At 43.4% G+C, this 57,671-nt stretch carries 49 protein-coding genes (2 of these 49 only partly in view); 17 read left to right on the plus strand and 32 right to left on the minus strand.

The window, feature by feature from the left end; genetic code table 11:
• On the minus strand, positions 1-114 hold the 5' end (the start) of the coding sequence (locus IE130_RS08370) for an enoyl-CoA hydratase/isomerase family protein (RefSeq protein WP_189584457.1). It extends 684 nt beyond the left edge of the window; 114 of the gene's 798 nt are visible here — the first part of the coding sequence; it begins with the start codon at positions 112-114; its stop codon lies beyond the left edge, outside the window.
• Between the two features lie 352 nt (positions 115-466).
• On the opposite strand from IE130_RS08370, the gene IE130_RS08375 reads away from it, so the two are divergent.
• Positions 467-1,279, plus strand: a complete 813-nt coding sequence (locus tag IE130_RS08375) for an alpha/beta fold hydrolase (RefSeq protein WP_189584460.1) — start codon at positions 467-469, stop codon at positions 1,277-1,279.
• A gap of 112 nt (positions 1,280-1,391) precedes the next feature.
• Here IE130_RS08375 and IE130_RS08380 read toward each other — a convergent pair whose 3' ends face one another.
• The 5 genes from IE130_RS08380 to IE130_RS08400 all read right to left on the minus strand — a co-directional run bounded on the left by IE130_RS08380 (position 1,392) and on the right by IE130_RS08400 (position 7,299).
• Complete coding sequence (locus IE130_RS08380; protein WP_189584463.1) at positions 1,392-2,483, minus strand: HpcH/HpaI aldolase/citrate lyase family protein; 1,092 nt, start codon at positions 2,481-2,483, stop codon at positions 1,392-1,394.
• 69 nt (positions 2,484-2,552) lie between these two features.
• On the minus strand, positions 2,553-3,779 hold the full coding sequence (locus tag IE130_RS08385; protein WP_189584466.1) for a cysteine protease StiP domain-containing protein: 1,227 nt from the start codon (positions 3,777-3,779) through the stop codon (positions 2,553-2,555).
• A gap of 32 nt (positions 3,780-3,811) precedes the next feature.
• A complete protein-coding gene (locus tag IE130_RS08390; RefSeq protein WP_189584469.1) occupies positions 3,812-4,636 on the minus strand; it encodes an HAD hydrolase family protein in 825 nt (274 codons plus the stop codon).
• 42 nt (positions 4,637-4,678) lie between these two features.
• Positions 4,679-6,001, minus strand: coding sequence for a phosphoribosyltransferase domain-containing protein (locus tag IE130_RS08395; protein ID WP_189584472.1), 1,323 nt, complete (start codon positions 5,999-6,001; stop codon positions 4,679-4,681).
• Positions 6,002-6,066: 65 nt separating this feature from the next.
• Positions 6,067-7,299, minus strand: coding sequence for a S1 family peptidase (locus IE130_RS08400; protein ID WP_189584475.1), 1,233 nt, complete (start codon positions 7,297-7,299; stop codon positions 6,067-6,069).
• Between the two features lie 859 nt (positions 7,300-8,158).
• Here IE130_RS08400 and IE130_RS08405 point away from each other — a divergent pair.
• Entirely contained in the window at positions 8,159-8,866 is a 708-nt protein-coding gene (locus IE130_RS08405) for a hypothetical protein (protein WP_189584478.1), read from the plus strand.
• 121 nt (positions 8,867-8,987) lie between these two features.
• A complete protein-coding gene (locus IE130_RS08410; protein WP_189584481.1) occupies positions 8,988-9,728 on the plus strand; it encodes an MHYT domain-containing protein in 741 nt (246 codons plus the stop codon).
• A gap of 235 nt (positions 9,729-9,963) precedes the next feature.
• On the opposite strand, the gene IE130_RS08415 is transcribed toward IE130_RS08410, so the two are convergent.
• On the minus strand, positions 9,964-11,106 hold the full coding sequence (locus IE130_RS08415) for an ATP-grasp domain-containing protein (RefSeq protein ID WP_189584484.1): 1,143 nt from the start codon (positions 11,104-11,106) through the stop codon (positions 9,964-9,966).
• Positions 11,107-11,651: 545 nt separating this feature from the next.
• Here IE130_RS08415 and IE130_RS08420 point away from each other — a divergent pair.
• The gene (locus IE130_RS08420) at positions 11,652-12,956 is read left to right on the plus strand and encodes a TerD family protein (RefSeq protein ID WP_189584487.1); all 1,305 of its coding nucleotides are present in this window, start codon (positions 11,652-11,654) and stop codon (positions 12,954-12,956) included.
• A gap of 139 nt (positions 12,957-13,095) precedes the next feature.
• Here the strand turns inward: IE130_RS08420 and IE130_RS08425 are convergent, their stop codons facing one another.
• The 12 genes from IE130_RS08425 to queC form a co-directional block, all read right to left on the minus strand.
• Positions 13,096-13,704 carry a TerD family protein gene (locus IE130_RS08425; protein WP_010199561.1) on the minus strand — a complete coding sequence of 203 codons (609 nt, stop codon included), beginning with the start codon at positions 13,702-13,704 and terminating at the stop codon, positions 13,096-13,098.
• Between the two features lie 168 nt (positions 13,705-13,872).
• The gene (locus IE130_RS08430) at positions 13,873-14,625 is read right to left on the minus strand and encodes a TIGR00266 family protein (protein ID WP_189584490.1); all 753 of its coding nucleotides are present in this window, start codon (positions 14,623-14,625) and stop codon (positions 13,873-13,875) included.
• A gap of 222 nt (positions 14,626-14,847) precedes the next feature.
• Positions 14,848-15,423, minus strand: a complete 576-nt coding sequence (locus IE130_RS08435; RefSeq protein WP_189584493.1) for a TerD family protein — start codon at positions 15,421-15,423, stop codon at positions 14,848-14,850.
• 480 nt (positions 15,424-15,903) lie between these two features.
• Entirely contained in the window at positions 15,904-16,971 is a 1,068-nt protein-coding gene (locus tag IE130_RS08440) for a DUF475 domain-containing protein (protein ID WP_189584496.1), read from the minus strand.
• A 315-nt stretch (positions 16,972-17,286) separates the two neighbouring features.
• Entirely contained in the window at positions 17,287-17,862 is a 576-nt protein-coding gene (locus IE130_RS08445) for a TerD family protein (protein ID WP_189584499.1), read from the minus strand.
• A 254-nt stretch (positions 17,863-18,116) separates the two neighbouring features.
• Complete coding sequence (rlmKL, locus tag IE130_RS08450) at positions 18,117-20,459, minus strand: bifunctional 23S rRNA (guanine(2069)-N(7))-methyltransferase RlmK/23S rRNA (guanine(2445)-N(2))-methyltransferase RlmL (protein WP_189584501.1); 2,343 nt, start codon at positions 20,457-20,459, stop codon at positions 18,117-18,119.
• 600 nt (positions 20,460-21,059) lie between these two features.
• Positions 21,060-21,587: a peroxiredoxin gene (locus IE130_RS08455; protein WP_189584503.1), complete on the minus strand. Its 528-nt coding sequence runs from the start codon at positions 21,585-21,587 to the stop codon at positions 21,060-21,062.
• Positions 21,588-22,091: 504 nt separating this feature from the next.
• The gene (locus IE130_RS08460; RefSeq protein WP_227676172.1) at positions 22,092-23,279 is read right to left on the minus strand and encodes a mechanosensitive ion channel family protein; all 1,188 of its coding nucleotides are present in this window, start codon (positions 23,277-23,279) and stop codon (positions 22,092-22,094) included.
• Between the two features lie 151 nt (positions 23,280-23,430).
• Positions 23,431-24,927: a dihydrolipoyl dehydrogenase gene (locus IE130_RS08465; RefSeq protein ID WP_189584511.1), complete on the minus strand. Its 1,497-nt coding sequence runs from the start codon at positions 24,925-24,927 to the stop codon at positions 23,431-23,433.
• Positions 24,928-25,076: 149 nt separating this feature from the next.
• Positions 25,077-25,574 (minus strand): peroxiredoxin, encoded by a 498-nt coding sequence (locus IE130_RS08470; RefSeq protein ID WP_189584514.1) that lies wholly within the window; start codon positions 25,572-25,574, stop codon positions 25,077-25,079.
• 158 nt (positions 25,575-25,732) lie between these two features.
• Entirely contained in the window at positions 25,733-26,062 is a 330-nt protein-coding gene (locus IE130_RS08475) for a hypothetical protein (protein WP_189584517.1), read from the minus strand.
• A 229-nt stretch (positions 26,063-26,291) separates the two neighbouring features.
• A complete protein-coding gene (queC, locus tag IE130_RS08480; RefSeq protein WP_201574504.1) occupies positions 26,292-27,008 on the minus strand; it encodes a 7-cyano-7-deazaguanine synthase QueC in 717 nt (238 codons plus the stop codon).
• A gap of 342 nt (positions 27,009-27,350) precedes the next feature.
• On the opposite strand from queC, the gene ttcA reads away from it, so the two are divergent.
• The gene (gene ttcA, locus IE130_RS08485; protein ID WP_373299660.1) at positions 27,351-28,427 is read left to right on the plus strand and encodes a tRNA 2-thiocytidine(32) synthetase TtcA; all 1,077 of its coding nucleotides are present in this window, start codon (positions 27,351-27,353) and stop codon (positions 28,425-28,427) included.
• A gap of 263 nt (positions 28,428-28,690) precedes the next feature.
• On the opposite strand, the gene IE130_RS08490 is transcribed toward ttcA, so the two are convergent.
• From IE130_RS08490 to ccoN, 6 genes are all read right to left on the minus strand, one after another.
• On the minus strand, positions 28,691-29,272 hold the full coding sequence (locus tag IE130_RS08490) for a FixH family protein (protein ID WP_010199599.1): 582 nt from the start codon (positions 29,270-29,272) through the stop codon (positions 28,691-28,693).
• Positions 29,273-29,447: 175 nt separating this feature from the next.
• A complete protein-coding gene (ccoG, locus tag IE130_RS08495) occupies positions 29,448-30,857 on the minus strand; it encodes a cytochrome c oxidase accessory protein CcoG (protein WP_189584539.1) in 1,410 nt (469 codons plus the stop codon).
• A gap of 487 nt (positions 30,858-31,344) precedes the next feature.
• Entirely contained in the window at positions 31,345-32,493 is a 1,149-nt protein-coding gene (gene ccoP / locus IE130_RS08500) for a cytochrome-c oxidase, cbb3-type subunit III (protein WP_189584542.1), read from the minus strand.
• Positions 32,490-32,672 (minus strand): CcoQ/FixQ family Cbb3-type cytochrome c oxidase assembly chaperone, encoded by a 183-nt coding sequence (locus IE130_RS08505; RefSeq protein WP_010199605.1) that lies wholly within the window; start codon positions 32,670-32,672, stop codon positions 32,490-32,492. The genes ccoP and IE130_RS08505 overlap by 4 nt, the downstream gene beginning before the upstream one ends.
• Entirely contained in the window at positions 32,672-33,310 is a 639-nt protein-coding gene (gene ccoO, locus IE130_RS08510) for a cytochrome-c oxidase, cbb3-type subunit II (RefSeq protein WP_010199607.1), read from the minus strand. The genes IE130_RS08505 and ccoO overlap by 1 nt, the downstream gene beginning before the upstream one ends.
• A gap of 9 nt (positions 33,311-33,319) precedes the next feature.
• Positions 33,320-34,798 carry a cytochrome-c oxidase, cbb3-type subunit I gene (ccoN, locus tag IE130_RS08515; protein WP_010199609.1) on the minus strand — a complete coding sequence of 493 codons (1,479 nt, stop codon included), beginning with the start codon at positions 34,796-34,798 and terminating at the stop codon, positions 33,320-33,322.
• Positions 34,799-35,663: 865 nt separating this feature from the next.
• Between ccoN and IE130_RS08520 the strand changes: the two genes are divergently transcribed.
• Positions 35,664-36,053, plus strand: coding sequence for a hypothetical protein (locus tag IE130_RS08520; RefSeq protein ID WP_010199611.1), 390 nt, complete (start codon positions 35,664-35,666; stop codon positions 36,051-36,053).
• Between the two features lie 159 nt (positions 36,054-36,212).
• Here the strand turns inward: IE130_RS08520 and IE130_RS08525 are convergent, their stop codons facing one another.
• Positions 36,213-37,193 (minus strand): hypothetical protein, encoded by a 981-nt coding sequence (locus IE130_RS08525; protein ID WP_189584545.1) that lies wholly within the window; start codon positions 37,191-37,193, stop codon positions 36,213-36,215.
• Positions 37,194-37,640: 447 nt separating this feature from the next.
• Between IE130_RS08525 and IE130_RS08530 the strand changes: the two genes are divergently transcribed.
• The 3 genes from IE130_RS08530 to IE130_RS08540 all read left to right on the plus strand — a co-directional run bounded on the left by IE130_RS08530 (position 37,641) and on the right by IE130_RS08540 (position 40,360).
• On the plus strand, positions 37,641-38,876 hold the full coding sequence (locus tag IE130_RS08530; RefSeq protein WP_189584548.1) for a lipoprotein-releasing ABC transporter permease subunit: 1,236 nt from the start codon (positions 37,641-37,643) through the stop codon (positions 38,874-38,876).
• 116 nt (positions 38,877-38,992) lie between these two features.
• Positions 38,993-39,673, plus strand: coding sequence for a lipoprotein-releasing ABC transporter ATP-binding protein LolD (gene lolD / locus IE130_RS08535; protein ID WP_010199619.1), 681 nt, complete (start codon positions 38,993-38,995; stop codon positions 39,671-39,673).
• A gap of 378 nt (positions 39,674-40,051) precedes the next feature.
• Positions 40,052-40,360 carry a hypothetical protein gene (locus IE130_RS08540; protein WP_189584551.1) on the plus strand — a complete coding sequence of 103 codons (309 nt, stop codon included), beginning with the start codon at positions 40,052-40,054 and terminating at the stop codon, positions 40,358-40,360.
• A gap of 36 nt (positions 40,361-40,396) precedes the next feature.
• Here IE130_RS08540 and IE130_RS08545 read toward each other — a convergent pair whose 3' ends face one another.
• Positions 40,397-40,972 carry a DUF2062 domain-containing protein gene (locus IE130_RS08545; RefSeq protein WP_227676173.1) on the minus strand — a complete coding sequence of 192 codons (576 nt, stop codon included), beginning with the start codon at positions 40,970-40,972 and terminating at the stop codon, positions 40,397-40,399.
• A gap of 305 nt (positions 40,973-41,277) precedes the next feature.
• Between IE130_RS08545 and IE130_RS08550 the strand changes: the two genes are divergently transcribed.
• The 4 genes from IE130_RS08550 to IE130_RS08565 all read left to right on the plus strand — a co-directional run bounded on the left by IE130_RS08550 (position 41,278) and on the right by IE130_RS08565 (position 47,604).
• Positions 41,278-44,304, plus strand: a complete 3,027-nt coding sequence (locus tag IE130_RS08550; protein WP_189584557.1) for a ComEC/Rec2 family competence protein — start codon at positions 41,278-41,280, stop codon at positions 44,302-44,304.
• A gap of 250 nt (positions 44,305-44,554) precedes the next feature.
• Positions 44,555-45,601, plus strand: coding sequence for a signal peptide peptidase SppA (gene sppA, locus IE130_RS08555; protein WP_189584560.1), 1,047 nt, complete (start codon positions 44,555-44,557; stop codon positions 45,599-45,601).
• A gap of 229 nt (positions 45,602-45,830) precedes the next feature.
• Positions 45,831-46,721, plus strand: a complete 891-nt coding sequence (locus IE130_RS08560) for an alpha/beta fold hydrolase (RefSeq protein ID WP_010199629.1) — start codon at positions 45,831-45,833, stop codon at positions 46,719-46,721.
• Between the two features lie 91 nt (positions 46,722-46,812).
• Positions 46,813-47,604: a CPBP family intramembrane glutamic endopeptidase gene (locus IE130_RS08565; RefSeq protein ID WP_227676174.1), complete on the plus strand. Its 792-nt coding sequence runs from the start codon at positions 46,813-46,815 to the stop codon at positions 47,602-47,604.
• A 213-nt stretch (positions 47,605-47,817) separates the two neighbouring features.
• Here IE130_RS08565 and dusA read toward each other — a convergent pair whose 3' ends face one another.
• The 3 genes from dusA to IE130_RS08580 form a co-directional block, all read right to left on the minus strand.
• Positions 47,818-48,789 carry a tRNA dihydrouridine(20/20a) synthase DusA gene (gene dusA / locus IE130_RS08570; RefSeq protein WP_189584563.1) on the minus strand — a complete coding sequence of 324 codons (972 nt, stop codon included), beginning with the start codon at positions 48,787-48,789 and terminating at the stop codon, positions 47,818-47,820.
• 108 nt (positions 48,790-48,897) lie between these two features.
• Positions 48,898-50,202 (minus strand): MFS transporter, encoded by a 1,305-nt coding sequence (locus IE130_RS08575; RefSeq protein ID WP_189584565.1) that lies wholly within the window; start codon positions 50,200-50,202, stop codon positions 48,898-48,900.
• A 236-nt stretch (positions 50,203-50,438) separates the two neighbouring features.
• The gene (locus IE130_RS08580; RefSeq protein ID WP_189584568.1) at positions 50,439-52,082 is read right to left on the minus strand and encodes a phospholipase D family protein; all 1,644 of its coding nucleotides are present in this window, start codon (positions 52,080-52,082) and stop codon (positions 50,439-50,441) included.
• A gap of 440 nt (positions 52,083-52,522) precedes the next feature.
• Here IE130_RS08580 and IE130_RS08585 point away from each other — a divergent pair, with 440 nt between their 5' ends.
• From IE130_RS08585 to IE130_RS08600, 4 genes are all read left to right on the plus strand, one after another.
• Positions 52,523-53,797: an O-succinylhomoserine sulfhydrylase gene (locus tag IE130_RS08585; protein ID WP_189584570.1), complete on the plus strand. Its 1,275-nt coding sequence runs from the start codon at positions 52,523-52,525 to the stop codon at positions 53,795-53,797.
• Positions 53,798-53,891: 94 nt separating this feature from the next.
• The gene (locus tag IE130_RS08590) at positions 53,892-54,221 is read left to right on the plus strand and encodes a YbaB/EbfC family nucleoid-associated protein (protein WP_189584573.1); all 330 of its coding nucleotides are present in this window, start codon (positions 53,892-53,894) and stop codon (positions 54,219-54,221) included.
• 107 nt (positions 54,222-54,328) lie between these two features.
• Complete coding sequence (gene recR, locus IE130_RS08595; protein WP_189584576.1) at positions 54,329-54,922, plus strand: recombination mediator RecR; 594 nt, start codon at positions 54,329-54,331, stop codon at positions 54,920-54,922.
• A 164-nt stretch (positions 54,923-55,086) separates the two neighbouring features.
• Positions 55,087-56,412, plus strand: coding sequence for a ribonuclease D (locus IE130_RS08600; RefSeq protein WP_189584591.1), 1,326 nt, complete (start codon positions 55,087-55,089; stop codon positions 56,410-56,412).
• Here the strand turns inward: IE130_RS08600 and IE130_RS08605 are convergent.
• Both IE130_RS08605 and gcvP read right to left on the minus strand, forming a co-directional pair.
• A complete protein-coding gene (locus tag IE130_RS08605) occupies positions 56,402-57,091 on the minus strand; it encodes an esterase/lipase family protein (RefSeq protein WP_189584594.1) in 690 nt (229 codons plus the stop codon). The genes IE130_RS08600 and IE130_RS08605 overlap by 11 nt on opposite strands.
• A 220-nt stretch (positions 57,092-57,311) precedes the next feature.
• On the minus strand, positions 57,312-57,671 hold the 3' end of the coding sequence (gene gcvP / locus IE130_RS08610; protein ID WP_189584598.1) for an aminomethyl-transferring glycine dehydrogenase. The gene runs 2,538 nt beyond the window's last position; the window shows 360 of its 2,898 coding nt (coding positions 2,539-2,898); its start codon lies off the right edge, out of view; it ends in the stop codon at positions 57,312-57,314.

A 57,671-nucleotide genomic window follows, 5' to 3' on the forward strand; every position in this document is an offset into this window, starting at 1 on the left:
ATCTATCATTGCATTTTTTAATGGCGTGCTAAAGGCATTTAGGGTCTTAGGATCGTTCATGGTGATGGTAGCGATATGATTTTCGCTTTGATACTCGACTAGAGATGGTGACATCTTGGCTTTCCTTAGTTAAATTAGCTGGGTAATAGAGGATTCAAAATAGAAGCTGAGCAGGTTTTGTAACAAATAATTCACTATTGATTACTATAGCAGCTTGCTATGATTATAAAAGCAAGTTTTGTGGGCGCTTAGGACAAACCGACAGTGTGGTTTAATTTATCTCGCTGTGCTAATTCCTTAGGAGGCACAGATAAAAACGGCTCATTCAGAAATAAGACTGTTAACTGAGTGGCTGGTGAATTATGCTAAAAGAACAGTGGGAAAAGTAAAGTGTTAGAAAGACAGGGCTAAAAAGAAAAGACAGTCATACGCTTAATTTTTTAATCGATTACACAAGGAAGTTGTTATGCCAAAGATAAAAATCAATAACGCCAATATCTATTACGAAGATAGCGCCCCAAACGATACGCAAAAACCAGTCATGGTCTTTGCTCATGGGCTACTTTGGAACACTAGAATCTATGACAAACAAGTCGAGCACTTTCAGGACAGCTATCGCTGCATCGCTTTTGACTTTCGCGGACAAGGTCAGTCGCAAATTACCAAAGACGGCTACGACATGGATACTTTGGCAGATGATGCTATTGGTCTACTAGCAGCGCTCGAGATAGACAGCTGTCATTATGTCGGTCTATCGATGGGCGGCTTCGTTGGACAACGCATCGCTATCAGAAAACCAGAGCTGCTAAACTCATTGACCCTAATAGATACTTCGGCTGATGCTGAAGACCCTGATAATATTCCTGGCTACAAAAAGCTCATTACGGCTATTCGCTGGTTGGGTATGAAAAGGGTGAGTAAAAAAGTCATGCCTATTATGTTTGGCAGCACTTTTTTGACAGATAAAGCCCGTAAAACCGATCAAAAAGAATGGTTGGCGATGCTCAACGGTAATCGCAAAGGTGGCGTCGTCAAAGCCACGATGGGAGTCATCGAACGTGACGCTGTCTATGATCAGCTCGATAGCATCACGACGCCTACTTTAATCATCGTTGGTGATGAGGATGTCGCTACTCCTTACGACAAAGCTGAGCGTATGCACTTCGCCATCGATGGCTCTAAGCTTGCGATAATAAAAGGCTCTGGACATACTTCAACGGTAGAAGAGCCTGAACAGGTGAATAAAGTGCTCAGTCATTTCTTGACGAGCTGTGTATGATAAATACTGCTAACTCATAATAATAAAGACGCCGTTATCATTGACTTGATAACGGCGTCTTTGGTTTCAATGCTAACTAAGCTAGAGCTCTAGGCGTGATGTGTAGCTAGAGCTACAGTCGCGATGCATAGTCACTATGACCATCATTGATGATGCCGAATACGTCGGCACGATTGACGATTTCGGTTGCCCATGCACGATGTGTGGCAGGCTCTAGCATGGTGTTGTTGTATTTAAACACCGCTTTGGCTTCGCTATGCAATATGGCTTGTGCCTCATCTAACGTGCTCATCGGCACACAGTAGGCCTGCTGGACTAAAGCGATTTGGCTAGGATGGATGACTGTTTTACCGACTAAGCCCAAGCTGACATCTCGGGTCAGCTCTTGCATAAACAGCGTTGGCTGATCTAAGTACTCAAAGACCGGCGCAGTGAGGTAAAAGCCATGCGGCACGAAGCAGCCAAGCAGCTGATAAACAAGAGTACCGATAGGGGTGTCATAGACAATACTGTTCTTAGGACGACGCAAGCGCAGCGCGGCAAACAAGTCATTGCCGCCGATACGTAGCGCAAAGACTGGCTGGCTAAAGGCTTCTTTAAAACCAATGGCCAGTTCTTGATTGTGATGCGGGTTAAATAGGGCAGCGGTCTCAAGCGTGGGCATGAGCAACTGATCGATGCTGAGATTCTGACAGGCCATCCGCCAGTCGGATAAGCTATACATATCGACTTTGGGCATGACGAAGCCGTCGATAAGATCTATATGAGTATAGTCTGCCAGTTGTTGCAACATCATCGGATTGCGCGGGCGTATAAAGACCAGTGGGCGCGTCGGATGCTGGTTTTTTTGCTCTGACTGTTGTTCTGATTGCTGCTCTGATTGAATGCCAGATTCTCTTGACGGATCATTGATACTATCGACGTGTATCGCCCAAGTATTGAGCAGGGTTTGCAGTCGTGTCAGTGCCAGCTCGACATCGCTGTGACTAACGGCATCTTCTAGGCAGATAATAATACTATTAATCGTTGGTAATTTATCACGCTTAATAACTTGCCAAATATCTTGGCGAGTAGCAGGCATATAAAGGCTTGCACCCAGCTGATACGGATGATGAGTACTGGGCTTGACCATCACATGCCGTTCAGTGATGAGATGCGCATAAGACTGAGTATAGTTATAAAGGTTTGATTCGTTGTTTGACATAATTGGCATCGTAAATAGTGATAAATGAGTGGTTATACATGGTCATAACAGACAGCTTATATCGTTGATTCAGCTGTCTTTGCTACGCTGCTTGATAAGAGTGATGGCTTGATAGGGCAGTATTTTATCACCTAATACACTGATATTGATATTTCGCTGCGCACATAAATGTCGCAACAACACGGTATCAGGATGCTCAGCAGTGGCTAATAGAATGCGCTCAGGATCACGGCGCAATATCGCCCGTGTTGCCTCTGCAATCGTTGGCTTAATACGGTTGCGATTGGTGATAGCGTAGTCCGCCGCCAGTTTATTGATTAATTCAGCAGTTTGGTAGCGCGGCTGCTGGTAGGTTGGCAAGCACTGTGGGGGCGTGCTCAATGAACGCCGTGCCGCATCAATATAATTGATAAATGCTAAGCTATGATCTACCGCGACCAAATTATCATAAAAGACGCTGCGATGGAGCCCTGATTGCGGCTCGGTATATAAGCTACGCGAAATCAAACCCGAGACGGTACTGTTTAGCAGTCCTGATGGTATCAACCAATCTTCTTCACTAGCCGACAGCCAAGCAACGCCAGCGGGATCAGCAAGTGTTAAGAGGGGTATGACGGTAGTGTTATTGACAGTACCTTGATCAGAAGTGCTTTGATCAAAAGTATCTTGACCAAAAGTGCTTTGATGAAAAATATTGGCAAAATGTGCATGACTAGGGTCGCTGAAGGCTTCAAGACTCCGCGCCAATTCTTGATAAATAGCACCTTTGCCTGTCCAGCCATCGACGAATACCATGGGACTGTTTGGATAAGCATCCAGCAGCATTTGCAACGCGACTGGATCAAGCCCGCGATCTCGAATGATACTAATGCCATAATGCACGCTTGGCAAAGCATAGCTGCTATTTTGGTCTGTTAAAGCACGCTGCAATAATACCCCAATCGGCAAACCTGCTCGTACCAAGCTGACCAATACTAATGGGCGCTCAGCGTTAACAGTTGGCTCAAAAGTATTGTGCAATGTGTAAGCCAAGTTAGCAATATCAGTCGCAGTCCTCGTCGTGCCTTGCGTTAGCGCCTGAGAATATAGCTGCTCGTGCATCGCAGTTGGCGCGGCCTCTAAGGTCAGCATGTCTGAATAGTGCCGTTGCCCACTTTGGATCAGCGCTTCTTTTTGGCTAACAGGTACATCAGCGACCGCGTCTTTATCGACAATATCGAGCAGCACGGTCACATCGCTGGCAAGATAGCTGCCTGAGCCGTATTTCTCTAGTTTTTGAATATAAAGGTTAGTCATAGAAGGTTTTTTACTCGTATAGGCTGCTGTTGTTATAATTGTTGAGAACTAAGATGGTCATGTAGCTGACCATGGTTGGGCATACCGTACCAGTCCAATAGCTGTAGAAAAGGTAAGTCGGCTAGGCTATCACCAAAACCAAAACTGGGGCGCTGGCTGTCTAAATGATTCTCTAATAAAAACTGTACTGCATGGCGCTTGTGAACCGCATGCGGCAGTATCGCTAAGTTATTGGCATTCACATGGACATAAAAATCTTGATCAAAATTTGGTATGAGTGTGGGTAGCTGCTTGGCTAAATCGGCTAATACTTGATGATCTTTTTGCGCGTGTTTAATCGCCAAATAAATAGTGAGTTCACTGGCAATAAAAACATCGCTATGCGGGGTAAGTTTTAAGCCATTATTAGCCCCAATGTCTTCTTGGTTATGATTACCAATCAAGTCAGTCAACTGCTTTAGTTTGGCTTGTAATGGTGCAAGCTGCTCATGCATATACTGCTGCCATGCGCTTAACAGCTCACCCTCAGCCGTTAAAATAATCGCGCCATGGGTTAAGACTTGCCAACTGTAAAAAGGCAATTTAACACGTTTTATTTCATCGCGGTCACGTGCCGTCACTACTATCAATTCGGTACTAGCCAATAGCCAATTAAAGAGTGAGGCTTGGCGCTGACTCATAAAGCTTAACGGTTCGCCTTGCTTATTGACCGTGGCGCAAACCAAATTTTCAGGTTCAGTAGTAGGCAAATCCCATGCGTCGATTTTACGCTGGGTTTGAAACAAGGTATCGTCCAAATCCATAAGTGTGTAAGGTTTAATAATGTCGGGGTTGGCTTGGAAAAATGGCGTAGTCATAGAAATGTCCGTAAATCGTGGGTTTGAAAATCATTGAATAACTTACAGCGTAGGACTTACCACCAGTACATTATCTAAATTTTGCCACAGGTCATCAACACTATCGCTTGAGGTTTCTACACACAATACGATCAAGTCCCAATCACTAGGCTCGACATTATAAGCAAAATTGGTCATACCAAGCCCATAATTATCGCCAAAGCTCAGCATCGTCTTAATTGCACCACCAAGCGCAATCGGTGAGCGGGTCAACGCACTAAATTTAACGATAGCATCTGTGTCTGAATCTGACTTTTGAGCCGCTGCCTCAAGCCATTCCGCCAATAAAAACGGTAACCAAACAAACTCATTGCTGCCCAATACCAAAATTCTTTTTGGCAACTGAGTAACATCAAAGATTTTTTGATCATCGAAGCTTTCTTGGTCATTAAAACGTGCAAATGCAGCCTGAAAACTTGAAAGATACTTATCAAACCCCTCTGTACTGTCTAGTGTTGGAAAACGCCCCCAGTTGCCCGTATGACCAAGCGCTTGACTACCAGCTGCGGTGGTATCGACCGATGGCATCGTGATGGGTTCAGGATTGGGTGCATCTGTCCATTGCCATGCGCCAGACAGTAAGTGATGTCGATGAAACTCAATACCCGTCAAACGATCCGCCATACGCGCAGGCTTGGCATCCTCTGTCTGCTTGTTCGTGTTTTCTTGATCTAATGACCAATCCACCAAAGTGGTGAGATGTACTTGCTTTAATTGTGTCAGCCCTGCATTGCGTAAGGCAGTGACGACATTGACGCATGTATTACCCGTTGACGCCTCATCATCGACCATAATAAGGGTTTTACTGGCCAGTAACTGCTCTTGAGCGACACTATCAGAGCTTTGATAAATTAAATGCTGGCTAGCATGACTGTGGTCTTCACAAAAAGTCGTCAGTAAAGAGTCGGCACCATTAGGATCACTATTTTCATCATGTTGCGCATGACGAGTAGAGTTCAATAGTAGTGCTTGAGGATAGCGCGTTTGTAATGCTTGATGGACGCCAGCAGATAGACCGACAGCGGTCTCTGCCATACCAATGACCAAAATTGGCGCTGGCAATTCATTAGGCACTAAGTTTGCCAAATCAGTAAAAGCATGTCGCATGGTACTGGGCGCGACTGGAATATGGCGACCTAGCACTTTTGAGACAAATAAAAATGCACGTTTGGGATTAATGCGCTGAGCAAAGCCAAGCAAGTCTTCTAATTGATAGCTGTCGTCTTTTTCTGAATCACGGTTACTTACGACCATATTCGTTTGATAAGTGAGATCAAGGGTGCCACGTGGTAGTGTGATGGTGGTACTTTGTTGCTTGTTTGACATTCATATTCCTTAACACACTCTGTTGAAGTGGCTATTTTTATATTAACTTGATTTTTTTAGATATTTTAACCTTGACAGCCCACCAGCCAAAGCGCCCCGCGACTTTGTTTACTGAGTTGCGGGGTAGTCAGTGGAGCAGTTGTGGCGTTAGATCCGTGAGCAGCGCTATCCAAACTGATACCAGCGCTCGCAAGTAGGGCAGATAATAACTGAAATTTTACCGCATAGTTCATATTTTGTGCATGTTCATGGACGAGGCTGGCAGTCACCATGCCGATGACCTCGCCTGTTGGCAGTAACAGTGGACTGCCACTAGAGCCGGGCTGAATTGGTGCGGTAAATTGCATGTAACGAATGTCATCGCTTAAGCCTGTTAGTCCTGAAATACAGCCTTGCGTGACTTGTAGTTGACTACTCAGTCCTGATAGCGGAAAGCCCAAAGTGGTGATAGTCTCGCCCAAAATATCCGAACACTGCTGCGCCAATGGCAGGTGGCAAGGTAAAGGGTCGCTCACTCTAATAATGGCTGAATCGCTACCGATATCACTGAGTACCACTTGCGCCTCACGGTCAGGCTGACCCTGCTGGCGTACACCAATCATCGCCGCCGATTCAATGACATGATAACAAGTCAGCAGGTGATACTCATCAATCGCAAAAGCCGTACCTGTCCATGTTTCACCAGCTTGGACTTGGCGAGGCGTGCGAGTGTCACTATTGGAAGAACCACGCTGCTGCTGCTGCGCCTCTTGAATGAGTGCATGAGTATCTGGCGGACGAATATCTAGACTGACTTGTACTCGTTGCTCAAGGCTTGCCAGTCCTTGGGTCGAGCTTTCACCGAGCGCTCGACATTTAAATTGCCCATTACGTTTGTAAATCTCGAACACGATAGCGGCTTTGACATGGCGCTCGCTTGCTAGGAAGTCATAGTGAATAGCGCCACCGTTTAATGTCAAACTTACCTTGTGTAATTCGACAGCGGGTAAATTAAGTGTTGGCTCTTGATAAGTATAAGCGATTAGTTGTAAGAAGCTAACCCCTTGCACATCAAATAAGTCAGGTAAATCAAGCTGCCATTCGCGTGGCGTATCTCTATTGTCCAGCTTTGCCCAGTCCTTGGACTCGTGCAAATAGGCAGGACTACAGACCGCTTTGCGCTGCTCATTTAGAGGTAGCCATAATAGTCCAAGTTGCTGCCCAAACCTAAGCGAATCTGAGGTCGTAAATTCAACAGTACAGCGTTCTTGAGTGATCACTGTGTTTGCGCCTAACACTAATGTGGTCTGTGCTGTCATCGTATGTATCCTAATTGATATTTTCGTGTAGTCGTACTCGCGCTGAGGCTTTATTCGTATGACTGCGATAGAAACCATATTTAGCTATGCTAAGAATTTAACTCAGATGTTATATCAGTGATTTTAGAAAAATGAATATGCTATGGGGTAAATAGTAAATGAAAAGTATAGCGTCAGTTTAAAGTAAAAAATGGGTACTCGTCACAATGTTTTGCTGACAAGCTTTCGCTATTAATAAGAATGATAGAAGATAAAGAAAATCTATTAATAACGTCACATGGTTTTAATATGATTCGATAGAAACTCTATTGAGTTAAGTAAAACCCTATCTAAATCATGGCTTTAAAGAAATGAGATATCTATAAATTAGTAAACTCATATTCTGTATTATGTCTTAAGCCATCTATCGGATAATGTCACCACCTATCGGACAATGGCTTGTGAAGTATTGCTAGACCATAAGAATATCGTGATAATGCGATCAAAATTCATTACTGTTTAGAAACTTTACTGTAGCCTACTGCTCGTAAAGAGATTTCAAAAGTAACCCCGTATCTGAGACCACCGTTCCTGTCTTATTTTAGCGCTCACTTTTTATTTTTAAATATACAAAAAGCTAAGAATTGCATAGCTGCGAGTAATGCTGTGTTTGATAACTATGCCTATAAATTTATCAGTTATTACAAGTAAGACGGTTTAGTCACTCTATGTTTAATCGCATAGTTAGAAAAGAATTTTACATATTGCCTTCCCATCATATTTATACGACATAACAGTTAACGAGATAGAAGCTCGCTGTCTGATTTATACAAATGGTTTGGTATAAAAGCTTAGCAGTATTTTAGAAAAGGAATGACTTTTGAAATTTTCTTGTGCATTAGAGACGTCTTCTGAACGCATTCGTTTGGTTAATGTTATTTCACCACTTATCAAAGCAGGTTATCAGCTCGTCTCCCAGAGACAAGAATCATCAGGCAGTGGTGGCAACATCATTCATGTGATTGCGAGAAGTATAGGCGCTAAGACGCAAGCGGATTTGATCGACGACTTGTCCTCTATTGATGGTTGTACCTTGTTTAAACTCGAAATTGATGAAGAAGATATCTCCTCATCAGCACCTGTGCAAACAGGCGAGGATGAAAAAACGACGTTAGCCGCTATTGGTGCTCAATACCCCAAAATAACAGATATCGTCAGCCAATACGAGGCCAGCTTGCCTAGCGATCAGCGTGCTACTGCACTGCATCAGTTAGGACGAAAGGTTGGCGGTGGTATTTATCAACGTGATTATTCACTTGGCAGTCCGCTAAAAATGCCAACGACAATCAGCCGAGAACTCGTACCAGCCTTGAAAGGGTTTTGTAAGGTCAAAGCAAAAAATAACGTGGTTTCTTTAATTAAATGTCCATTCTGTAAGTCATCAGACAGCAATCATTCAGGATGTCATTTTGTCATCGGTTATATCGAAGGGTTTTTGGCGAGTAATCCTGCTATAGAGACAGTCCAAGTTGAGGAAACCAGCTGCGGTGCTGGTAGTACCAATATTTGTGAATTTACCATCGGGTAAACAAAATGAATCATAGACCACTCAATGTCTATATAAAACAATAGTGAGCGCATGGCGTATAAAGGCTTATTCAAGTCTACGCTAAAAGGCTCAGTTCTTATTAAATACAAAAGGCGAAAAAATGATTGAAGTTGAATATAACCTGCTTTTGGTGTTGGTTTCATATGCCATCGCAGTGTTCGGCTCTTATGTGGGTCTAAATCTTGCCATTCGAGTGCCATCTGCTAAGCCAGGATCAGACCTATATTTTTGGGTCGCGCTATCTTCGATTGCCATTGGTGGTGCTATTTGGTCAATGCATTATATTGGTATGATGGCAGTCGATATGAAAATGCCAGTTACCTATAATCTGGGCATGACAATTGTTTCGATGCTGCTTGCGGTTGGTTTTGTGGCTATTGGTATCATGATCGTAGGGCGCGGTGCGTCTAGCATGAGTAAATTGATTGGCGGTGGTGTCTTGACTGGACTTGGCGTTGCAGCCATGCACTATACTGGTATGGCTTCAATGCAGATGGAAGCTACGATGTCATACAATATTCCACTTCTGATCACCTCAGTGGTTATTGCCATTGTAGCTGCTATCGCAGCATTATGGTTGGCATTTAACCTACGCGGTACCTTACAGCGTTTCGGTAGTGCGTTCATTATGGGTCTTGCCGTTTGTGGTATGCACTATACTGGTATGGCGGCTATGGAGATGGATGCTACTAACCATATGATGTCTATGAGTTATACGCATGATAGTGCAATCTCTTCAGCGATCATTATTTTTATCGGCTCAGCGATCGTATTGAGCTTGTTGTGGGTTCTTGCATCTAAGAATGCCCCTAAGAAAGCAACGCTAGTATTTGGCGAGTAATTCTCAGCCGTTGTTTTTCATCGTTAATGTATGATGTAAACAGTAAAAAAGGTTTTTAGATTGCTATCTAAAAACCTTTTTTGTGCTTGACGATCTTGACTATCAATGAGGCTTACAGTCGATTCAATTTAAAAGTAGTACAAGGCAACCGAGTGTAGATGTATATGTGATACTTCAATCGAGGTTAACGCTGTAATACTTTTATAGTGGAATGACTATATCCTCACTTAGTAAGTTACTCAGCGTCTGTCTCTTCAATTTTGACGCTCATCATCAGCGAGCGCACCTGGCAAGGCTTAATTTTTTGAGCAATGTCCTCTAACTGTGGCTTTGCCGTTAATCCTAGCCAATAAGCAAATCCGACTTGTGTGAGATCGATACCGCTATGCGCTGTATAACCGATACCGCCAGAAGGACGACTGTTAATCTCAAGGACACGGTGTTGACCGTCATCATCTGCCTTGGTCTGTACGCTGACGATACCATCGCAACCAAAGGCTTTAATTAATGGAATCACCACATCCATAACGTCCTGCTCGTAGCCGACATGCTGGATTTTGCCTGTTTTATGACGAGTAACGGCTGCCAGTACTTCACCATATTCGCACACCACATCGATAGAGTACTCTTGCCCTGATAAGTAAGGCATCAGCAGCATCGGAATAGGGCGCTCATGTACTATTTGGCTATGAGTGTAGGCATTCACAAACTGCGCGGTATTGATTTTTTTCTCTTCGGTAAAGTATAAATGCTCAAAGCTATCGTAATGCTCGCCATCGTCTTTGGCCAAATCTAGCCGCCAAAAGCCTTGTGCAAAAATACCGGTGACCGGTTTGACGCATAAAGGCTGATGACCATGCTCGCTAAGTAAAGCCGCAAGCTCAGCAGTATTGTCAAAGCGCCAAGCGTCTGCCACCGGAATATTATGGGCATGGCACTGCTGCATAAAGGCAAATTTATCATCGATACACTCTAGCGCTGCGACGCTGGTTGCTCCTGTTAATAATCGAATACCAGCGGCACTAAATGCCTCACGCTGCGCTTCATAGTCGATACCATTACGACCAGTCAGCAATACTTTTACGTTGTGTTGTTTGGCTTGCTCTAAGACAAATTGCCAGCGCGGTGTAACGGATTCAGGTATGATTTGCTCATCACTGTCGAGTAGGGTTTTGGATGGCTCAATATATGTGCTGTCGGCAAACTCGAAAATTTCAGGTCTGTCATGGCGGTGTGACGCTATAACATTAAAGGGCGAGTGCGCTTGTGCTTTTAGGGCTTGCAGGCTGGCTAACATATCACGCTGGCTAGACTGACCTTCTGCCAACCAAGTGGCAACGGGGGTCATAGAAAGGCTATCGTTAGCAAGGTTACTCATAATTCTCTCAGCATTATTATCAATGTTATAGGTAAGTGTTATAGGTATTGGATAACTGGGTGTGATTGTCGCACGTTTCTTGTCAAGATGGTCAATACTCATCCGTTGCCAAAAAAGCCACGCTGCGCCGTCGCTTATAGCAAAGTCTATTATATAGAAATGCTACGCTCTAGGGCGTGTCCTCATTTAAAAAATGGCTATGAAAATGAGATAAGTTGCAGTCAGACAAGGAAAATAATGCAGATGATATCGAGATATTAGTCAGCCATAGTCAAAGCACTTTTAAACCGCTACGGTGTTATCCGTCCTAGATGTACTCAGTGTACTACCTGCGGTCGGTCGCCTTGTAGCGATTCTAAAATTCCTTGACTATATTTGACATTGTTTGGCAAGATTTAGCTATTTTTAGCCCATTTCGATGACCATCGATTGAATTGAGAGCACGCCTTAGTGTGCTGATTAAAAATCTGACATTATCCATGCTACTATACGACGATAGTGAACCTAAGAAACGCTAATATAATAAATAACTCAAAGGACATATGATGAGCCAGAACGAACCTCAAAAACTGATTGCTGGTGCCAATGCGCCACTACCGACGGACAATATTAGTATTCGCATTTTAAGTCAAAATGCCATCGATTGTGCTGCTTATCGTCTGACCACTGACGGTAAAGTGCGCGGTGATGGCGATATGATATTTTATGGGCAGACGCGTAGTGATGACGGCAATGTCAGCTTCCGAGGTCACGATAGTGACGGATTTTTTGATATTAATTTAGCAGCGCAACCGGCGAATATTGACAAAATTGCCTTGGCATTTTCTAGCGCGCAAGCCTTGGCGCAAATCGGTGATGTTGATATCCAAGTATTGCAAGGCAGTCAAGTGCTGATGACTTGTCAGCTTAGTAGTGCTGGGCGTAATGAAAAAGCCATTATCCTTGCAGAATGCTATCGTCGGCAGGGCAGCTGGAAGTTTCGCTTTATTGCCCAAGGTTTTGAAGGCGGTCTGAAGCCGTTATCTGAGCATTTCGGCGTTGAAATCGCCGACGAAGCACCAGCTCAGTCCTCATCTCAAAATAGCAATCAGGCTCAAAATCAAAACCAGTCACAGGGTCAATCTCAACCTATCAATACTCAACGTCCAATCAATACGCAAAAGGCGGGCAGTGCCTCTCAAGCAAGTACGCCGCCACCGATTCCAGCCAGTCCTGCTATCAATTTGAGCAAAATTACCTTAACCAAAAACCAATCCAGTATCAATCTTAAGAAGCGCGATGACTTTGGCAAAATCTCTGTCAACCTAAACTGGAACCAACGTCCAGATATGGATAAGCAAGCACCGAAAAAAGGCTTGTTGGGTGATCTGTTCAAGCAGCATAAAGCGGGCGGTATTGACCTTGATGTTGGGGCGATGATTCATCTAAAAAATGGCGAAAAAACCCTGATTCAGGCCTTAGGCAATCGCTTTGGTAGTTTGCAATCAGCACCTTACGTCTGTCTGCGTGCTGATGATAGGACAGGACAAGTGAGTGGCGGTGAGTGGCTCGATATCAATGGTCAGCAGTGGTCGCAAATTGAGGAAGTATTTATCTTTGCCTTCATCTACGAAGGTGCGCCGAACTGGGCAAAAACGGATGGGGTAGTGACCATTCATGTGCCCGATCAGTCGCCGATTGAGACGCGCTTAACAGAAGGCACAGGCAACTTGCCAATGTGTGCCATTGCGCGTTTGGTCAACCAACAAGGCAGTATCAATGTTGAACGTATTAACCAGTACTTTAAAGGTCATCAAGAAATGGATAAAGCCTTTAATTGGGGCTTTAGCTGGAAACGTGGTAGTAAGTAAGTGCTCGAATAGCACCCCTTAATACAAAAAATCAGCCCGTCTATTATAAATAGACGGGCTGATTGCTTTTGAGCGTTAACGTTTTAAAATGTTGATTTTCAAGCGTTACGAGCAAAAACTATTTAGACTTTATAAGTTATTAAGCATGTGGCGTAATAGCAGGCATCAAATCATGGAAAGTACGACCTGAAGCGGTTTCGCCAATGGCATGCATTTTCCATTCGTTGTTATGACGATAGACTTTTGCCATTACCATCGCTGTATGACTGCCTTGCGCTGATAGGTTATAGCGCGCGACTTCTTGGTTATTATTGGCGTTCACAATACGGCAAAAAGCGTTTTCTACTGTTTCAAACGTCTGTCCGGTAAAGCTATTGACGGTAAATACCAGCGAGACGACATTAGCAGGGATTCTTGAAAGATCGACGTTGATAACTTCGTCATCGCCATCGCCGTCGCCAGTACGGTTGTCGCCTGTGTGTACGATACTGCCATCTTTTGATTTAAGCTGGCTGAACCAAATGGCATCGACTGCCTGCTTGTTGCTATCGAACATGATGCACGAAGCATCCAAGTCGATAGAATCGCCGCCACTACCGCCGCCAAATAATTTGCCTAAGAAGCCACCTTTTTTCTCTTGCGGTCCTTGTGCTACGTCCCAACCTAGACCCAATTTTACTTGAGTCAGATCGCCGCCGGCTTCTTTGCTTAGGGATATTTTTTGTCCCTTTTGTAAACTAACTGCCATGATAAAATCCTTATATCACTCTCAAAAGTACGATTAGCTGTGTCAAACTCGCTTAGTCTACAAGGCGTAGTACTTGCACTTGTTTTCCTCACTAATCAAATTTTTGTACATGATATTATAATAATTGTGGGTGATAAATTGTGAGTAGAGTTGTCTTGAAAAATTAAGTTATAAAATATTATCTAAAAAACCACCACCGCCACCACGACCTCCGGAGCTACTGCCCAAGATGCTTTGTAGCCAGCCCTGATAGCTGTCACGATTGCGTGAGCAGATAATGACTTTACCATTGCCGGAGAAGTTCAACACCATGCCTTCGCCACTAGTGACTGAATTGATGATGCTGCTCATGATACCTTTCTTCTTGCTGGTTGAGACCGACAGCTTGTACTCAAGATTTGAGTCCCAGCAGACCACATGACCATTATCGATGATGACGTCTTTTTCTGGGGTGACATCAATCTCAAACAACGAGCCAAAGCCAGATACCACGACCTGACCTTGACCTTGCGTCTGCATAACCATAAAGCCACCAGTATCACCAAACACTGCGCCGCCAAGGTTACGTTGAATATTGGCTCTGATATCGACACCCGTTTGTGCAGCGACGAAAGCGCCATCGCTCAAGGTATATTGCTGATTACCGACATCAATGATTTGCATATCACCATCTAAGGTTGGCGCAAGCAAACAATCGCCTTCACCATTCACCGCTTCAATCTGCTGCTGAAACAATGATTCATCGTTCGCAAAACGGCGCATCAATGATTGCATGAGGCCACCTTGCAACTTACCTTTAAGCTCAAGATTGGATTCCATCATGACCATCGCGTTGGCTTCACAATAGATCGAGTCGCCTTTTTTGAGATTGCAATGTAAAAAAGGCTCGATGGTACCGATTAAGCTAAACGTTGCGGCCATGGGGTGCAAATCCTTATTCTAATACAGTTGAAATATGCTTTTTTAATATGACATCTGTGATTCTAAATCATTAACTTGATTGATTTTAGAGACGCTATTAAATTTAAAGCCATCAAATGCTTTAAAAGGGCATACTTGATGGCTTATGTAGATAGCCGACAATCAGGTGTCTGACTGCCGCTATTAACTGTTTGAGTGATTAACGTTGCTATTAATAAACGTCTAAACGTTGACGCCATAAGAGCCAGCTAATGGTCCAAGACCACCGCTGAAGCCTTGACCAACGGCGCGGAATTTCCAATCACCGCTGTGACGATACAACTCGCCAAAGATCATCGCAGTTTCAGTGCTACCGTCTTCTGATAGGTCATAACGAGCGATTTCAGTATCGCCATTGTCGTTTACGACACGGATATAGGCTTCACCTACTTGACCGAAGTTTTGGTTACGGCTTTGACCTTCATAAATGATGGCACAAATAGCAACTTTGCTGACATCAGCAGGGATACTAGCAAGGTTGATTTTGATTTTTTCATCATCGCCATCGCCTTCACCAGTGCGGTTATCGCCAGTATGCTCGACCGCGCCATTGTCTGATTTTAAGTTATTGAAGAAGATAAAATCTTGGTCGTTACGAACTTTACCTGCTTCATTGACCAAGAAGCCAATTGCATCCAAGTCAAATTCTTGACCGTCAGTGGCGCGTGGATCCCAGCCAAGACCGACCGTGATATTGGTCAAACCTGGTGCTTCTTTTGATAAGTTTACGTTGCCGCCTTTTGTTAAGCTAATAGCCATATAAATATCCTTTAGATTAATAATTAAGTGGATTGGGTTGTGAGATAAATGAACTAAAATTATGCAGTGACTGATATATGTGGGTAAATCATAAAAAAACTACCTGTATGCCATACCCTGCATATCATTACGTTTTACTATACTAAGCGTTTGCTCAGTAAGCAAGGCGTATTTTGTGCACTTACCAGATGGTTACTAAGGGACATATCAGTGCTGCAACTCTGATACTTTTTAACAAACCTAGTAACAGTGGTTAAGATATTGTTATCGCAAAGTATTTTATGAGTCTTCAGAAGTTGGCTAAAGGGTCAGATAATAAGCAGCTGAAAAACTTTGTAAAAGTTGCATGCCGTAAATAAAAAATGCTCATAAACGAAAACAGGTTATACCAACATCTTGGTATAACCTGTCATTAAAACGTATTATGCTAAACAAAACGTATTATGTTTGATGCTTACTACGCTTCAAACTCACTGTTTATCAGTTGAGAGATTTTGCTTCTTGTTTGCGATAATTGAGTGAGGCCACAAACGCCCAACCAATAAAGGCAATACCGATAAGACCAGTGATAATTTCTGGTACATGAAACTTCACCGATAACAGCATGATAATGGCTAAAGCGCCGATGGCGTAATGCGCACCATGCTCAAGATAGACAAATTCATCAAGCGTGCCTTTATCGACTAAGAAGATCGTCATCGAACGCACGAACATTGCACCGATTGCAAGACCGAGCATAATAACAATAACGTCATTGGTAATTGCAAATGCGCCAATTACGCCATCGAAACTGAAAGAAGCATCAAGAACTTCTAAGTACAAGAAGCCAATAATACCGCCTTTCATAATCGCGCTGGTCGCCGCAGCGCCCGAGCCATTTTCTCCGTTTTCTAGATCTTCTTCCAGATCACCTTCAAGCATACCAGAGACTACCTGTACACCTAGATAAACTAAGATACCCCAAACACCCGCAATCAAAACGGCAGAAGCTTGTTCAGCGGTGGCCCAAGATACTGAAATCATCAAGACAATAAGCGCAACGAAGACGCTCATGGCATCCACTTTGCCTAGCTTCGCAAGACGGCTCTCAAGCCAGTCAAACCAATGCACTTCTTTTTCATCGAATATAAAGTTTAAGAAGACCAGTAGTAAGAAAATACCACCAAATGCTGAAATTTCAGCATGATGTGCCATTAGTCTTGCTGAGTATTCTTTAGGATCATTCAATGCCAAATCTATAACTTGCATCATACCAAGGTCAGCGGTAACCGCGACGATGACAATGGGGAACACCAAGCGCATACCAAATACGGCGATTAAAATACCAACCGTTAAAAATATCTTTTTCCAAAATTCGTCCCAGCCCTTTAGGACTGAGGCATTGACCACTGCGTTATCAAAAGACAACGAGATTTCCATAACGGCCAAAATAGCAGTAATCGAGAGAGTGGAAATCATACCACCCATACCGCCATGCGAATATCCCCACCATGCCGCGACCGCTAAGGCAATGGCCGTGAAGATAAAGTCTAAATAAAAATGTCTCATGACACATCCTGTCTAGTTGCGTAAAGCTAAGGTTGTCTATTATAGACACAGCACAAAAAAGCGGTTATCGCTAACCACTTTTTTATGCATAATTCTAAACGAAACATAAAGCATTATTGGTCGTTTAGCTATCAATAATTGTGGCTATTTTGCAACTAAAAGTACGTTATTCATTAGCTTATTCAGAACTCTACAAAGCTACTTAGCATAGCTAACTAATAAAGGTGCTTTGAATGCCAATGAAGGTACTTTGAATGCTAGTTTTAGCAGTGCTTATCACCCCAATTGTGATAATGATATCATCTAAACACGGGTTTAGATATCGACGCCGTATTGCTGGCACATGGCTTGCAAGCCGCCAGAATAGCCTTGACCAACGGCGCGGAATTTCCATTCGCCGTTATGACGATAGACTTCACCGAATACCATTGCGGTCTCAACAGAGTAGTCTTCTGCCAAATCAAAACGTACTACTTCGGTGCCAGTATCTTCATTGACGACACGGATGAAAGCGTTGGCTACTTGCCCAAAGTTTTGGCTGCGAGCTGCCGCATCGTGAATGGTGACAGTGACGACGATTTTATCGACATCGGCAGGTACTTGGGTTAGGTTTACTTTGACGACTTCATCATCACCGTCACCTTCGCCAGTACGGTTGTCACCAGTATGCTCAACCGCACCATTGTCAGACTTGAGCTGATTATAGAAGATAAAGTCATGATCGCCGCGCACTTTGCCAGCAGTGTTTAATAAAAATACGCTAGCATCAAGGTCGAACTCGGCACCAGAAGTAGCACGCTCATCCCAGCCAAGACCGATAAGTAGCTTGGTTAAATTTGGATCCGTTTTGGTTAGCGATAAATTACCGCCTTTATTAAGTGATAATGCCATGAGATTGTCCCTGTTGTTAGCGTAAAAATTTTTGGTATGAAATAATGAAAATAAAAGCGATGTTGAACCAAAATTGGTGCAAGACCATCGCTTGATAACGCTCTATCATAACAACAAAAAATGACCCAATCAAAGTAGATTGGGTCATTATTGTGTTTCATCGTCATTGGGCAAAAAATCCAAATTTTGAGGAGCTAGACTGCTGAGATGAATTTCTCTATTTGTCTAGCACTCTTGTATCGATAAGCGCTTGATTACAGGCTTTGACGGTGACGAATCTCAAAACTCTGATGAATGGGTTTTTTGATATTAAAATCGAAGCCAATGGTTTTTTGGGTGATATCAACGATGTCATAGCGCTCGATTAACTGCTCATCGAGCTCAAAGCGCGTAAAGTTATTAGAAAAATACAACACACCATCAGCGGTCAAGCGGTTCATAGCGCGGTTAATAATAGCGGCATGATCTCGCTGCACATCAAAAGTACCTTGGAACTTTTTCGAGTTTGAAAAGGTCGGTGGATCGATAAAGATAATATCGAATTGCTCGGTATTTTCCTTAATCCACTCAAAAATATCGGCAGCAACGAATTGATATTTATTGTGGCTGACGTCCAAACCATTGAGCACAAAGTTTTGCTTGCCCCAATCGAGATAGTTCTGTGACAAGTCAACGCTGGTGACTTTTTTCGCGCCAGCCAATGCCGCATGTACACTTGCGGTACAGGTATAAGCAAATAAATTCAATACTGATTTATTACGACTGTTGTCTTTAATCCGCGCGCGCATATTACGATGGTCAATAAACAAACCGGTATCGAGATAGTCGGTAAAGTTGACGTAGAAATACGCGCCATCTTCGCGAGCAACATGAAACTTGCCACGCTTTTCTGTGGTGTTCTGCTTACTATATTGATCATTACCAGACTGGCGTGCCCGAGTTTTGATAAAGATTTGTTCGCGATTAATATCAAACACTTCACGAATACCCATCAAAGCTAGATTAAAGCGTTTTTTGGCGGTCTCAGGTGGAATAGTTTTTGGTGGTGCATATTCTTGCACGTGCGCATAGTCACCGTATAAGTCGATAGCGACCTTAAAGTCAGGCAAATCGGCATCGTAGACACGCACATTACTCACATTGTCTTTTTTGGCCAGTTTCTTGAGTTTAGCAAGATTTTTTTGCAGGCGATTGATAAAGTCTTGACCGTCTTCTACTTCGATCTCACGCTTTTCAAAACGGCTCACAAGATTACCTGTTTGCCCTGCAATCAACTTGCCATAGCGGAAATAAACGGTAATGGCACCATTATGACAACGTAAGGTTTTTGGTTCTTTAATCGGTAAGATATCGACTTGCTCGACATGAGAGGCCAATATACCAAGCATCGGGTCAATGCCACTACCGGCAAAGCTGTCTTGCAAGATAAGCCCAATCGCTTGATACAAGGGCTTAATCATTTCTTCATCACCCAAACGCTCACCGTAAGGTGGGTTGGTGATAATTAAAGGATTACTCAATCGACCATCATCGACCAACGGCTTTAGCACGCTGCTTAGCTGGTCAAGGGCGCGGGTTTCAATGTCGAGTAGCGGTAGCAAGTCTTGTAAACCAGCGGCAATAAGGTTCTTCTCTGTGGCGATAATAGCGCCACTATCAGCATCGAACCCTAAAATGAGCGGTAAGGTATCTGGCTGCTCATTAGCGATGGCTAAGCCTTCACGGAAACGTGTCTGAGCATCATCAATCATCTGCTGCCATAGCGTCTCGTCATGATGCTGCCATTGGTAAAAACCAAATTGATTGGCGGCTTTGTCGATACCCACCGCATAATCACAATGCATGAGTAGCGCTTCAATGATAAAGGTGCCAGAGCCACACATTGGATCGACTAAGGCATTATAGAAAGGCGCGTCGCCAGCGTCATTTTTCTTATGCCAGCCCGCGCTATAAAGCAAAGCTGCTGCTAAGTTTTCTTTTAATGGCGCTTCGGTCATCGCCACGCGATAGCCACGGCGGTGCAAACTGGTGCCTGACAAATCTAAATACAGTTCAGCTTGCTTGTCATTGACCGTCGCAAAAATAGCAAAATCTGGATGTTTGCTATCGACGTTAGGGCGACTGTCATAAACTTCATTAAAGGTATCAGCAATGGCATCTTTGATACGTAGCATCGCAAACTGTTGATTGACGGCGACGCGTTTATCGACGGACAGACGGATGGCAAAGGTTTGTTCTAAGTTGAATTGCTCCGTCCAATTGACCGATTTTGCCAAACCATAAAGCTGCTCGGCCACATCATACTCAGCATTAATGTTTCTGCGTTTGATTAACATCAATACCCGTGACGCTACCCGAGACCATAGGCATATAGTATATAAGTCACGCAACGTACCCGTAACGGTCAGACGCCCCGTACTTTTGATATCGCTTGCAATACCAAAACTCGTCAGCTCAGTCTGTAGTGGTGCCTCAAGCCCATCGGCACAAGTGATAATCAGCTCAAGTGACAACTCTGCTGAGATCGCTGGTGAAAGTGCTTCTGACAACGCTGGTGAAGATGCGGCGGCAAGGGCTGGCGCGGTTGTTTCGGTCATACGGATACCTGTGGGCTAAATTGATAAGTAATGATAAATAAGGCACATCATAAGATAAGATGTTTAACCGTCAATTTTACCATAATTACGCTATGGATGGTTTAAGTGGCTTTGATTAAAAGACGGCGTTTAAAATTTTGGCGTTAAGGTGTTATTAAAACTACTGCTATCTATAGTGAGTGAAAACTATAGTGAGTGAAAAATAGTACAGATACACCACGCACTGCTGATATCTATTTTTCTTGCTTGCTGTGCCTGCGCAGACAGAGGCGACAAAAAATTGATATCAGCAATACCGTCGCATTTTTAGGGTATTTTGGCTATAGCGTCAGATTAAAAAAATGGCTCATTATTGGTTTTTAATCTAAGGCGTGTCCTCATTTTAGTATGGTAATACAAATGAGATAAATTGCAGTCAAATGAGGAAAATAACACCGCTCAGAGATAGAAGTTCTTGTAAAAAACCACAAAAAAACTGCGTAGCCCTTATGTTCAAGGACTATGCAGTTTGGCAGTTCGACAGTATTTGAGCCTCAGTACTTGAGTATCTATTGACTTCTGACAATAGAAGTCAAAAGTCAATGTACTTAAGCATTGTGGTTAAGCATTACTTTTCAAATAATCTAACATAGTGTCTGCATCTGATACTTCAAATGGGTCTATTGGACAGTTGTCGCCAAAATCAGGTTCCTTAAACACTTTTTTGATGGCTTTGTTGTCGACAAGCATCGAATAACGCCATGAGCGCATACCAAAGCCAAGATTACTCTTATCCACTAGCATGCCCATTTTACGAGTGAACTCACCATTGCCATCAGGCAGCAAAAAAACGTTTTCACGGTTTTGCTTTAGGCCCCATTGGTACATGACAAAGGCATCATTGACAGAAATACAAACGATTTCATCTACGCCTAACGCCTTAAACTCAGGGTAAAGCGCTTCATAACGAGGTAGATGGCTGGTCGAACACGTTGGCGTAAAGGCACCTGGTAGTGAGAACACAACCACTTTTTTATTGGCAAATAACTCATCTGTGGTGAGGTCATACCATGTGAATGGGTTATCTCCTCCAATAGATTCATCACGAACACGAGTTTTGAAAGTCACATCAGGGACATGGGTAATCATTATTTACTCCGATTTGGGTTATTGTCTTTTTTTTTAAAATGCTGCATTTATATGATAATAGTTATAGTAATCCATAAGCAAATCTTTAGGCTTATATTTAATATATAGTTAATACTAAATAAAATGGATAAGTTATTTAATAACGCGAAACTGCTATAGTCGATTCAATTTAAAAGTAGTACAAGGCAACCGAGTGTAGATGTATATTTGATACTTCAAGCGAGGTTAACGCTGTAATATTTTTATAGTGGAATGACTATATAAATTTTTCTGGCTTGCTGTGCCTATGCCGACAGAGGCTGCAAAAAATTCATCCCAGTCTCGCTGTATCTTTTTCATATTGGACTGACTATATAAGCTATCAAAATATATGAGCTTTTTTTAGACCTTACAAGCTACGCTAGCTGCTTTGGCCATATCATAGAGGACCATGTTTGAAGTAGTCTCTGTCGCTTAAGATTTTCGAATTTACTTTTCCAGATTAGGGACATCCCTTAATAAATGTTATTTATCACCCTTAGTCAGTGGCCGTTTTTCTGATACGACCTGCGTTGTGGTCGCAAAGGGTTTGGTCGCGATAGGATAATCGACATCTTTTGGCATCAGTAGGCGCATATGCGGGTAAGGGGTTGAGATGTTGGCGGCATCAAAGGCACGCTTGATATCCTCTTTTAGACCTTCCTTGATTTTGGGCATGCGCGCGACAGCGGCAGGCTTGACCCAAAAACGCACGATAAAAAACACTCCGTACTCACCAATTTCATCCACGGTAGCTGAGCATTCAGGACGATTGAGCACCACTTCAGTATCAGCAAGGACTTGCAAAATTTCCTTGCGAGCAGTGTTGATATCATCTTCAAAAGCGATACGCACACGAATATCAAAGCGAATAAAGTTCTTGGAGGTTAAATTGGTCACTTCAGAAGAGGCAACGTTAGAGTTGGGAATAATGACGGTGATGTTGTCTCGAGTTAAAATATGGGTGGTGCGTAACGCAATGAGTACGACACGACCTTCATTGTCATTGATATGAATCCAGTCGCCAACCTGAAAAGATTGTTCGAGCAAAATGGTAATACCCGCAATGAAATTAGCAAGCGTTGATTGGGCAGCAAAACCGACTGCCAAGCCCACAATCCCTAAACCTGCGACCAATGAGACAATATCAAAACCAAATTGCGCCATGACGCTGGCAAGTCCGAGTACCAATAGCAGCACTGACAAGATGTTTTGAAGCAGCTGCTCTATAGAAGCGTTGAGACCATAATGCTGTAGCACTCTGTGAATAATCTGTCCAGATGACGTCCAAAGTACATAATAAATACCCGCCCATGTACTGGCTTTTGCAGTGGCCTTGATAGTCTCTGGCTCAAAGTAAATTTGGCTCATAATGGCAATCAAGCTGGTAACTATCCAGATATAACGCAAAACGGAACGGACGATTTTGGCACGGCGCTCATTTAGTCGAATGCGGGATTTGCTTTTTTTGACAATATAAATAGCCAACCAATAACAAAACCCCAATACTGCAAGCAGTATTAGGATTTTGATACCAGTGCTAACCAATTCTACTGCTTGCGATGTCCAATCGAATGACTCTTCGTCTATAGAGCCGCCCAAAGCGAGGTAAAGGCTAGTATGCAGGTCACGAATAATCTCTTTAAAAAAGTCGGTAACACTGGCGATTGGCATTTTTTCGTCCATGCAGGGTGTGTTTGTACAAAGTTTTGTACACGAGATGCTTGGCTATAAACTACCTCAAGTTATCAAAGCAATCAAACATAACATGAGTGGTGATTGAGACTAAGCCCTTACTTCTTGGAAAGTGTGACTGAGGTATCCATTAAGAGTTATCTTTTTGTGTGTCTTGAGATTGGAAAGGTATTTCCATCTTATACTGGACATCACGTAGCGCGGTACGCAAACCTTCTAGTATCGTTGGATGATAGAAAGGAGTGTCGAGCATGGCTTTGATACTCAAGTCATTGGTAATCGCCATAGCGAGTATATGACCGATATACTCGGCATCAGGACCTACCATGCTAGCGCCTAAGATTTTATCGGTTTTTTTGCATCCATAGATATGCAATAGACCACAATTGACACCCATCACACGACTGCGACCTTGGTTATCAAAACTGACGCGACCAATGACATATTCCAACTCTGGATCTTGTTGTATTTCTGGTAGAGACATACCGACATTAACAATTTGGGGCGAACAAAACACGATAGAAAAGGGAACCGCTGGTGGACGGATATAGGCGGCGTCTTTATTGTCACAGACCATATTACCTGCACTAAAACCTTCATCACTGGCCACATGTAACAGTGGAATATTGGCGTTAGCATCGCCAACGATAAAGACATTCAAATCACCGATTTGACCGGTTTTCTTGCTCAGATCTTTTGGGCGGTTTTTTTCATCGAGTACAACGCCTAGGTTTTCAACACCTAGCTCGTCAATATTGTTACGGCGACCTGTCGCGACCAGTACGTATTCCCCTTGCCATTGCTGTGTCTCACCTGCGCTGTCTTCATAGTCAATAAAAGCGAGTGAACCTTTATTGCCTTCAGCCGTTTGTACACCGACATTGTTAATTTTACTACCTAAGTGCATCGTCAGCTCACGGCTTAAGCAGTCGATGGCCTTATTGCTAATGTCTGGATCTTTTAGTCCAGCAACTTTTTTGACGCGATTAAATAATGTCACATCCACACCCAAGCGATTAAATGCTTGGGCGAGCTCCAAGCCAATGGCACCTGCACCAACGACCGCCATAGATTTTGGTAAATCTGGCAGCTCAAAAACAGTGTCAGAGGTCAGCAAGGTATCGCCAAGCTTGTCCGCCCAACCTTCTGGAATAAAAGGCGAGCTGCCTGTGGCCACGATGATTTTTTCTGCTTCAATCACCTCATCATTGACCTCAATCAGACCTTGTTTATTGATATGAGCGTGACCCGCTATTTTTTTGTGATCAGGCCAGCTATCTACTTGCTCTTCGAGATAGCTTTCGAAATGACTGCGCTCATCGCGCACACGCTCCATAACTCGCTTGCCATCTATCTGGGCAGTCGCATGAATACCGAATTCAGCAGAATGGTTGGCATCATGTGCACGGTCAGCCGCTGCGATCAATAGTTTGCTAGGCATACAGCCTACAGTGACACAAGTCGTCGTCCAAAAGCCTTCGTTAATAATGACGACATCGTCTTTGATTTTACTGGCTTGGCGAAAGGCGTTTTGTCCTGCTGTACCTGCACCAATGATGGCAACAGAGACTTTACGGGTGACTTGATGGTTTGTGCTATCGACAGCGGTGTCGGACTGGTTTTTCATATTGTTCTCAAGTAGTTATATTTTATAGGATGTGAGTGACTGATAAGACGTTGGCTTTTAATCGTTTGGGCTCAGCGACTCAATAAACGCTATTTTATGATAAACGCTATTTTATGACCAATAATTAGTGCCAATAACCATAATAAAAGTTATGGCGCTAATATCGTCAGTAAACGCTCAGTATAATCTTTGGCGCGTAGATTGCGCTGCGCATGCGTGAGATTGCCGTCTTTATCGAATACGAAAGCTGAGCGTACCAGACCTAGCGTTATCTTACCGTACATGTTTTTTTCTTTTATGACCTCAAAGTACTGGCATAGTTTTTCGTTGCTATCACTGATAAGTGGAATCTGTAGATCATATTTCGCGATAAACTTTTCATGAGATTCGACACTATCACGGGAGACCCCGACAATATCATAGCCCAAATCATCAAACTCACTAAGACGCGCCGTGAATTCTGTCGCTTGTGTGGTGCAGCCTGGAGTGCTGTCTTTTGGATAAAAATAAAGGATCAGTCCTTTGTCGGTATGCGCAACCAAGTCTTTTAGGTCAATGTCATCATGAATAAAGTGACCATCGAGCTCACGCACCATCGTCACTGGAAAGTCGGGCAGGGCGATAGTTTCTGTGGTTGGTTTAGCCATGGTAAAGTCCTTAGTCATTTTAATGTTTGTTTGAGTTATGATTGTCTTATTATAGGCAGATTAGCAGAAATAAATACTCAGTTTTACACTTCACTTATTCATTGGCAACAAAAAAGACTGGTAATGACCAGTCTTTTTTGTGTTGAACCTTTTATCAATTATGCCGGTTTTTGTGGTTTCTTTAGATCTAAGCCGACGGTGCATTGCTGCAAGTCTTTTTGCATTTCCTTCACGTAAGATAGGCCTGACGGGTCTTTCTTGTCTTGGGCGTAGCTTTCAATTTCCCACATTTGACCGATCGTCATGTTGCTACGAACGCCAATGGTGCAATTGCACAGTTTGGTCGCGTTATTTTTATCAGCAACTTTATATTTGACGGCCCCGCTCACACAGGTATTAATATTGTCTTGCTCGATATCGGTAGCATTGGCCTGTGGTATGGCAAAAAGAGCCGCTAAGGCTAGGGGTAATACTGGCAAAAACTTCATAAACATCCTCTCAAGGGTAGCGTCAATTTTGTAGATTTTTACTCAAAAATTAAATTACTGAGGTAAATAAGGGTATTTCTCTATCGGTTGTCTATCTGATGACAGAGAGAATCGTCCATACCATAGCAAGTATCGTAATTAAAATACAACGGCGGCGTGCTGTGTTAATGCAAGCGAATGTTTCGCTAATGTTTAGTTATACTGTCTGTCGCTATGAGTACTTAAACTGTTAAGGTTGATAATGAGTAGGATCAGCGATACCTGCTTGGGCGAATCCTTGGCGGCGCAAGGTACAGCTATCGCAAACACCGCAGGCAAGACCATTTGCGTCGGCTTGATAGCAAGAAATTGTCTGACCATAATCGACACCCAATGACAGCCCAAGCTCGATGGTTTTTGCTTTTGACAGCTGCTGTAATGGCGTCTGAATGGATAAATGATGGCCTGTAACGCCCGCTTTTGTCGCCAAGTTTGCCATGTGCTCAAAGGCGGCAATGTATTCAGGACGACAATCTGGATAACCTGAATAATCGACTGAGCTGACGCCGATAACGATATGGTTGGCGTCGGTCACTTCAGCGACGGCTAAGGCATAAGATAAGAATATGGTATTACGAGCCGGTACATAGGTGTTTGGAATGGCATCGTTATCAATCTCATCACGTTTTTTATTAGGGAACTTCTCTGCATCCCCATCAGGAACCATCATACTGTGATCCGTCAATGATGAGCCACCAAGCTGAGCGATATCAATATCGATAATGCGATGGTTGACCGCTGCCGTTTCGGCGATATTTTTTGCGGCGACAAGCTCACTATTATGGCGTTGACCATAGTTGAAGCTGACTGCAGTCACCGACGCATAACGTGCCTTGGCCCAATACAAACAAGTCACCGAATCAAGCCCGCCCGACAATAGCACAACGGCATTTTGGCTTTTATGCAGAGCATTTAAGTCAGTATCGGAGGCTTGATTATTGGAGGTGCTGTGCGAAGTAACGTTAGTCATAATGGTATCTATTATTGGTTTACGAAAAACGGTTATTTTAGCAAAAATACGGCTATTACATAACCATGCAGCCGTTATTTAATGTCCTCTTTTCAAACTGTGAGCAAATTTTGTTATAATTGCTGCTTTTAAAGCATCAGTGTTAACGCTTGCCCATCATGTATGACAGCACTGTGATAGCAGTTTGCTGTATAGCAAAATCACCCTTGTAAAGATATTGAGTAACTTATGACTGCAGCGACCTTGTTTACGCCAAAAATTACGCCAGAGTTTGATGAGATGTCTGCTGATGCAGGTAGGGCAGACTATACTTTAGAGACTGATGGCATGGAAGATGATGATGCCGCTGAGGATGATTTGATGGCTGAGCAGTTATCACCTACTCAATCAGCACAGTTTCGCAAGCTACAGAAGAAACTGCGTAGACAAGTATCTTGGGCGATTCGTGATTTTAATATGATCGAAGAGGGTGACGTGGTGATGGTCTGTGTTTCAGGAGGCAAAGACAGCTATACTTTGCTGGATATTTTATTGCTGCTAAAACGTATTGCACCGATTAATTTTGATATCGTCGCGGTTAATTTGGATCAAAAGCAGCCAGGTTATCCTGAGGATATTTTGCCAGCGTATCTAAACGAGCAGGGCATTGCCCACTATATTTTAGAAAAGGACACTTATAGTATCGTCAAAAGCGTGGTGCCGGAAGGTAAGACCTATTGTTCGGCATGTTCGCGTTTGCGTCGTGGCTCATTGTATGGTTTTGCCAAACAAATTGGTGCGACTAAAATTGCTCTTGGTCATCATCGTGATGACATGCTCGCGACTTTCTTTCTAAACTTGTTCCATGGTGGTACGTTAAAATCCATGCCACCGAAACTGCTCAGTGATGACAAGCAAAACATGGTTATTCGCCCATTGGCCTATGTCGAAGAGAAAGACATCATTAAATACGCAAAATTGAAAGAATTCCCGATTATTCCATGTAACTTGTGTGGCAGCCAGACCAATCTGCAACGCGCCATTATTAATGACATGCTACGCGAATGGGATAATGCTCATCCGCAGCGTTTGGCCTCTATCTTTAAAGCGATGCAAAACGTTGCCCCATCGCAATTAGCCGATCGTGAATTGTTTGACTTTGAGGGGTTAAGTCTTGATCGTGATGATAATGAGCGCCTATTCGAAGGGAATAATATTCAGGCAGGGCAGACCGGTAGCTTGGCTGAAATTGGCTTACCAGTCGCGCCAAAAACGCAAACTTTTAATCCAAAGTTTGCCAGTAAGCAACAGTCAGATAAAACGATAGAAAGCAGTCGACCCACACAGAAGATTCCAACAATTAATCCTGTTATCTAGGGCGTGTCTTCAATTCAATCGATGAATATCTAAATGGGCTAAAAATGGCTAAATTTTGCTGATATTAATTTTTTGTCGCCTCTGTCTGCGCAGGCACAGCAAGCAAGAAAAATTGATATCAGCAGTGCGTGATGGTTCGATATCACTTTTCACTCACTATAGCCAAATAATAGCCAAAAAAAACCAGCTTATTCATGGCTGGTTTTTTTATGTCTTAATGAATTGATTATTAGCTGAATCTACGCAGTCTATATTTATATAAGTTAACTCTCAGCAAATACTGGTAGCGGGTCAAAACTAACCTTTGAACGTGGCAATTTTGCCACATCTTGCATACGCCAATCATCTTTGCCTTCATTGCTCACTTGCAAATAGTACTTGGCTTTTACGGGGTCAATATCTACCTTAGCGCTATATTTATTACCTTCTTGATGCTGTAACACCACATCACGATCTTTTTTGATGTCGGTCGCATGGGAGATTGATAAATCTAATTTATCAGGATAAGTAAGCGGGGTGCCATTAAGTAATTTGCCCGATTGTAAGCTTTGCTCAGGATAATTCAAATAAAACACAATATTACCGTCATCGGCAAACTGCATCTCGCCATGCAGGTCTAAGTCATAAGTCAGCTTGTCACGGGACACATCATGATAAAGCGTCTTGCCATCCATATACCAATCGTCACGAACCACACTGTCACGGATCTGATAGGAGTAATAAACAAACCAGAGGCAAGCAATCACCACAAAGGCTGGCATGCCAATCACAAAGATAACCACCATATAGTTTTTATACCATGGCTGGCTATCTTGGTGCTTAAAATTTGGTGCTGGAGTAGACATAAAATACCTATTAATCAAATAGCTGTTTATAGGTATCCAGTTATCGGATATCTATACAGTGGTATCGACGGATAAATTGACGGCTAACGGCTGTCAATTTAATGATAATCTATAACCCGCTCGTCAATGACTAACGGGTAAAATATATGAGTCTACACTTGCCACACGCAAGCGTTTACTGACCTTGGGTGGTAAAGACGTTTTGTTTGCTGACCATGTACTGACCATCATTGCTGTTCACATTTAGGGTAACAAGTGTTTGACCAGATTCAATGACATCAGGATCACCATAAATACTGACGGGCATATCAAAGCTTTCACCCGCTTCTAATGGTACATCATTAAAACGCAATTCCAAACTCAGACCTTCTTGCGGGGCAAGGGTTATCTTATAGATATGCGGCTCTTGTGTTTTATTGGTCAGCTTGACGATATAGCTGTTTTCAATCATGCCTTGAGTATTGATCGATGACAACTGATTACGGTCACGGCGAATATCAATCTCTAAGGGGACACGATCGGTCAAGGCATAAACGACACCACCGCAAAGCACGGTCAGTAGCGCTAAATAGGCAAAAAACCGTGGGCGAAATACTCGGCTTTTCTCTTTTTCTGCCAGTTGCCGTTCTGTCGTATAGCGAATCAAGCCACGGGGATAACCCACTTTATCCATGACTTCATTACAGGCATCGACGCACGCGGCACATTGAATACAGGCCACTTGTAAACCATCACGAATGTCGATACCAGTAGGGCATACTTGCACACACATCTGACATTCTATACAGTCGCCCAAATGCTCCGGATTGGTCCCTTTTTTACGCGCGCCCCGTGGCTCACCGCGCTCATAATCATAGGAGACAATCAGCGTATCTTTATCAAACATAACGCTTTGGAAGCGCCCGTAAGGACAGATCTGAACACACATCTGCTCACGCATGTAGCCGGCATTCACATAGGTAGAAAAAGCAAAGATAAAGACAGATACCCAAATCCACGTAGGCCAATCGGGGAAGGGAATAACGCCTATCATCTGCCAACTATGATATAAGCTATCAGTGCCGGAGACGTAGCTTACGAATGTAGTCGCCGTAATCATTGAAAAAACAAACCAAATAAAATATACCAAACCACGTTTAAAGGCTTTTTTTGCACTCATCGGTTCTTTATCGAACTTCATGCGCTTATTACGGTCACCAATCACCCATTTTTCAACGTACTGATATAGATGCGTCCAGATCGTTTGGGGACACGCATAGCCGCACCATACCCGACCAGCGTATACCGTTACCATAAATAAGGTAAAAGCGGCAATCAACGCAAAGGCGGCAATGAAATAAAAATCCTGAGTCAAAAAAGTCATGCCAAAAATATAGTAATGCTGCGAGGGCACATCAAACCATATTGCCTGCCTATCATTATAACGCAGCCATGGCAGTAACAAAAACAGCGCCAAAAACGCATACATACTAACGACGCGGATATTTTGATAAAAACCCGTGATAAATCGAGGATGAATACGATGCTTGGTGGCATCAAGATCAATCTGCTGTACAGGGATTTTATTGGGTTGTGGTGCTGACATAAACGTGCCTCTTTAAAAAAAGAATCAGTCTGCTGGCATGATGAACAAACACCTATAATAAAAAGATGTCGGGATGTGCGATGTTATCAATGTCAGTAAGTAGCTGAGTGGGATAATCACTGTAAAAACAGCGAACCCTGCTACCAAATGAGCGATTGTAAATAGCCAATTACGATTGAACCATTCATACTAAAAATGGCGATCGATTCGTGGTTTTCAAATCGTGCTATTTTAGCATTATCCCTACTATAAATGGGGTAATAATGCTCAAAAACAATCATTGTATCCAAATTATATTGACCGACTGGTTACCGTCGAGTCGCCTGCACAGCTGGCTTCGCAGAGTAAATAAGTATCATGACAAAGACATGAAAGCGCTTAAACTAAAATCTTCAGCCAAATTGCCAAACAAAAGGGAGAACTGCAATAACAGTTCTCCCTTTTTTCGATCTTATCCATTTATCTATAACGACTGACTAAAGTAGTCTTAGTTAACGGTAGCTGCTGCCGGTGCTGCTGCTTTTGGCGCAGTAGCAGTAACAGGTAGGGCTTGAGTGGCCTTAGCTGGCTTGTCTGACAAAGAGTAAATATAAGCAGCAAGTAGCATAATACGCTCATTACCTAGCTTCGTTTCCCACTGCGGCATCACACCTGCGCGTCCGTAACGTAAAGTATTACGTACCGTTTCGCGCTCGCCGCCATATAACCAAATGGTATCAGTTAAGTTTGGCGCACCCGCTGAAATCATACCTTTGCCATCTTTATCATGGCATAACGCACAATTTTGTTGGAAGATAGCTGAACCTTGAGCAACCAATGTCTGATCAAGTTTGCCGTTGCTTTTGCTACCGTTATTCGACGACAACGATAATACATATTCTGATGCTGCACGCACACCGTCTTCACCGATCTGATCGCGCCATGCTGGCATACCACCAACGCGGCCATTGTGTAGCGTGGTCAAAATATTTTGTGCTTCGCCGCCATATAACCAATCATTATCAGTTAGGTTAGGATAGCCTGTTGCACCTTTCGCATTCGAGCCATGACATACCGAACAGTTCTGTAAGAACAAACGGCTACCGACTTTTAGGGCGTTCGGATTTTCAGACAGCTTTTCAATATAAGGGGCAAGCTCAGCAATTTTTCCGTCAATTTGTGTTTGCAAATCTGCAGGTGGTGTCTCACTACGACGCATGGTTGCTTGCAAATCATTAAGTGTACCCAATGTCGCAGTCGCGCCCGCTGCATCTGCTTTTACCAAGATGCTTTGCTCAAAATTATCGGTAAAGATTTTATTATTGCTTTCAAGCTCGCTGAATAGCTCGTTCTTAGAGGTCCATGGTACGGTTTCGCCATCGACTTCTACGGTGGCGATGCCTTCCCAGTGTGCTGGGAACATTGCTGGGAAAAATACCCAGTAAGCGACACCCCAAACGATTGAGCCAAAAAATATCACCAACCACCATTTAGGGAGTGGTTTGTCGTATTCTCGGATACCATCATATTCATGACCAGTGGTACCGTCTTCCTCAACGTCTGGCTTGTATTTTAATACAAACAGTAGGACGCCAAGAATGAAAAGCCAGCAGCCGAAACTGAATAGCGTGATCCAAGAACTCCAAAAAAATGTCATCGTTTATCCTTATTGCGCTGCTCTTCAGACAGAGACTTTATATCCTCGTCATCAAGCGCAAGTTGTGCATCTTCTTCGAAGCGTTTTTTGTTTTTTGGCGAATACGCCCACCATGCAACGCCTACGAAGGCAACAAAGGCAGAGACGGTCGCAATTGTTTGTAATTCACCAATACCCATTAGCGCTGTCCTTCCATTGCGGTGCCTAACTGCTGAAGGTAGGCGACTAAAGCATCAAGCTCAGTTGCACCAAGCACAGCATCAGGAGCACCTTCAATATCTTCTTCAGTGTAAGGTACGCCAAAACGATCGCGGAATAGACGCATCTTCGCTTGTACGTTCGTACCGTTGACTTCGTTGGTCGCAAGCCAAGGGAAACCTGGCATCACTGACTCAGGTACTAGTGACCGTGGCGCAATGAGATGCTGCTTTTGCCAGTCTTCTGAATAGCGTCCACCAACACGTGCTAGGTCAGGCCCTGTACGTTTTGAACCCCATAAGAATGGATGATCCCATGTTGATTCAGCGGCACGTGAATACGGCCCATAACGTTCAACTTCAGCACGCAGTGGGCGAACCATCTGCGTGTGACAGACGTGACAACCTTCACGAATATAAATATCACGACCTTCAAATTCAAGCGCAGTCCATGGCTCCATAGAAGGTAGTGGGGCGTTCACGCCACCTTCTTCTGGACCCTTGTTATCATAAATCAGCGGTACGATTTCAACTAACGTTGCAAAACTAATCGCAATAACGATACCGATGACCAACAAGCCTGTATTTTTTTCAATAATTTCATGCGGTGTACCAGCCATGATCGCTCCTTATACTTTAGCTGTCGAGGTATTGACACTAGATTCGTGATCCGTAGGATCAGCAACATCTACAGGCTTACCTTCAGGCATCTTAAGTGTTTTATAAACGTTATATGCCATCACAAACATGCCCGACACATATAAGAAGCCACCAAAAGCACGACCAATATATGGGAAATGTGAGAACTCAACCGTATCAACGAAGCTATATACCAAAGTACCATCTGGGTTAGTAGCCAGCCACATCATGCCTTGGCCAATACCTGAGATCCACATTGATACGATGTAAAAGATAGTCCCTGCCGTCGCTAGCCAGAAATGCGTGGTGATTAAGCTGATAGAGTACATTTTTGGCTTATTATAAATACGAGGCAACAGTACATATAACGAACCAATAGTAATCATGCCCACCCAACCAAGTGCACCTGAGTGTACGTGACCAATTGTCCAATCCGTATTATGCGATAGCGCATTAACGGTTTTGATAGACATCATTGGGCCTTCGAATGTCGACATGGCATAGAATGACAGTGCCACAATCATAAAGCGAATGATCGGATCGGTACGTAACTTATCCCAACTACCAGATAGCGTCAAGACACCATTAATCATACCACCCCAAGACGGCGCGAATAAGATGATGGAGAACACCATTGCCAATGACTGCGTCCAATCAGGAAGCGCCGAATAATGCAAATGGTGACCGCCAGCCCACATATAAGACGCAATCAACGCCCAAAAGTGAACAATAGACAAACGATACGAATAAATAGGACGACCAATCTGTACTGGGACAAAGTAATACATCATCCCAAGGAAAGCTGCCGTCAAGTAAAAACCGACCGCGTTATGTCCGTACCACCACTGCACCATGGCATCGGTTGCACCGCCAAATAACGAGTAAGATTTAAACGCACTAACCGGAATCGCCATGCTATTTACGATGTGTAGTAACGCAATCGTAATAATAAAAGCGGCAAAGAACCAGTTAGCCACATAGATATGTGAGGTTTTGCGTTTGATGAGTGTTCCGAAGAAAACAATGGCATAAGATATCCACACCAACGCAATCAATATGTCGATGGGCCACTCAAGCTCAGCGTATTCTTTACTCGAGGTCAAACCTAGCGGTAATGTAATGACAGCAGAAACGATAACAGCCTGCCAACCCCAAAAGGTAAACCAAGCCAAATACGGTGCGAACAAGCGTGTCTTACAGGTACGCTGGACGATGTAGTAAGACGTTGCGAACAGGGCAGAGCCACCGAACGCAAAAATAACCGCATTGGTATGTAGCGGTCTTAGACGGCTAAAGGTCAGCCATGGGATGTCAAAGTTGAGTGCTGGCCATGCCAACTGTGAAGCAATGAACACGCCAAGACTCATGCCGACGATGCCCCATACAACGGCCATTATCGTAAAAAATCTTACGACAGTAATTTCATACTCACGGTCAACTGGGGCGACTGCTGTGTTTTGTAAACTCATTGGATGATTCCTTTACAGCCCGAATTATCAACAGAATTAACTAACTGTCCGCGCTATCTGTATCAAGTAAGTTGATACAAACAAATAATAACTGCGGTACATGCTGTTTTTTGACTCATTTATCATCTTAAGGTTATTAACTATCAAGCTAAGCTTCCACTTGGCATCTACTGATGCAAAGAGGAAGGGGGAAGCGCTAGAAAAATATCTCGCTTACAACCAGTTGATAGTAGGATTGTTAATAACTCGTTAAGGGGAATAAGGAGTGGCGCCGTATAATTAAGCATCAAACATCTAGCGATGTTAAGGATTTATCTTAATTACTACTGAAAATAACAGCACTAACGAAGATAGATACTGGTATCCATCTGGTAATAAAATATTATTGACCATTGATGTATGCTAGCGGCGGCTGACAAAAAAACAGATTAACGTAATGTTTAGTTAAAACTCCCGACTCTGTTTAAGGGTATTGTAACGCAATCCTAATCAAATATCATCAGAACTATGCGGCAAAATACAAACTCTTTGGTAAAAATATAGGCAGGCAACTCTTTGTAGTTATGCTAGGAGCCTATTTTATACCCAATTTTAAGACTATTCTAGAGGGTTAAATGATACGAATTGCAGGGTACAAGGACAAACTCTAGAGAAATTTTTGTAACAATGGCAACATTAGCCTTATAAATAGGTTTTACTTATCATCAAATCGCCCCTTATAATGAGGCTGAAGAATATCGATAGTAGATTTCCTATCCATTGTTATGACAACAATGACAAAATAACGATTTTAATCATTTGGACACAATTGGGCGGCGGTAATCCATAAGATGACCCCAGCACCTCATTCATTAAGGATAATAAGATGGCAGTTTTTTTGACAGATGCATGGTTCGATGACGTTGAGAAGTTAGGTAGTGAAGCCGGTGAGCTAAATTTGCCGCCAGCGCTGGCTAATATGATTATTAACCTAAAAGTGTCCGACACGGACAAAGACATCGAAGCTAACTTTGCTGATGGCTTGTTGCATCGCGGTTTGAATGATAATGCGACCACCACACTATTGCTTGACCGTAGTATCTTGCAATCTATCATCACTGATTTCGACACTAATGAAATTATGGGCGCTTTTATGGGTGGCAAAATTCGTGTCGAAGGTGACATGTCACAACTGATGGCGGTACAAACTGCGCGTCCAAGTGCTGAGCAGAAAGAATTGTACAAGCGTATCAAATCAATGACGACGATGGCTTAACGGCTTAAGCCTGTATTCTATAGATTTTCCCAATCGGTTAGTTTTGATCAATCTTATTCACACTGAACATAAAAAATCCCCTAATGCTATGTTAGGGGATTTTTTTATGCACGATGACGGTCAGAATGACGTAGTAGTCAAGGAGAGTTGTTAAATTTCCTAGCTGGCTTTTGATTGCGCCGTCGCGTCTTGTGACTTTTGATTTTCTTTGTAAATGGCGGCTTGTAGCCAAACATTTGCTTGAATGTAGTCATGTACTTTGATAGAAGCGGTCTCTATTGTATTGAGCGCGCCAATACGTACCACGAATGGATCGGCATCTTGCTCACGTAGTATTACCACATCAAACAAGATAATTGATTTGCCATTAAAGAGAGTTTCTTGCTTGCCAAGTACTTGACCTTGGCACCATGCTTCATCTTCTTGTCCCAAAGTATCACCGAACAGATACGCACACATATGACCCAAGTTAATCTCTACAGGAGCCATTTGTTCTTTGGTTTCAGGCTTCCATTCTTTGATTTGCTCTTGTAGATCGTCTGGTATTTGGCCGTCATTGGCAGCGACGATGTCGTTAAACGCGCGGTGGTAGCGGATGGCTTCTTGATCTTCGACCATAATGACTTCTTGCTGTTCGCTCAGCTTAATTTCATGCGCCCAAGCACTGAAATTCGCAAAATACGAACTGTCGCGCTGATATAGGTGGCGATTGGCTGTATAAAGCTGGTCAAAGGCATAAATAATACTGCCATCAGCCGTACGTAAGCGCAGTACTGCGTCGTGCGAGTTGTCATTGGCGATGATACGCTCTATTTTGCAATGCAGCCCATAAGGACTGTCAACACAAGGATAGGCGTTGATAAAACGTTCTGGTTTGCCGTCTTTCATTGCCAGTACTTGGTTGATGTGACAAGGCTGATCTTCAGACAACAACAAGCAACTGTCTTTGGCGCTGACGTTGGGGTTAAGACCTTTGGGCATGGCCGCCTTTTCGATCATTTTTTGTAGCCACTCTGGCACATCCTGACTCATGTCATCGGTTAAAATACGCCAATGATCGGCATGACCCGCAGCTTGCTCGTCGGATAATGTGATTTTGGTAGGAGATTGGATGTTTTTATACTGATAATTAATGGTCATGAAAATACTCAAACTTAAGTCAGCGATGAAGTTTGGACCTAACGCTGTGATTGCTTATCTAGCATCCAATATTTACAATCATTGGTCTATGATAGCCAGCAATGTCAGCAGCACAGGGTCAGCAAACAACAATGAGGGGTTAGTGACAATTGTCCTTAGCATACAATATATAGGTATAGACGCAAGTAATAGCAAGCCCCTCATAAAAAATAATAACAAAACCCTATTTTTATTAAAAAATACGCGCAGTTTTTGCTAATGACTGGCACATATCTGCCAAATTGTGTCAAACTAGCTCCCTTTTGATGGCCAAATCTGGCCTATTTTAAACCCTATTTTTGTGTTCGATTTATATGTTGGTATGGCAGACGCCATATATAAGGCGTTTGTCGCTGCTCGTTTTGGCGCATATAAAAGTCGCACGTAGATAAGATAAAGAGTTTGAATATGTTTCGTCCTTTAGCGTTATTTATCGGCTTACGATACACCCGAGCAGAGCGTAGTAATGGTTTTATTTCCTTTATATCGCTGATCTCGATGATAGGTTTGACCCTTGGGGTTGCCGTATTGATTACGGTACTGTCGGTCATGAATGGTTTTGACCGCGAGCTAAAAACCCGTATTTTGGGTATGGTGCCGCAAGCAACGGTCATCTCAAGTGAGGTGATTGGCGATTGGGAACAATTGGCAGATCGTATCAAAGAAGATCCAGAAGTGGCTGCTGTGGCACCCTTCATTCAATTACAAGGCATGCTGACGTCGAATGGCCAAGTGGCAGGCATTATGGTCACTGGCGTCGATCCTCAGTACGAAAAAAATGTCTCGATCATCAACGATCATATGACTGAAGGTAGTATCGACACGCTGCAAGCTGGTGATTTTAGTATTGTACTGGGTGAAGAGATGGTGCAATCACTGGGCTTAAGTATCGGTGATAAGGTGACTTTGGTGTTGCCAGAAGCATCGCCATCACCTGCTGGTGTGATACCGCGCTTTAAGCGTTTTACCCTCACGGGTATTTTTAGTATCAGTCCAGAAGTGGACAGCCTCATGGCCTTTATCCCGATGAGTGATGCTGGCAAATTGTTACGTCTGCCAGCTGGTGCTCAAGGTATCCGTATGAAGCTAAATGATATCTTTACCGCGCCCATCGCTGCTCAAAAAGCGGCTGCCATTGCCCCTGATCGACTCTATCCGAATGACTGGACGCAAACGCATGGCAATCTATTTGGGGCGATCCAAATGGAAAAAGCCATGGTAGGATTGCTACTGTTCTTAATCATCCTAGTGGCAGCATTTAATATTGTTTCAAGCTTGGTGATGCTGGTCACGGATAAAAAAGCGGATATTGCGATTCTAAAGACCTTTGGCGCGTCACCTCGTCTGATTACCCAAGTATTTATGGTACAAGGCGTGGTCATCGGCGTCATCGGTACGATTGCGGGTACGATACTGGGCGTTATATTTGCGCTCACGGTTAGCGACATTCTAGGCTTTATTAATCAAGCCTTCGGTCTCAATCTTTTTGATGCTTACTTTGTCAATTACCTACCATCACAGCTGCGTTTGACGGATGTGATATTGATTACTGGTGCGTCGTTCATATTGAGCTTTTTGGCCACGATTTATCCAGCACGCCGAGCGGCTAAAATTCAGCCTGCACAAACACTGCGCTATGAATAATTAAAGCCATAAGCGAGGGATTGAGCCGCGGATTTACTCGCGCGCTCAAGGCTAGAATGTTTAGTCAGGTTTAAAAAAATCATGAATATCGGTATAAATAAAATAAAGGAAGCGCTATGTCTGCCATTCTAAAAGCGACCAATATTAATAAGATATATGATGAAGGTGCAGTTAGCACCCAAGTATTGACAGGCTTGGATTTGACCGTCCACGCGGGTGAACGCATCGCTATCGTTGGTACCAGCGGCTCGGGCAAAAGCACTTTGCTACATTTGCTGGGTGGATTGGATACGCCAACCAGCGGTGAAGTTTGGTTGCATGGTCAGTTGTTAAACAGTATGAATGAGACCGAACGCGGTGCGATGCGTAATAAGCATTTGGGATTTATTTATCAGTTTCATCATCTATTGGCTGAGTTTACTGCCATTGAAAACGTCGCGATGCCATTGCTGCTACGCCCAAAAGTATCAACGACTGAGGCGAGAGATCAAGCAATAGCGATATTAGAGAGCGTTGGTCTAGAGCATCGTTTGGCGCATAGACCTGGCGAGCTATCAGGCGGTGAGCGTCAACGCGTGGCCATTGCTCGTGCACTCGTCACCAAACCTTCGCTCATATTGGCAGATGAGCCAACGGGCAACTTGGATTATGACAATGCGCAAAGCGTTTTTGGCCTACTATCAGAGCTGCAAAGTACCATGCAAACGGCACTACTGATGGTGACGCATGACCGTAACTTGGCGGCATTGGCGGATCGTCAGCTGTTACTGCGTAATGGTCATTGGGAACAATACTAAATGGCTTAAGTATGAGGTATCCTAAGTATTTAAGGTATGTCCTCAATTCAATCAACAGTCATATAGATAAGCTAACAATGGCTAAGTTTTGCCAAAAAGCGAAGATAATATCCAGTTAATACCTCGATATTATCTTCGCTTTTTTTCTTGTTTGGCTACAATGTGGCTCATTTTTATCACCCTGCTTAAAATGATGACACGCTTTAGAAGAAATATCATAAAGTAGAGTATAAAAAATAGGTTGCCAACTATAGTTTGCTGAGTATAATTGGATGCAGTAAAGAGTAGTGCAGACCCTAATCCTAACAATGTACCTGATATATTTTTTATATAGAATCGGCTGTAGTAGCCTTATTTAATAGAACAAGGATAATGACAATGAATGAAGATGAAGATCCAATCGCTGCTTTTGGCAGTGCCGAAGAAGGCAATGAGCCATTGAAGCCGTATATTGATCCAACGTTGTTTGACACCGTCGACAAAGATGCACAGATCGAACTACTTACTTCAGTTTTTGATTCTATTACGCTGGCAGGTGTTGATTACGATTTAAAAGCGCAGGATAGCGCCACTGGTAAACGCTATACGCTGCTCAAAGACGAAAAAGTGGTCGATATCTTTGTGATGGATAACAGCTTTACAGACAATGTCTTGGCAGCGATAGAAAATGACAAAGAAGACGAGTAATTGGATTCAATGAGCCGTATGTGTTGAGGTTGCAGATTATCGTTTAGGTGGTTTATCTTCTGCGGTATGTTGACGTTTTTGCCAGCTTGACACGGTTTTATAACGCCAAATAGCCTTAAATGCCAATCCGCAAATGATGCTGGTAATAATAGCGAGTATGGCGCTTCCTACACAAAACGCGGTTAATGAAACAGTACCGTGATAAGTGATAAAGGGGTTGGCGCCATCAGATAGTACCCACAAGCTAAAGTCAGCAATCATCCTGCCGATAAGTCGTAAACTGATCATCGGCACATCAATAATTTTGGCACCGATGTAGTAACCAGCATAAAAGATAGGCAGGCTAGTGACGGGGTTGGTGATCCACGTCAAACCAAGCGCCATAGGGACATTGGCACGAAAAATTAGCGAACCAATTAATGCCAATAGCATCTGTCCGGGCAGTGGAAAAAATGCACTGAGTACACCGATATAGACCGCTTTATTTAAGCTGTGCCGGTTAAAATGCCATAAACGCGGATCAGCCAAATGCGGTGCAAATAATTTCAAAATGCGGCTTTCTAGAATTTTCTCTGGTGTGGGCAGCAAGTCTTTAAGACGTTTTTGGGGCACAGTATCGCCTTTAATCGTTATCAACCGCAGGCTCAATCATATTGATGGGCTGATATAAAGAGATATTAGGAATAAAATACGGGTGGGAATAGTATCAGAAAAAAAGGGTAATAGTGTCGAATAATTATTATTGTAATACCTCTCATCAGTATAGGGCAATACTAAAATAAATGCTATCGCTTGACCAACGAGACAGTCGTCATTGCTAGAGTGAAACGATATACTCACGCCCATTTTTGTGAGCAACAATAATCCGTTAAAATTGACTGTATTTAAACAGTCAGCTCATTAAGCAAGGAGCGCTGGTGTACTGGTTACTTGGTAGTCTGGTGATTATCGCTATGATGGGCGTTTTGGCAGTCGCGGATAGTCTGGCGATACCAATCAACTCATTAATAGAGCTGCATAACGCTAACAGTTGGCTGCTATTATTAGTCATTATTGCTATTGTCTTGATAGCTATTAATCAGCGTCAAGCGCTGTCTATAAAATCAGTTAACGTCCAAAAGCTTTCTTCTAAACACCAACCTTCTCAACCTTTTTTTTCTCAAGACACGTCTAAATATTTTTCTTCTTCCTCTAAATTTCCCATTCGAATTGTCAATTATTTGCTGATAATGATACTGGCCATGGGGCTGGTGATGGGTAGCGCATTGCAAGCCTTGATGGGTTATCAGCAGGCTGAAGCGACCAAAATTACTGAATCTATGCGTGTACAGGCTTTGGTCACTATCGAGCGTATTAGTGATAGCGTTTACGATGGGGTCACCAATAGCGGTTATCGACAAGTCGCTACCGTCAGTCATATATCGCCCTTAATATCTGAGTTGACGGCTCAAGAATTAGATAGTGCTAAGGTCAATTATTTCACAAGTATGGAAAATAGCCTAAGCAATAATTTCTTTAATGATACGTCAAATGAAAGTAGTGACAGCAATATTGAATATCGAGTGCTACTCAATGCTTATCCAAAAAAAGGCTCTAAAAGCGCTCAGGTCGCTGATCTAAATCAGTTGCGACCGGGTAATCAACTGTTTATGACGTTAATGCTCGCACCGCTTGCTACCTCTGAGCAAGCTCTTAATAATCCCTCTGGGTTTGACAGTTATCGCTGGTTGCGAGGTCGTCATATCGATGGGGTGGCAAATATAGTGACGACCAGCACGTCGTCTTTTGCGCTCGATGAGTCGTCTGCATTGGAAGCTGATTCTCGCTCCTATCTTAGGCGCTTTCGTACTCGGATTGACCAAGGGCGTTGGCAATTGCGACAGCATTTTTATCAAAAGTGGGCGGGACAAACTACAGCCACGCAGCAAGCAAAAGCGGTGACTCTAAGTTTGCTCACAGGCGATCGCAGCTTAATCAATCGCGATACCAAAGATCTGTATCAATTGGCTGGTATTTCACATTTGCTGGCTATCTCGGGCACTCATGTGTTGTTTTTAGCGATTATGCTGGCAGGGGCAGTTGTATTCTTGCTCAATCGTCTGTATCCAGCCTTATATCGGCACATACCACGTTGGCAAGTGCGCTGGTGGGTGATGATCAGTGCCGCTTTTATTTATGCGCTATTCACTGGTTTCGATGTACCCGCTGCTCGTACTGCCTGGATGTTATTGGCGATAGGTCTAGTACGATTAACCTTGCTACCGATTAGTACGATGCGAGTATTGTTAGCTCTGGCAGTCTTGATGGCATGGTTTGATCCTTATATGCTCTGGCAAGCTGGTTATTGGTTGTCCTTTATCGCTGTGGCGCTGTTGCTAAAATACGATAGTGCTTCACAGTCGCAAAATAACTCAGTGTTATCACAATCAGAGAAACCTCTCTCTCAGCATGATATTAAATATAGCCGTATTTTACTTATAAAAGTATGGCTCATAGCTAAGCGTGTCTTTAAGTTGCAGTTCTGGTTATTTATCTCGTTGCTACCCATTACGTTGTTATTGTTTGGCAAAGCTTCACTATGGGGTCTAGTCATCAATTTATTTGCCATTGGTTTATTTGGCTGGGTCATCGTACCGCTCAATCTACTAGCTGGGCTTTGCTACTTATTATGGCCTGCGCTTGCTGATAGCATTTGGGTGTTGGTCAGCGCAATCATCGGTAATTTACATGATTTGATTACGTGGCTGACGTCATTGCCAGCGCTGTCAGAGGCGTGGCTGTATACGCCAGTGAATATGGCGATATTACTGATGGTATTGCTGGCGATGTTGCCTTGGTTATTACCACGTGGACTTATCAGTCGTTGGCTGGCACTACCGCCTTTGACGCTATTAATGATGACGGTATATGCCAACCAGCAGTCATTAGCCACGTCACCAACTTTATATATATTACCCACTGGAGATCGCTATATAAGCGCGGCGGTGCTGCAATATCCTATAATGGATAACGAGGTTGGGGGCAAGGATAATAAGGCGCAGTCAGCGAAGGGAAGCGTGAGTTGGTTGTTTTTGGCAGACCACAGGCCTAATGCGACACGTACCATGCCAAGCACCTTGACGGCAGAGAAGCTGTCCGCGATATTAGAGCAGCAATTACGCACCTTATCGATTAAACGCTTAGAAGGGCTCGTAGTACAGACCAGCAGTGTAGGATTGACCGATACGCTCACGACTAACGATGCCAGCAATACATTTAAACCTAACGCCTCAGAGTTGTTGCCGATGACCGTTGCCAGAATAAGTCAGCGCCTACCGACCAACCAGTATTGGCAAGCAGGGCGTAGTGATCGTTGGTTTGAGCGAGAAAAACTTTATAAAGAAGCAAGCGAATCTAACAATGCTAACAATGCAGCGCATGTCACTACCAAAACGTATATCAGCCCTAAAAGTTGTGAGCAAAATGACTCATGGCAGCTCCCCAACGGGGATTTATCGTTACAAGCAATGACGGGCTGGAGTAAGATAGATGATGCCAGTGTGTGGGACTGTACAATTGCCATCGATAGCAGGTTGCCGATACAGATATTGCAGTATAATGCAGCTGATCCACTTAATTCACCGCTGGCCACCTCTCAACTACTAACGGCAATTCCCTCTACAGCAAAAAATACGCAACCAAATAACCAAGAACTTACTATGCAAGCTCAGTCTTTGCCATCACGTATCGTTGTTGATGCCGATACCCATCAGCGCGTTTGGCAACTGTGGTCACTGCTCTGCCAAGCTGAACCGTTTGATAATAGCGCCTATAGTCATCATACTTGGCTTGGGCACAGCACCTCACACCTAGAGACCGATGATATCAAGCGCCAGCGTATCAATGAGGTCATTACTTATGATGATAATGCACTTGAGGCAGCACTGTCTCTGAATGCCCATTGAGTCTTAGAATAATATTTGGACGCGACATCTTATTTTGACAATACATTCTAAAAATCATCTTAACCATAGCAGCGTTATAATATGGTGATATTTCACGGTTACACTCTTGAACCATAACCGAAATAGCACCATACTTAGTACTCTATTAATATAGATGACCCCTACAGTGAGAAAATTTGATTTCTCACTGTATTTATTTTCTATATCATCTCTTTTATCGTTTTAGACTGTTTCTGACTTAGGAAGTTATATGCCCAACTGGCCACCAGACCCTAACAAACGTTCTGACAATTCGGCAAATCAGCCGACACAGATGCCACAGCCAAGCGGACAAGAATGGCGCCTGATTGAAAACACCTTATTGGCTAGTGTGGTTGAGCAGCGCCGCGCTCGTCGCTGGAGTATTTTCTTTAAATTATTGACCTTTGGTTATATCTTATTGATATTTTTGACCCTTGGTCGTGGGTGTAGTAGTTCGCCAACGGGTATGGATGCAGTCGATACCAGCGCGCCGCATTTGGCCGTGGTTGAGCTGCAAGGCGTCATCAGTAATGACGATGTTGCCAATGCTTATGATGTCAATGAAGCTTTGAGAGATGCTTTTGCGAATAGTAATTCCAAAGCGGTGGCATTAGATATCAACTCACCTGGTGGCTCACCTGTACAGTCTGATGAAATCTGGCAGACTATGATGGATTTGCGCAAAGAGTACCCAGATAAAAAGCTTTATGCTGTTATCGGTGATATTGGTGCTTCAGGTGCTTATTACATCGCTTCTGCGGCAGATGAGATTTATGTCAATCCATCAAGTTTGGTTGGCTCTATCGGTGTCATTATGCCAAGCTACAATGTCAAAGGTTTGATGGACAAGGTTGGTGTAGAAGATCGTACTATTACGGCTGGTGAGTACAAAGACATTTTAAGCTTGTCGCGCCCATTGACTGATTATGAAGAAAATCATGTCGAAAAAGTACTGGCAAATACGCATAAGCATTTCATTAATGCTGTAACAGAAGGTCGCGGTGACCGCTTGAAAAACCCTGAGCAAAACAAACTGTTCTCAGGATTATTTTGGACAGGCGAGCAGTCTATTGAGCTAGGTTTGGCAGACAAGACAGGTAGTATCACAAGCCTGAGTAAGCAACTAGATCTTGATACTGTGATTAGCTATAGCCCAACTGATCCGTTCCAAATGTTTATGGATCGTTTTGCCGTGCAACTGGGTGCAGGCATTGGCTCTAGCGTTAGTCTTGATGGTTTTTTACCACAAGAAGAAGGTAACGCAAAGATGCGTTAAGCGTTTAATGTTTTAGATATACTGTGTATGATTGTTGAGGCTGGGCATATAATTATGCTCAGCCTCAATTGTATGTAATGCTAAATAAATATCTTATTTAAGAGTAAATCGTTATCAATGTCGCGATAGCTATCAATTTTGCTATATTGGTGATATTTAGCTTAAGAATGCTATAAGGTTCAATCATTAAAAATAATATATAACATAAACCATCCCACGAGAGCCTGTTATGAGAGATGAAATAAATTTGCAGACCTTTGCAGCGCTACCTGTCTCCAAAAAAACCAATAAGCCTGTTATACATTTTGCCCATGCCAATGGGATGCCAAGTGCCGTCTATCAGCCGTTTTTTGAGCATTTAGCAGAGTTTTTTACTATCGAATATATCCCGATGTTAGGTAATACGCCTGATTATCCAGTGGATGATCATTGGCGTCGACTGACTCAACAGATTATAGATAGTGTAAAAAGCACCTGTGAGAAGCATGGTATCTCGCAAGTCGTGGCCGTTGGGCACTCGCTGGGTGCTATGTGTACGTTACAGGCGCTGTACCGTGCGCCTCAGCACTTTGCTCAGGCGGTATTAATGGATCCGCCTTGGATTTATGGCAAAGTCAGTTTTTTGTGGCATTTGGCAAAGACAGCAGACAGATTGCCTCTTATGAATAATCGTTTGATGGACAAGCTGTCACCAGCTGGCGTGTCTAAGCATCGCCGCGATGTGTGGGACAGCCGAGCCGACGCGTATGAAAAAATGCGGCATAAAGGTTTTTTCAAAAACTTTGATGAGCGTAGCTTTCAAGGATATATCGAGCACGGTTTACATGAGCGTGCGGATGGCAAGGTAACATTAGCGATTCCGAAAGCAAGCGAAGTGGCGGTCTTTCGAACCAATCCTTCTTGGTATTGGCTGGCACCAAATCGAGGGCCCAAAGTACCTGTCACATTGATTATTGGTCAAGACAGTATCTTTCTGAAACGCCGCTTCCCGCAGCAAATCAAATCCCGACTCAATATTCCTTATGCAACCCATGCGGGTGGTCATATGTTCCCGCTTGAGCATCCAGAGTCTGTGTCACGGCAAGTATTGGATTTAATCAAGCAACAACTCCCAACATGAATGATGCTCGCTACTTATTTAACGGCTTATATGAATAACTATATGAAGCTGTCAGGAGCATTGCTCGTTTATTTTTTTGAGTCACCGCCTTATGCCAAACCAACCTAGTGCTACCAATGACCCGTCTATAAATGCGCCCGAGCGTTCGCCGTTATTTTCACGCTTCGGTGCATTTTCAATGACCGTAGGAATGGTCATATCATTTTTTATCAGTCAATTGTTAGGGGTGTATGTTGCAGGCAAGCTGTTATTACCAGCAGCTAAAAGCTCAAGCGTGGCTGATGTATTTTTCTTTGGCAGTAGTAATGGCACGGTCGTGAGTGTGTCGATCATGATTGGCGGTGTCTTGCTAGTCGCCCTCATCGTTATGCTGATTCAATTAAGAGGTGGTAATTGGCAACAGTATCTAGCGCTCAAACCGTTTTCAGTAACGGTTGGCGTCGGCATGCTGGGCTTGCTATTGATATTTATGATTGGCAGTCAGGCATTGACTTACTGGCTCGATAAATCACCATTGGTATTTGTAGACCCGCTGTATCAGTCAGTCAGCTCAGTGTGGCTACTGGTGTTTGCGATGGTGATCGTTGCGCCATTATACGAAGAGCTGGTCTTTCGCGGCATATTATGGTCAGCCATTGCTGAGCAATTCGTCGTCTCACCAAGTCAAGAGCAGCGTGGGGCGATCATTGCTAGTATTATCACCAGTTTGATATTTGCGGTGATTCATTTGCAATATGGCGTTTATGAAATCAGCACTATCGTAGTGTTGGCATTGATATTCTGCTACGCACGTGTAAAGTCTGGCTCGCTGCTACTACCAATGCTGCTACATATTGTGAATAATGGCGCTGCGATGTGGCAGTATTTAGCGCAAACAGCTTAGGGCGTGTCCTCAATTCAATCGATGGTCATCTAAATAGGTCAAAAATGGCTAAATCTTGCCAAACGGTGTCAAATAGCTGACTAATATCTCGATATTATCTGCGCTATTTTCCTTGTTTGAGGGCAACTTATCTCACTTTTATCGCCATTTTTAAAATAAGGACACGGCCTAATCAAAATCTGTTTAATCAAGCGTCTGTTTAATCAAAGAAAGCTACGCATCAGGGTTTAACGCCAAGACCTCAGACGCTGCTTGCTTAATATCATCTATGGTCAGCTTGGGTTTGCCGCTCAGTGATTGACGCCATTTTCGAGCACCTGTCAGCCCTTGAAACAATCCTAAATAATGACGCGTCATCGTGGGCAGTGCCTCACCTTTGGCGACTTTTTCTTCTAGATAAGGATAAAGCTGCGTCAAAATGTCTGAGCGCTTAGGTGCTGGCTCACCCCATAAGCTGTTGGCTTCTGCCAGTAGATAAGGGTTATGATAAAACGCGCGGCCAATCATCACACCGTCTATATGCTGCAAGTGCGTTTGAATATCTGCAACTGTCTCAATACCGCCGTTTATCTCGATATCGAGTTGTGGAAAGTCTTGTTTGAGACGATACACATCCTCATAGCGCAGTGGCGGAATGTCGCGATTTTGCTTGGGACTAAGACCTTGTAGCCACGCAGTACGGGCATGAACGATAAAACGGCTACAACCCGCAGCAGCGACTTTCTGCACAAAATCTGCCATAAACTCATAACTGTCAAAATCATCGATACCAATGCGGTGTTTAACCGTCACTGGGATATCGACAGCCGCTTGCATATGTTTGACTAAATCGGCGACAGTGTTTGGCTCGGCCATGAGACAAGCGCCAATTTTGTTATGCTGTACCCGATCTGATGGACAACCAACATTGATATTGACTTCATCATAGCCATGCTGCTGGGCGAATTCAGCACACTGGGTCATCTCACCAATATCTGCACCGCCAAGTTGCAGGACAAGTGGGTGCTCAAGTGTATCAAAGCGCAAATGCCGAGCCCGATTGCCATGTATGAGCGCACCAGTACTGATCATTTCGGTATATAGATACGTGTGCGGATTAAACAGCCGTGCAAAATAACGATAATCTGTCGTTGTCCAATCAATCATCGGGGCAACGGACAGTCGCTTATTGGTCATATCAACCATGGGTATTAAGCCTTAATATTTGTGTCTTAAATAAATGGATAAGGTGCAATGGATGAGACATACCATTGCACCTTAGTTTCAATCTTGATGTGGATACTGGTCAGCTATTTACGAGATCACGTGATCAATTTTTTTGTATTCAGGTAGATTATAAAAATAAAGCCCCATAATAATACCAATAAAGCCGATAAACGTAATGTATAGTGCTGGTGAGAAGCTTATTAGAGTAGTGGCATAGCCTAGACCGAAAGGTACTAATACGCCCACGATACCGTAGGTAATATTATAGCAAAAAGCCATTCCTGTGAGGCGCACATTGGTCGGAAACAATTGCACAAGGATAGCAGGTACCATACCGACGATGCCAGCGCAGAAGCCTAATAGCGCATACATGATTAATATGTAATCACCACCTGCCTGCAAATGGTAAAAGAAGGCCAGCATTTGAGCAATGAGTAGAACAGAACCAACAACTAAAATTTTACCAAAGTTCTCATGGTTAGACACCATGCCATAAAATATGCAGCCAAAAATCATAAATATGATGGCCAAACTATGAGAAAACCCAAATAGGTCACTATCTAAAACAAAGTTTATCTCTATTAAGTCTGGTAGCAGTAGAATGACAACAGAGGTAATGCTAGAAATGACCAACGTCAGTACCATACCAACAAATATAGAATGCTTACAATGTTTAAAAAGTATGGTAAATGGTTCGCTCGCGCTAGTGCCAATTTTTGACTTGTCCAGTGCAAGAAAGAATGGTGTCTCTCCGACGAGTCGCCACATCAATAATGGCAAAAAGCTTAATACAGCGGCAATTAAGAATGGCAAACGCCATCCATAATCAGTCAACTGATCCGTCGTCATAAAGGTAGAAAGCCACATAAAGAATGCATTTGAAAATAGCACACCTACTAAAAAGCTGGCAGTGACATAGCTACAGGCTACTGATAAATATTGCCGTGGTACATGCTCTGCCACAAAAACCCATGCCAAGGGGACATAAAGGCCATATGCCATACCCTGTATAAGCCTTAGGAAAATAAATAAAGCGGGCGCAATCCATCCCCACTGTGCATAATTGGGCAGAAACGCCATCGCCAACAAACTTGCAGCGGTCACTATCAGACTTAGCAACAATATAGGCTTTCGACCTTTTATATCGCCGTATCGACCAAAGAGGATACCACCAATTGGACGTGCTAAATAACCAACAGCAAAAAGTCCCAGCCCTTGTAGTTTAACAACTTGAGGGTTGGTGTTCGCAGGAAAAAATGCAGCCGAGATGATATCTGCCATGTACAAATAAATCAAAAAATCAAAAAACACCACAGCGCTGGTAAAGCTAATAAACAGCACTACATTTTTGTCTCTAGTAGACATTAACGCATATTGAGAACGAGACGGCATAATAGATCACGCATCCACAGAGTAAAGTGGTCATTAAGACGGTCATCGTTTGGATAACCGCTCATCATAAAAACCGGCAAATCAACGTAGATAGATAATGATTTGCCGAAACAGTAGGTTTGGGTATTTGGTATGAGCAATGTTGGTTGCAGGGGTTTGATCTAACAGAAGCTAAATCCGAAATCTTGAACTTTTGAGTGTCAATTAAGGGTCAGTGAGTAAAAGGTCTTACGTCTTTATAGCAGCCAGTCGATTGGTAACCATGACATGATGGTGAGCCAAATGTGATCACTCATATCAACGCGTGGCTCCGAATCATAGATCACTTTTTTACCATCTTCCATGGTATGCCATTGCAAAGCGCCGCTCTCCAGCAACTTGACTTCATAAGCTTGATTTAACAAATCATCGCTGAGTGCACCGTGCAGCTGGCTTGCCAGTTCCTCATCGTTAATAATCACGCCCATTTCGGTATTGATATTGGCAGAGCGCGGATCGACATTGTATGAGCCAATAAAGACTTGATAGTCATCCACGGCAAAAGTCTTGGCATGTAAGCTGGTTGATGATTGGCTACGCGCTCGCCACAGTTTGTTTTCACGTTCTTCTTCAGCAGCCGTTGATTTTAGCTCGTATATTTTGACGCCTGAGCGAAGCAAGTTGGGTCGCCATTGACTATAGCCAGAGTGAACGGCAGTGACGTCCGTCGCATCAAATGAGTTGGTCAAAATCTTAATATCAACACCAGATTTGGCCAGCTTGACCAAGGTATCGACACCATCTTTAGTCGGCACGAAATAAGAAGAGATGATAGTCAGCTTTTTGGTTGGGCTACCGAGCAAAGTGCGCAGCTGATGTACCAGATTGGTGTCAGTAGGAACCGTTTTGCTCAGTTTACCGACATCATCACTCAAAAACTGCATATCCGTCCAGCGAAAGGGTACCCGTTTATTGATCAGATCGCTGTCTATCGTAGAGTCTTTGATCGCCGCTTTATAGACCGTCAAACTGCTGCCTTCGTTATTGTCTTCGTCGAGACCGAGCTTATCCAATGCGGACAGAAAATCAGGTGTCACATCATCATCAAATTTTGCCAACGTTTCGATATCAAATGATAAAGGTGATGACCAGTAACTGGCAAAACTGTTGTCGATATCTGCGACGACTTTACCAATAAGTAACACATCCAAATCCGCAAATTGACTGCTTTGATCATTACTCAGGTATTCGTTACCAATATTACGACCACCAATGATGGTGATTTGCTTGTCAAAGGTCATGCTCTTATTATGCATACGCCGATTGATACGCGGCAATCCTGTGACAAAGTTTAAGGTTTGAAATTTACGATGCATCAACGGATTAATAATGCGCACCGCAATGTTTGGGTGGCTGGCAAAACGTAATAAATGCTGATCGAACTTTGCGCTATTATTAAAATCATCGAGCAACAAGCGCACGATAACGCCGCGTTCAGCTGCATCCCAGAGGTCTTTTAACAGTAGTTGACCGGCTTGGTCATTATGCCAAATATAATACTGTGCATCGATGTTACGTGTGGCCATATCTGTCAAGATACTGCGCGCGGCAAAGGCATTTGCCCCAGTCACTATCGGGTGATAGCCTGACAAATCAGGGTGAATGTCATTCTGTGCACTGATAGCGGACACCAAATCGATATTACTGGTGTCAGTCGCTGCAATTTGTTTAGGCTGTGGGTTGCTTTCTTGCTGATATAAAGCATTCACTCGCGCTGACAAGGCTTGGCTTTCAGGCAAATGTGGCTGTTCGGGCAAAATCTGACATCCACTCAGTCCTAAGGTCAACCCGAGTGTTAGGCTCAGCGATAAATTGCTTGGTTCTATATTTAGCATCGACATAACTGATTAACCCTAATAAGCCTTGATTTATTGAAAGTTTGCTGAGTATTTTCGTTTATTTTCAAATAATAGCGCTGATTATAATGCTTATAAAAATAACACTCGAGACAAAGCGTAGGACAAAGCCTAAATGGTCGCTAAGCTTAGCAGCTGTCGTCCTATCTGCCTATTATAAATACGTTATTTTTTTAGTTTATGCACTTGACTAAGCTCGCGTTTTATTTTGATTATAGACTTGGTGATTCTATCAAGACGTATTCAAAAATAATGTTTAGTAGGGCTCTGAAACCAGATGTTTGGAATAAGTTGACATGCTATGATAACGCTGACAAATGGTATCCATAATTAAAAACAAGCAGCCATTCTATTACTAATCGTTTTATTACCAACACATTTTACTACTAACACATTTTACTATTAACAAAAGTAACGGAAGATTTATGAGTCAGTCGCAAACGCAGAATGAGAGCAATGTGAGTAAGTTAGATCCAAACTGGCGTAACGACGCCCTAGATTTAGGGCTTGATTATGGCATGCAGACCATCGCTGTACGAGCAGGGCAACATCGCACGGATGAAGGTGAGCACTCAGAGGCTATCTTTACTACTAGCTCGTATGTTTATACCTCAGCGGCAGATGCCGCCGCTCATTTTAACGGAGATAAGACGGGCAACGTCTACTCGCGGCATACCAATCCGAGCGTTCGTACCTTTGAGCGCCGTTTAGCAGCGCTTGAAAATGGTGAGCGCGCTGTTGCGACAGCTTCGGGTATGGGTGCGATTTTGACCATGTGCTTGGCGTATCTAAAAGCTGGCGATCATCTACTGGCTGCCAATCAGCTGTTTGGTTCATCCATCGGTCTATTCAATAATTATATGGCCAAGTTTGATGTTGAGGTCAGCTACGTTGATTGCTTCGATAATGACGCATGGGCAAAAGCGGTGCAGCCAAATACCAAAGTTATTTATTGCGAAAGTCCTAGTAATCCATTGGCGCAGATTTGTGATATTGAGTATTTAAGTCAGCTGTGCAAAGCCAATGATATCTTACTGGTGGTAGATAATTGCTTTGCCACGCCAGCCTTGCAGCGTCCGCTTGATTTGGGTGCCGATGTGGTGATTCACTCTGCGACCAAGTACTTAGACGGGCAAGGTCGTGTATTGGGCGGTGCGCTGGTTGGTAGCGATGCGCTCATGCAAGAAGCGTTTACCGTGGTACGCTCAGGCGGTATTAGCATGAGTCCGTTTAATGCGTGGGTGTTTACCAAAGGGCTTGAGACACTGAAATTGCGCATGCAAGCGCATTGTCAAAATGCCAATCAAGTGGCGGATTTCTTGGTCAATCATCCCAATGTTAGCACGGTGCATTTCTCAGGGTTGAGCGATCATCCGGCTCATGAACTGGCGACGCGTCAACATCATATGAAAGGTGGTTATGGTGCTATCATGGGTTTTGAAGTCAAGCCATCTGCTAGCCTTGATTCAAAAGCCGCTGCATGGCATGTGATAGACTCAACGCAAATGGTTTCTATTACTAATAATTTGGGCGATGCCAAAACCACGATTACCCATCCAGCGACGACTACCCACTTTCGCTTGACCGCTGAGGCGAGGGCAGAAGCAGGCGTCAAAGATGGTCTGATTCGTCTGTCTGTTGGTTTAGAAGATGTAGAAGATATCATTAAAGATTTGGCGCGTGGTTTAGACAGTTTGTAAAGATAACGGTATAATCACTGTTAACGCATAAAATTTACGTTATTAATAATTACTCACTACGATACGCATTATCATAAATAATAAAGAGGCAACTATGAACATCCAAGCATTAATGCAACAAGCACAAACGATGCAAAAGAAAGTCGAAGCAAACGTTGAAAATGCTAAAAAAGAGCTAGGCAATAAAGAAGTTCACGCAGAAGCGGGTAGTGGTCTGGTAAAAGTCACCATGACGGGTCGCCATGTGGTTAAGCGTTTGACCATTGATCCAAGTTTGCTTGAAGATGAGCCAGATATGATCGAAGACTTAATCGCTGCTGCTATCAATGATGCGGTGCGTCAAGCGGATGAGCTATACGAAGAAACCATGGCTGGCGCGACCTCAGGTATGGGTCTGCCACCAGGTATGCAAGGTATGTTTTAAGCGTTAAATACTTCATACTTAAGACAAAAATGGGGTTGTTATCGACACGATACGACCCCATTTTTATAGCTACGGTTTATAAATTAAGTTAAATAAAGGAAGATGCTTTGCTAACAGCCAAATTTGATCAGCTGGTCAAACAGCTGCGTATTTTGCCGGGTGTGGGTCAAAAAAGTGCCCAACGTATGGCGCTGCATTTGCTTACCAAAAAACGCCCACAAGGCATGGCACTCGCCCAAGCACTTGATGAGGCGATGCGTGATATCGTCGAATGCCAGCGTTGTCACAGCTTTAGTGATGAGGCCGTTTGTCCACTGTGTCAAGATCCAAGGCGTGATGATGGCCTACTATGCGTGGTCGAAACGGCGGCGGATGTGATGGCTATCGAGCAAACGGCAGGTTATCGTGGACGCTACTTTGTTTTAGGTGGTCACTTATCACCGATTGATGGGATTAGTGCCGACGACTTAAACATCGATCAGCTGGTCTGGCGGGTTAAGCAAGAGCCTGTTGAAGAGTTAATATTAGCGACTGGTACAACTGTCGAAGGGCAGACCACCGCCCATTTTATCAGCGAAGCGGTCAGTCGTCATGTCAATAAAGTCACACGTTTGGCGCAAGGCGTACCGATGGGTGGCGAGCTGGAGTACCTTGATAGTATGACCCTTGGACAAGCGATGCAAAATCGCTCTTTCTTATAGTATTATCTCTAGCAATTTTATAAGTTCTTTACAAAACCCAAATCTTGCCCATTTTATTTTATGAACTTGTTATAATTGCTTAATTGCCACTATTTTTCTCGTTTTTCTTTTATTAAAACGCAGTTTGGCGTTTTCTTTCCCCCTATTTATGCAGGTATCTGCCCGTGTCTAACCATGTTCCAACCGCTTCAAGCGCTGCCACCCAATCAAACCTTGCAGACAACACTGCTGCTATTGACGATTCATCAAAGCAATCAGTTAATACTGAAATAGCGTCAGCAGCTGTGCCGCCTGAACCAAATATCGATGCATTATTGGATATTGCGGATGAAGTTGCCATCACGTGGGTGCGTGAGCAAGATGGTTTGGCTGAGGTCATCGATGCATTGGCGACTTGCGGGCGAGTGGCATTAGATACCGAGTTTATCAAGCGCGATACTTATTATCCGCGCTTGGCACTGGTACAGCTAAACACAGGCGATCACATCTATTTACTAGATGCCCCGCAGTTGCAACTGGGTGATTTTTGGCAAGCGCTTAGCGAAGTTGACGTGGCGATTTGGCATGCTTGTGGTGAAGATTTAGGGATTTTTTATCTATTGTCTGGTTGCCCACCGTTGACCAATATTTTTGATACGCAAATTGCGTTGTCTTATTTGACGGGACAGCTGCAAATGGGCTATCAGCAGGCGCTTGATGACCAATTAGATATGCATATCGATAAAGAACAAAGCCAATCAGATTGGTTACAGCGTCCGCTCTCAGATGAGCAAGAGCAATATGCGATTGATGATGTACGCTTTTTGCCAGCGCTCTATTTGAGCCTTGAATACGAGCTAAAAAAGCAAGGTTTATACGGTTATGTATGGGCGGATTGCCAGCTTTATGCCAGCGATTTGTACGACGCTCAGCATGTTGAAGACGAAGCGATGTACTTAACGATGGCTGATTATCGCTATAACTCGCAGCAAATGGCGATACTCAAAGGAGTGGCTACGTGGCGAGAAGAGCTAGCGCGTTCGACCAATCAGCCGCGTACTTTTGTGATTAAAAAACAAGCCGTACGTGAGATTATCACTGAAAAACCGAGCAATATGCGAGAGCTTGCGCACAAAACCACGATGCACCGTAGCATGCTGCGACTGTATGGTGAAGAGTTGCTTAAGGTAATAAAAGAGGCAAAAAACCTGCATCCTGCTGAATATCCAGACTGTCTATTGCCGCCGTATCGCTCAAAAAATAAAGTATTGTCAAAAGCCGTGCAGCAAGCGATTGATGAGCAAGTAGAAGCTATTGGTGTACCTGCTAATGTATTGATGCGCAAAAAATGGCTAGGGCAGCTGTATGAAGTGATTGCGTTTGATAAAAACCTAAGCGAGCTACCAGAAGGCTTAAAAGGCTGGCGCAATAAGTGGGTGACGCAGACTTTGATACCAGTGATTAACAAGCACAAAACCGAGTTGCAGCAGGGTATGGGTATCAATGTTTAAGTTTTTTATGCTCAAACTGTCCATGTTGTAAAAAATACATCACTTGTGTGGTGACACCTTTATCGACCAGCATCCCAGTATGCGAAACTGGTAAAACAATATGATCAGTGGCTGCCTCTATTTTGGTTTCTTCTATATATACTGTGCCATCGTGTAGCAGATATTCTGCTGATGGCATATTGTCTGCTTTACGCAGTTTACGGTTATGATACTGCAAAAATAACTGCCCCAATCCATACGGACGATTTCCTGCAATCACGCCCAAGGTAATATGTGCTGGTAATGGTGGGACTGTTCCATCTAAAGCATCGACATATGAGCGTCCTACTACAGCGGGGCTTAAGCGCCAGATATAATCTGCACAAACACTTCCTACATGCGGTGTCCCAAGCGTCACGCAACGTCCAATCTGCCACTTGGGATACTGAGTGACGAAATCACGAATAATCAAACCACCCAAACTATGACCGACCAAATCTATCGGCTGATCAGGCTGATGATGCTTTTCTAGCCAAGTATTAAGGCCTGCGCTATTGGTTTTGATGCCATCACGCATACTGCGGTAGCTATATTGATGGGTATCGAAGCCTGCTGCTTGCAGGCGCTTGGCCAGTGGGCGCATGATCCAAGTGGTTTGATGCAGACCATGAATCAGAATAACGCGGTTTTTTTGTTGCATAGTAAGATCCAAGTCATTGCTTCAAAAATTTACGGCTTCAAAGATTTAAGATAAATATTTTGTTATCGGTATAAGCCTTTATTTATCACTTATCCATTAATAATGTTACCTGTTAATTTGATAGATAAAAAGTAAGCAAAATAAAAACCTCCAAATCAGCTACTGACTTGGAGGTTTGTTTTTCTATAAAAAGCTACTTATGACTTATCGGAGACTTCGATTACAGATAGTTTTCGATACTTGGGCACGAACACATCAGATTCTTATCACCATAAGCATCATCGATACGAGCGACGCTTGGCCAGAATTTATGAGCGCGTACATAAGGCAATGGGAATGCGGCAACATCACGGCTGTATGGATGCGTCCACTCGCTGCTGGTGATCATAGAAGCGGTGTGCGGTGCATTGACCAGTGGATTGTCTTCTAACGTCCAATTGTCTTCGCCTGCTTTGGCTTTCATCGCTTCAGCTTTGATAGATTTTAGCGCACTGATAAAACGATCTAACTCTTCTTTAGATTCAGACTCAGTTGGCTCAATCATCAACGTACCTGAAACTGGGAAGCTCATGGTTGGTGA

It is taken from the genome of Psychrobacter glaciei (genome assembly GCF_014652895.1).
In the GTDB taxonomy this organism is placed as follows: Bacteria; Pseudomonadota; Gammaproteobacteria; order Pseudomonadales; family Moraxellaceae; genus Psychrobacter; species Psychrobacter glaciei.

Coding starts and splice junctions, on each gene's coding strand:
- IE130_RS08455 (WP_189584503.1), bottom strand. CDS start 21,587: ATGATTACCCATGTCCCTGATGTGACTTTCAAAACTCGTGTTCGTGAT.
- IE130_RS08560 (WP_010199629.1), top strand. CDS start 45,831: ATGAGAGATGAAATAAATTTGCAGACCTTTGCAGCGCTACCTGTCTCC.
- IE130_RS08440 (WP_189584496.1), bottom strand. CDS start 16,971: ATGAGACATTTTTATTTAGACTTTATCTTCACGGCCATTGCCTTAGCG.
- IE130_RS08520 (WP_010199611.1), top strand. CDS start 35,664: ATGGCAGTTTTTTTGACAGATGCATGGTTCGATGACGTTGAGAAGTTA.
- ccoO (WP_010199607.1), bottom strand. CDS start 33,310: ATGGCTGGTACACCGCATGAAATTATTGAAAAAAATACAGGCTTGTTG.
- IE130_RS08490 (WP_010199599.1), bottom strand. CDS start 29,272: ATGTCTACTCCAGCACCAAATTTTAAGCACCAAGATAGCCAGCCATGG.
- IE130_RS08565 (WP_227676174.1), top strand. CDS start 46,813: ATGCCAAACCAACCTAGTGCTACCAATGACCCGTCTATAAATGCGCCC.
- IE130_RS08400 (WP_189584475.1), bottom strand. CDS start 7,299: ATGACAGCACAGACCACATTAGTGTTAGGCGCAAACACAGTGATCACT.
- ttcA (WP_373299660.1), top strand. CDS start 27,351: ATGTCTGCTGATGCAGGTAGGGCAGACTATACTTTAGAGACTGATGGC.
- IE130_RS08420 (WP_189584487.1), top strand. CDS start 11,652: ATGAGCCAGAACGAACCTCAAAAACTGATTGCTGGTGCCAATGCGCCA.
- IE130_RS08410 (WP_189584481.1), top strand. CDS start 8,988: ATGATTGAAGTTGAATATAACCTGCTTTTGGTGTTGGTTTCATATGCC.
- IE130_RS08475 (WP_189584517.1), bottom strand. CDS start 26,062: ATGAAGTTTTTGCCAGTATTACCCCTAGCCTTAGCGGCTCTTTTTGCC.
- IE130_RS08470 (WP_189584514.1), bottom strand. CDS start 25,574: ATGGCTAAACCAACCACAGAAACTATCGCCCTGCCCGACTTTCCAGTG.
- IE130_RS08530 (WP_189584548.1), top strand. CDS start 37,641: ATGTTTCGTCCTTTAGCGTTATTTATCGGCTTACGATACACCCGAGCA.
- IE130_RS08375 (WP_189584460.1), top strand. CDS start 467: ATGCCAAAGATAAAAATCAATAACGCCAATATCTATTACGAAGATAGC.
- IE130_RS08395 (WP_189584472.1), bottom strand. CDS start 6,001: ATGTCAAACAAGCAACAAAGTACCACCATCACACTACCACGTGGCACC.
- ccoN (WP_010199609.1), bottom strand. CDS start 34,798: ATGAGTTTACAAAACACAGCAGTCGCCCCAGTTGACCGTGAGTATGAA.
- ccoG (WP_189584539.1), bottom strand. CDS start 30,857: ATGTCAGCACCACAACCCAATAAAATCCCTGTACAGCAGATTGATCTT.
- IE130_RS08460 (WP_227676172.1), bottom strand. CDS start 23,279: ATGCCAATCGCCAGTGTTACCGACTTTTTTAAAGAGATTATTCGTGAC.
- lolD (WP_010199619.1), top strand. CDS start 38,993: ATGTCTGCCATTCTAAAAGCGACCAATATTAATAAGATATATGATGAA.
- IE130_RS08445 (WP_189584499.1), bottom strand. CDS start 17,862: ATGGCATTATCACTTAATAAAGGCGGTAATTTATCGCTAACCAAAACG.
- IE130_RS08435 (WP_189584493.1), bottom strand. CDS start 15,423: ATGGCTATTAGCTTAACAAAAGGCGGCAACGTAAACTTATCAAAAGAA.
- IE130_RS08415 (WP_189584484.1), bottom strand. CDS start 11,106: ATGAGTAACCTTGCTAACGATAGCCTTTCTATGACCCCCGTTGCCACT.
- IE130_RS08575 (WP_189584565.1), bottom strand. CDS start 50,202: ATGCCGTCTCGTTCTCAATATGCGTTAATGTCTACTAGAGACAAAAAT.
- IE130_RS08590 (WP_189584573.1), top strand. CDS start 53,892: ATGAACATCCAAGCATTAATGCAACAAGCACAAACGATGCAAAAGAAA.
- IE130_RS08525 (WP_189584545.1), bottom strand. CDS start 37,193: ATGACCATTAATTATCAGTATAAAAACATCCAATCTCCTACCAAAATC.
- IE130_RS08580 (WP_189584568.1), bottom strand. CDS start 52,082: ATGTCGATGCTAAATATAGAACCAAGCAATTTATCGCTGAGCCTAACA.
- IE130_RS08380 (WP_189584463.1), bottom strand. CDS start 2,483: ATGTCAAACAACGAATCAAACCTTTATAACTATACTCAGTCTTATGCG.
- rlmKL (WP_189584501.1), bottom strand. CDS start 20,459: ATGACCGAAACAACCGCGCCAGCCCTTGCCGCCGCATCTTCACCAGCG.
- IE130_RS08385 (WP_189584466.1), bottom strand. CDS start 3,779: ATGACTAACCTTTATATTCAAAAACTAGAGAAATACGGCTCAGGCAGC.
- IE130_RS08430 (WP_189584490.1), bottom strand. CDS start 14,625: ATGGCCGCAACGTTTAGCTTAATCGGTACCATCGAGCCTTTTTTACAT.
- sppA (WP_189584560.1), top strand. CDS start 44,555: ATGCCCAACTGGCCACCAGACCCTAACAAACGTTCTGACAATTCGGCA.
- IE130_RS08505 (WP_010199605.1), bottom strand. CDS start 32,672: ATGGGTATTGGTGAATTACAAACAATTGCGACCGTCTCTGCCTTTGTT.
- IE130_RS08390 (WP_189584469.1), bottom strand. CDS start 4,636: ATGACTACGCCATTTTTCCAAGCCAACCCCGACATTATTAAACCTTAC.
- IE130_RS08540 (WP_189584551.1), top strand. CDS start 40,052: ATGAATGAAGATGAAGATCCAATCGCTGCTTTTGGCAGTGCCGAAGAA.
- IE130_RS08465 (WP_189584511.1), bottom strand. CDS start 24,927: ATGAAAAACCAGTCCGACACCGCTGTCGATAGCACAAACCATCAAGTC.
- IE130_RS08425 (WP_010199561.1), bottom strand. CDS start 13,704: ATGGCAGTTAGTTTACAAAAGGGACAAAAAATATCCCTAAGCAAAGAA.
- dusA (WP_189584563.1), bottom strand. CDS start 48,789: ATGGTTGATATGACCAATAAGCGACTGTCCGTTGCCCCGATGATTGAT.
- ccoP (WP_189584542.1), bottom strand. CDS start 32,493: ATGACATTTTTTTGGAGTTCTTGGATCACGCTATTCAGTTTCGGCTGC.
- IE130_RS08585 (WP_189584570.1), top strand. CDS start 52,523: ATGAGTCAGTCGCAAACGCAGAATGAGAGCAATGTGAGTAAGTTAGAT.
- IE130_RS08605 (WP_189584594.1), bottom strand. CDS start 57,091: ATGCAACAAAAAAACCGCGTTATTCTGATTCATGGTCTGCATCAAACC.